We start from the raw sequence: 57,671 nt of genomic DNA on the forward strand, positions 1-57,671 counted from the left end.
TCTTTGAGCTGAATGTTTAACTCCTAACCTTCGTCTCTTGGCCAACAACCTGCTCAAAGTAAATCCTTTCCGATGGTCATTGCTGATCGCAGTGGGCGTGTTCATCAACCTGCACCGGGTGATCATGAACTATTGGCTGGGAATAGACCTGGTGATATCCGCGATCGACAGTGCCGTACATACCATATTGCTGGCGGGAGCGGTTGCCCTGGTAGCGCAGACGCTGGCATTTTATCGTCCCATGAAAGGGAAATATTCATTTGTGGCTATCTTTACCGGGGCCGTCAGCCTCGTCTGGGCCGGTGTGGTGATCTGCATATTGCGGAGCATCTATAGCGACAATCTGCTGTATGTGCAATGGCTTTCAGATACCACGCCGATCCGTTTTGCATTGGGGTGGACGGTGATCACGGGTACCGGGTTCATTGCATTCTTCACATATGAAATGCAGGAACAGCAGGAAGCGCTGGCCAGAAAGGAAGCCGCGGAAAAGCTGGCCAGGGAAGCGGAACTGTACAAGCTCCGCCAGCAGCTGCAGCCGCATTTCCTGTTCAACAGCCTGAACTCCATCAATGCGCTGGTGAGCATCCGCCCGGAAGAGGCGCGGGAGATGATCCAGAAGCTCAGCGATTTTCTGCGGGGCACACTCAAAAAGGAAGATCAGCTGTGGATACCGCTGAAAGAAGAATTGCAATATCTCCGGCTGTACCTCGATATCGAAAAGGTGCGTTTCCGCCATCGTTTAACGACGGATATTGTGGAGGAAGACGGGATGCAGCATATGCAGATACCGCCGATGTTATTGCAACCAGTTGTGGAGAACGCCATCAAGTTCGGGTTGTACGATACCACGGAAGCGATCAATATCAACATCCGGGCCAGCCAGGAGAACGGCTTGCTGAAGGTATCCGTTTCCAATCCCTTCGATCCGGCCCTGCAGCATCAGCCCTCGCTGGGCACCGGCTTCGGTCTTAATTCCATCCGCAGGCGCCTGTACCTGCTTTTTGCACGGCAGGACCTGCTGGAGACACATATTGATGGTCAGCTATTCACAACAATCATAAAAGTACCGCAACTCCATGATAAAAGCAGTTCTGATAGATGATGAGCCACTGGCGCGCGAACTGGTCCGGGAATATCTTCAGGGCCATCCCGGGATCACCATTGTGGCGGAATGCAACGACGGGTTCGAAGGATTGAAAGCCATACAACAGCATGCGCCTGACCTGATATTCCTGGATATACAGATGCCGAAGATCAATGGCTTTGAAATGCTGGAGCTGGTGGACAAGCTCCCCTGCGTGATCTTCACCACCGCTTTTGAAGAATATGCCATCCGGGCATTTGAAGTAAATGCGATCGACTATCTGTTAAAACCCTTTTCCCGTGAGCGGTTCGACAAAGCCCTTCAGAAGATGCTGGAACGGAAATCGGAAGACAGGGTTACCGCAGAGCTGCTGGAAGCGGCGGGCCGTGAAGTGCCCATGCAGCACAACCGCGTAGTGGTGAAGATCAACGGAAAGATCAGGATCATTCCTGTTCAGGAGATCGATTACCTGGAAGCGGCGGATGATTACGTAAAGATCGTCACGGCCGAAGGCACTTTCCTGAAAAATAAAACCATGGCCTTCTTTGAAAAGATGCTGGATGCATCACAATTCATCCGTGTACATCGCTCCTATATCCTCAACGTTTCCCGGATCACCCGCATCGATCCGTATGAAAAGGAAACTTACCTGGCGATCCTGCGGGACGGGAGCAAGATACTGGTGAGCAAGACGGGTTACCCCAGGCTGAAGGAAGTATTGGGCCTGTAGCTTGCAGGGAATGCGGCACGCAGCTGCTAACTGTTCTCCCGGAACAATCGTTCCAGCTTTTCTTTCTTCAGTATCTTCTGCCCCTGTTCCCCGGTAGCGATCACCCTGTCGCCGGCACGCGCTTCAAAAGTGCAGATCACTTCATTCCCTTCGATCCGTGAGACAACCGCCGTAAACACAACGGTGACGCCGGCCGGTGCGGGGGATCTGTGCTGTATGCTGATCATCGTGCCGATCCCTTCTTCATCGGCATCTTTCATATCCAGCACAAACAGGCGGCAACACCATTCGGCATCGCGCGCCAGTGCGAACGTGGCATATACAGGATGCACCTGCCCGCTGTCGAATGCTGCGCAATCTTCTTCCCGTACGCGGCGGGAAAAGGTTTTGCGGTCTCCGGGATGAAATATTTCTTTCATGAGCAATTTGATTTATCGCTAAGCGACCACCAGCACCGGTATATTCACCTTATGCCTCACCTGGTTCACGGTTTCTCCGTATAACCAGTCTTTGATACCGGAATGCCCGTGGCCGCCGAGTATCAACAGGTCCGCCTGCTCTTCCTTTACCAGCCGTGCAATTTCTTTGGCGCGATGACGGTAACCGAGCAATGCCTTCGCACGGATGTTCTTGCCGGCCAGCAGAGAAAGGTAGGTATCCAGTTGTTCCTGGTCTTTCTGCGTTTCAAAATCTGCCGCCTCTTTACCGAAGTACCGGGCGGAGGCGCTTTCCACGATATGGATCAGCAGGTATTCCGTATCGGGTTTTCCCTGTGCAAGCGCGTGGGCAATGATGCGCTCATCGAATGAAGAGAAATCAAGCGCCATGGCGATGCGTTTATAATCCGGTGCTTCCAGGTTGCCAAGCGTTACTTTATCAGGATGCATCCGTGCGGAGCCTTTCTGCCGGTAGCGGCTGATGAAGGGATAGATGACGGTGATTGTCAGCAGGGCCAGAAAGGCAGCGCCTGTAAGCACGATGATGATGTCAACCCATATGCTGCCGCCTTCGCTGAAAAAGCCTGCGGCTTCCGACCATACCATGCGGATATTGAGATATACCAGTACGACAGAGATCAGCCATGCGGCAATTTTGATGATGGGTTTGATGGCAAAGCTGCCCATGGTTTGTTTGTCGCTCACGAAGTGGATCAGCGGGATGACGGCAAAGCCCAGTTGCAGGCTCAGCAATACCTGGCTGAATACCAGCAGTTCTCCGATCTTTTCCTCGCCGGCTACCACGATCACGATCAGTGCGGGGATAATGGCTACCAGCCTGGTCAGCAGCCGCCGGAGCCAGGGATTGAGCCGGAGGCGCAGGTATCCCTCCATCACGATCTGCCCGGCCAGCGTGCCGGTAACGGTAGAGCTTTGTCCCGCTGCGATCAGCGCTACGGCAAAGAGTATTGGCGCGAGTTTCCCGCCGAGCAGCGGTTCCAGCATGCGGTGCGCTTCATGCAGGTCCGCTATCTCCGTATGCCCGGACGTGTAGAACACGGAAGCGGCAAGAATGAGGATGGCCGCATTCACGAAGAAAGCGAGGTTCAGGGCGATGGCGGTATCGAAGAAATTTATTTTCAAGGCGCGTTTGATCCCCGCCTCCGTTTTCTGGATCTTGCGGGTCTGCACCAGCGCCGAGTGCAGGTACAGGTTATGCGGCATGACCGTGGCGCCGATGATGCCGATGGCAATGTAGAGCGCGGTATCATCCGGCAGCGAAGGCACGAAGCCTTTCACCACTTCGCCCATTTCAGGTTTGGCAAGGATCAGCTGAACGAGGAAGGAGATGCCGATGACGGCCACCAGCGCAATGATGAAAGCTTCCATTTTGCGGATGCCGTAACGTTGCAGCAGCAATATCAGGAAGGTGTCCAGCACCGTAAGGGAAACACCCCAGATCAGCGGCAGGCCGGTCAGCAATTGTATGCCGATGGCCATGCCCAGCACTTCCGCCAGGTCCGTTGCCGCAATGGCGATTTCCGCCAGGATGTATAAAAGAAAATTGACCGGGGCGGGATAGGTTTCCCGGTTGGCCTGCGCCAGATCACGTCCGCGGACGATGCCGAGACGGGCGCTGAGGCTTTGCAGCAGCAGGGCCATCAGATTGCTCATCAATAACACCCATATCAGCGTATAGCCGTACTTGCTGCCGCCGGCGAGGTCCGTTGCCCAGTTGCCGGGGTCCATATACCCCACGCTGACGAGGTAAGCGGGACCGAAAAATGCCAGCGCCCTGCGCCAGCGCGATTTGTGACGGGTTGTTGTGGTATCTATGCTCTGATGCACTTCACTGAGTGAAGTAGATGATTCCTGGAATTTCATATAACTCGCTGTATCGCTTACAATGATTTCACCATAATACTTCTGGATACCTGTTCACTGATCGTAAAGGCAGGCTGATTGCGGATCTTGATCTCCACTGAATTGTCAAAATCATACCGTTCAATGACGTCGATCTGGGTGCCGAGGCGGATGCCTTTGGCATTCAGGAACTCCAGCAGGGAGGAGGACTGATCGGAAACACCGGCCACTTCCAGCCTTTTGGTCGTCGCCTTGTCCAGCGACACGAGCTGCTTCGTTTTGCTGATCTTGCCCTGCGCATCCGGAATGGGGTCGCCATGCGGGTCCGTTGTAGGGTTGCCAAGGTATTCGCTGAGACGGGCAATCAGTTTTTCGCTTCTTACATGCTCCAGTTCTTCCGCCAGCTCATGCACCTCGTCCCAGCTGAAAGACAGTTTTTCCACCAGGAAGCATTCCCAGAGGCGGTGCCTGCGCACGATCTGCAACGCCATTCTCCGGCCTTCCGGCGTGAGGCTGATGCCCTGGTATTTTTCGTAGTCAATCAGTTTTTTCTCTTTCAGTTTCTTGGCCATATCCGTTACGGAAGCCGGCTTGGTGTCCAGCTCATAGGCGATCGCATTGGTGCTGACCACCGATGCGCCGTCCTGCAGTTTGTAAATGGCTTTGATATAATTTTCCTCTGCAACCGTCAAATTCATGGTATCTAAAATATAATTTAGACAAATCTAAATAAAAACTTTTGAATTTTTAAAATATCAGGATATATAGAATTAATAATTATCTTTTGGACCAATTACCGCAAAATATGAGCAGAATCCTGATCCTTGCACTGGCAACAGGTTTGTTGGTAGCATGCAAAAGCAAGCCGAAGAATGTCTCTGATGAAGACCGGGTGCTGACCTTTGCTGATTTTCGGGCGTTTTTTCCCGAGCCGGCACTGCCTTACCGGCTGAACGCGGATTCGCTGCGGCAGCAGCCGGATTCGGCGGCTTTTCCTGCAAAGCTGATCAGTCAGTTTCTGCCGGATACCCTGGGCAAAGATGTTTTCAAGCCGGCCGACAAGCCGAAGTTCTTCCCCCGGGCTTACCTGGAGATGAATGACCTGCAATTGCTGGTGGTGGAGGGAACAACGAGAACGGCTGCGGCGGCATGGGTATGCATATATGACAAGCGGGATACTTTCCTGCAACGGCATGTCATTGCCCGTACCGGCGCCAGGGTAACCCTGGGCACCGTGCTGGATACACGCAATAATCTCAGGATCACTACGGAAACAAGGCGCGGAGCGGGACAGTTCTCCACCCGCGAGGATGTTTACAGTGTGGAAGAGGACGGCCGGCTCTCCCTGATCCTGACCAATTCCAATGAACCGGCCAATGCCGTCCTGTATAATCCTGTCGATACCTTTCCGCGCAAACACAAGTATTCGGGCAACTTTGGCTCCGGGGAAATGAACCTGCTGGCGATCCGCGACGGAGAAGTGCCGCAGGAATTCCGCTTCTATATCCACTTTTCCCGCAACAAAGGGGCGTGCATCGGGGAGCTGGACGGCACAGGCCGTTTTACCGGAGCCAATACGGGCCAGTTCCGCGACAAGTATTCTTCCTGCATCCTGGATTTCAAATTCAGCAATAACAGCGTTACGGTGAGCGAAACGAGCTGCGGGGCGTACCGGGGGATCACCTGTTCATTTGAAGGTACTTATCCCCGCAAGAGAAAATAGGCTCAGGTATGCTGCCGCACCAGGTCGAGAAAGCTCTCCCGGCTGATGAACCGCGCCCCGAGCGAGGCGAGGTGAGGGGTATGGACCTGGCAGTCGATCAACGCCAGCTCCTGCTGATGCTGTTGTACAAAAGTGATGAAAGCGGTTTTGGAAGCATTGCTCACCCTGGAGAACATGCTTTCGCCAAAGAAACAGCCGCCGATCTTCACGCCATACAATCCGCCCGCCAGTTCATCGCCCAGCCAGCATTCTACAGACAGCGCATGGCCGGCTTCATGCAGCCGGGTGTAGGCATCCATCATATCCTGCGTAAGCCAGGTGCCGTCCTGCCCCTCACGGGGAATGCGGCTGCAATGGCCGATCACTCCTTTAAAATCTTCGTTAACGGTTATACGAAAGGTATCTTTTTTCAGCAGCTGTTTCATGCTGTGGGAGACTTTCAGTTCGGCGGGGAAAAGCACAAAGCGGGGATCGGGGCTCCACCAGAGTATGGGTTTCCGGGAATACCAGGGAAAGATGCCGGAACGGTAGGCAAGCAGCAGGCGTTCCATACTGAGGTCCCCTCCGGCAGCCAGCAGCCCGTCCGGCTCGGCGAGGGTAACAGGCGGGAAAGCCAGGTGATGTTTTGAAAGTGAAAATACCGGCATGCGGAGCGTTTAGGAGGCTACCGTTTCTTCCAGGGTGGCGCTGATGCCTCTATCCAGCAGTGCTTCACACATCGGTTTAAGGTCATCGAACTCCCCTTGTTTTACTGCATATTTGCCGTTATAATGAATGAGCAGGGCACACTGTTCCGCCTGCTCTTCCGTATGGCCGCAGACTTCCATTAACGACTGTATAACCCAGTCGAACGTATTCACATTATCGTTCCATACAATGAGGCTAAAGGGGAATTGTTCTTCAGTTTCAACCAATACCTCCTCCTTTTCCTGTATGGATATTCCAGTTCCCGTATGACCCATGATCGATCGGATATTTCCGCAAAGTTACATTTTTTTTAGAATGCTCCGGGGTTTGCAAGAATGGTCGTAAATTGACAGCTATGAAAGGTTTTGTTCTATTGATGGATTTCAGTTTGCCGTTGAAAGACCCTGTGCCGATTTTTTCGCTGGTGTTATTTATCATTCTTCTGGCGCCAATCATCCTGCGAAAATTCCGGATACCGAGTATCATTGGGTTGATACTGGCGGGTGTGGCAATCGGGGACCATGGATTCAAGGTGATCGAGCAGGGAAGTATTGATCTGTTTGGAAAGGCGGGTTTATTATACATCATGTTCCTGGCCGGGCTGGAGCTGGATATGACGGAATTCCGGAAGAACCGGCACCGCAGCCTGGTGTTCGGGGCGTTCACTTTTTTCATTCCCATGATCATGGGATATGCTTTATGTACCTATGTGCTGAATTTCAGCCTGATGCCCAGTTTACTGGTGTCCAGCATGTTCGCCACGCATACGCTGGTGGCCTATCCCCTGGCCAGCAGGATGGGCGTGGGAAAGAACGAAGCCGTTACCGTAGCCGTCGGCGGCACCATCATTACCGATACTGCCGTGCTGCTTATCCTGGCCATCATCACCGGCGCCGCATCCGGTAACCTCAATTCAGCTTTCTGGCTGAAGCTGGGCCTTTCGCTGGTGATATTTGCCGTGATCGTGATGTATGGTTTTCCCATTATCGGCAGATGGTTTTTCAAGAAGATCAAAGACGATAAAACATCGCATTTTATTTTTGTGCTGGCCATGGTCTTCCTGGCCGCATTCCTGGCGGAGCTGGCAGGCGTGGAGCCGATCATCGGGGCATTCCTTTCCGGCCTGGCGCTCAACCGCCTCATACCGCATACCTCACCATTGATGAGCCGCCTGGAATTTGTCGGCAGCGCCCTTTTTATCCCTTTCTTCCTCATCAGCGTAGGCATGCTGGTAGACCTGAAAGGATTGTTCAGAGGGCAGCAGGCCCTTTTCATTGCCGGTGCGCTCGCTGTGGTGGCATTGCTCAGCAAATGGCTGGCCGCTTATTTTACACAGCTTTCCTTCGGGTACTCGAATCCGCAGCGGAATGTGCTGTTCGGCCTCAGTGCTGCCCGTGTGGCGGCCACCATCGCGGTAATACTGGTGGGCTTCAATATGGGCATCATCAATGAAGATGTGCTGAACGGCACCATCATACTGGTATTGCTGACCTGCCTCGTCAGCTCCTTTGTAACGGAGAACGCAGCGAGGAAACTGGCGATCATTGAAGCGGATAAGATACCTGAAATGCCGGATGAACCGGAACGCATCCTTATGCCGCTGGCGAACCCCGACAAAATGGAGGCTTTGATGGACTTTGCCGTAATGATCAAGGACCCGAAGTCTGAGGCGCCGATCTATCCCCTGGCCATTGTTCAGGATGATGAAGAAGCCAAGGAAAAGATACATATCTCGCAGCGGATGATGGAAAAGGCGATTATCCATGCTGCGGTCACCGAAAGCGATGTAAAAGTGGTCACCCGTGTGGACCTGAATATTGCCGATGGGATCGCCCGGGCCACCAAGGAGTTGCTGATATCCGATGTGATCCTGGCCTGGAGTGATAAGAACAGCACAACTGACCGGTTCTTCGGCACGATATTCGGCACTACAACGGACAATGTGCTGAACGGCGTCTGGGAGACGGTGTACATCTGTTCATTCAATTCCCCGTTGAATACATCCCGGAAACTGGTGCTCATCCTGCCGCAGAATGCGGAATATGAACTGGGTTTCAGCCACTACCTGAAAAAGATCATCCAGCTGGCCAAACAGGCCGGTTCCCGGCTGATCATTTATTGCGGGGGCAATACCAAACGGATGGTGCAGCAGTTTATCACCCAAACGAAATCCAGTGTGGAAGCAGAATTCAGAGAGCTGCAAAACCTGGATGACTTCCTGGTAGTGTCCCGCGATATTTCACGGGACGATCTGCTGGTGGTCGTATCTGCGCGCAAAGGCACACTTTCCTATCAGCCCTATCTCGAAAATGTGCCCGCGCGTTTGAGCCGGCATTTCAGGGACAATAACGTGATCCTCGTATATCCCGAGCAACAGACCGCGGAAAACAACGAACCGGGTATGCAGGAAGGCGATATCACGCTGATGCCGATACAGGAGCAATTGCGGAATATCAACAAGATCGGCAAGGCGGTGAAAAAGATCTTTACCGGCGGAAAAGAAAAGAAGGAGCAGGAGGAAGGGTGATCATCATCAGCATTTATACTTGGAATCTACAATTTTACGGTAAATCAACGGAGGAACCGCGGGTGGTCCCCGGAGTATCTATGGAGAGATGGTGGAGATGACGTGGAGTTGATGCCGGCATGATATGCTGTGTCTTATACTGAAAAAGCGGGTAATAATGGAGGTTGTCAGGCGGAACCTCAGGCCGGAAAAGTCTGCAGGCGGAGCATTTCAAGTTTCCAGGAAATAAAAAAGGCCTTCGCTTGCGAAGACCTTCTGTGGGAGTTGACGGGGTCGAACCGCCGACCCTCTGCTTGTAAGGCAGATGCTCTGAACCAACTGAGCTAAACTCCCAATGATTTAAGTGTTATTATAAATAACAAAAACATTTATGTGAGGCAGGTTGCTGCTGTTTTGTAGACGTTTTTGTTAACCTTTTACGGGTTTGGACAGCAAATATAGAGAATAATATTTTCAAACAAAAAATCTCGTTATCGTCCCCTGTTTTGCTTTCAGGCACTGACTTTTTCAATGCGGGAGTGCAAAGATATATTTTTTCCGGTAATTCCAAGGGGGGCATGAATTTTTTTTGTCACGATAAAGAAGACATGAACAGCGTTCACTTGGTGCCTATAGTTATCCTTTTATAACCGGTCAATGCCGGGGTACCGTTGTCGGTTACTTTCAGTATAAGATGGAGGCTGACGCCGGGCGATAACGAAGGCATCAACATGGATGCTTTTGCCCCTGCTGCGTTCAGCTGAGGCAGCGGTCCATGATAACCACCTGCCTGTGCATAGAATATCCATTCATACCCGTGCTCATCGCCATCGGGGTCGGTTGATGCCGAAGCATCGAAGTAAATGGTTTCGCCCGGTTTACCGCGAATGATCAGTGGCGCTTTTTCGGATGATCCGTTTACGGAAACGACCGGCCGATGATTGGCCTGGTGGTAATCATTCACACACCAATCCATCCTGGCTGCAAAGTCACGTTGAAAATCATCGCGCCACCTGTAAACCGTTGCCCTGGCATCCGGTTCATCTTCAAAGCGGCTGGTCGCATCATTGAAATAACCCGCGTCGTTCTTTATATAACGTCCGCCCCATCCGCCATGCTCAGGATGTTCCGGATTGTTCAATCCATTTTCCAGGAAGTAAAACCACGATGGAGTGTCGCCTTCTTTCATAGCCCCGTAAGGATTCGGGGCAGTCCATGTTTTTTGAGGGTACAGTTGCCCCAGGGGACCGTGGTTTTCCAGCACATTGGTTTTTAGCCATTGCAGTGAAGTGAGGCTTTCATCACCCCCGAGATAGATCCCCCGGTAAACACCATTCCGCTTGTCCTCAGTCAAAGGCGCCTTGGACAGTATGTAAAAAAGTGATGGGTGCGCAGCAAACAGCTGTTTGAAAATTTTATCCTGATCATCAATGTCAAATACCCTGACCTTCGAGATGAATTTGTGGTATGCTTTCTCAGACCGCGTGTTTTTCACTTTCCAGAGTGCCTGTGCCAGGTCGGTCTGGCCGCCAAACAGGCAGATATTCAATGGCCGGCTGTCTTTTTTGTCGGCCATCTGTATGATCCAGTCTGATCCTTCCGTGTCTTTACCTTCACCTACCTGGTCCCAGCCCCGGTGCGGACTTCCTTTTTTGACCACCGAAAGCAAACGGGCAGGAGATATGAAATTTTTATCGTGCCTGATCAGGTTCGGGTACACCTGTTCGTATCCATGAATGATCTCCTCAATCAGCTTGGGGCGAATGATCTCCTTTTTCAGTTCGCCCGGTGTACCTGCGGCTGAACTGATCAGGCCTTCTATATCAAATTCATTGGTGTACACCATCAGGCGAACAAGCGACTGCTGATCGTCCGGATCGCCGCCAATATCAGTAGTAATGAGGATGCGCGGCTTTTGAGCGGTCAGCAAAAGCGGCAACAGTGCAGAGAAAAGCAGGGTAAATAATTGCTTCATAGTTCAATCGTGGATATACTTTGGGAAAATAACTGACCGAATACACATGCCTTTCTTAACGTAGGTTATATTGTTTGGAATGCTGGCTGTAAGGCCCGGATTCAATAGCGTAAAATACTAATGAAAACAGAGAATTTATAAAAACCTTTCTACACTCATGTCACTGCTTGATTGAATATTAAGCTGCGTTTGCTTTTTTCTGTCAAGGGGAATGCCTAATATCTCCCTTATGGCATTAAAGGCATGTGAATACTCCCTGAGCCAAAGGGCATTCAGGAAATACGCTCAGTACATAATAGATCATCATGATGCATATTGGTAACCTCTATAATCGATTTAGTTTTCCCTGGCTCCTGAACTGCTCCCCACCGGTATTCGTATAAAAGAATGTCTATTCCGGGCGGATGCCAGGCCAGAAAGTCAAAATCACGCGTTTCATAATCTTCTGCGGTAACATTTTGCGGCATTCCAAAGCCATCAACAATATGGCCCAGGCTGCCGGCATCTATGCTTAGGAATAAATATAGACAGAAGCTTCGCTCGTCCTTTCGGAAAGCATAAATATCATTGATGGGGTTGCCAAATAGCATATAGGCTTTCCCTGGTTGCACCAATTTTCTATTAACCTTGTTCAGAATCAATGGATGACGAGTCTTCTGTTTCTCCATTTTGCTCATCGCAAAATCGGAGAAATTTTCATCGATAAAACCGGGAACGGTGCTTTCCTTTGTGATGATTTTATCTAATTCCATAGTGTGTGGTTCTTTTGCTGAGCAGAAGGGAATATTAAGTCAGTACATCTAAATGCTCACAGTCGAAATTTCCATCAAACAGGTAACTATAGACGGGATAGTGGGGAGCAGGGTCATCGTAATGAGTGGCATAAGGTATACCTCCTTTAATCTTGCTATTGAAAAGTAAATAATGCTCCACGAATTTATGGTATGGAAAGAAATTTTCAAAAATTACGCGCAATTACAGGATGGGATACAAAGAGTATCGCGGTTTATATTCGCTGAAACGTTTCATTTAGATAAGGCCATTACAGCGGCAGCCAAAGCCGCTTACCTGGCCAATTGGATAAGTAAGGGCGGTGGGCAATTCAATAGATATAGCAATAATGTTTCAGAGATAAAGGAATTTATCATTGAGGATCCAACCTTCAGCAAGTTAAATAAACTCAAAAAGTCCAATCCTGAAGCCTTTTATTATTGGTACTATATAATAACCCCTTAAAAATGACGTGCGTCGAACGCTAAGAAAAAATGCAGTATTCCAGTGTATAGCCAACCAGTAGCACGGATTCGGGCAAAAAATAAAAAACGGGAACAATACATTTGACTGTACTGTTCCCGCTTTAGTGGGAGTTGACGGGGTCGAACCGCCGACCCTCTGCTTGTAAGGCAGATGCTCTGAACCAACTGAGCTAAACTCCCGTTTCTGCTGCCGTCTGACGCTTTTCGTTTGACGGGATTGCAAAGGTAAAAACTATTTTTATTCTGCCAAATAAATTTTTCACCCCTATCTCAACGCCCAATCCACCACACTGTTTTTCCATTCTTCCCGGAAGGGGGTCACCACTTTGATGTAGTTATCGGTATAACCTTCCATCATCCCGTCCTTATTATGGGATTCAAACAGCACTTTGCGCGTCTGGCCGGTATGCTGTTCCGTAAAATACTGCAGCTTTTTGTAGCTCAGGTTCCGGAGCGCTTTGTTCCGTTCATGGCGCTCATGCACGGGCACTACCGGCCTGATCTCCAGGGCATGGGTATTGGCCCGTTCGGAATAAGTGAATACATGTAAATAGGAAATATCCATTTCATGCAGGAAATCATAGGTTTCCCGGAAGTTTTCCGCACTTTCGGAAGGGAAACCAACGATCACATCCACGCCTATCGAGCAATGCGGCATGAACTGCTTTATGCAGGCCACTTTTTCCGCATATAGTTCGCGGCGGTAGCGGCGGCGCATTTTCGCCAGGATGTCGTTGCTGCCGCTTTGCAGCGGAATATGGAAATGCGGCATGAACCTGCGGCTGTTGGCCACAAATTCAATGATATCATTGCTCAGCAGGTTGGGCTCGATGGAGGAGATGCGGTAACGCTCAATGCCTTCCACTTCATCCAGCTGCTGCACCAGTTCATAGAACGATTCTTCCCGGCGCTTGCCGCCTTCGAAGCCTTTGCCGAAATCCCCCAGGTTCACACCGGTCAGCACGATCTCTTTCACGCCTTTGGCCGCCAGTTCGCGGGCATTGTCCAATACATTGGCGATACTGTCGCTACGGCTGATGCCCCGCGCCATGGGGATGGTACAGAAAGAGCAGTTGTAATCGCAGCCATCCTGCACTTTAAGGAAAGTGCGGGTGCGGTCGTTGACGGACCAGGAGGCATGGAAGGTGTTCACATCCGCAATATCGCAGGAACAGATCTTTGCGCTGTCGCCTTTGGTCAGTTCCCGGATATGGTCTGCAACATTGAACTTCTCCGCGGCCCCCAGCACGAGGTCCACCCCGGGGATGCTGGCGATCTCCTGCGGTTTCAGCTGGGCATAACAACCGGTGATCACTACCAGGCTCTCCGGCGCCCTGCGCTGGATACGGCGCACCAGCTGCCGGCATTCCTTGTCCGCATTGTCCGTCACGGAACAGGTATTGATCACATACACATCCGCCGCATCGTCAAAATTCCTTTTAACGAACCCGTCCTTCTCCAGTAACCTGCTGATGGTAGAGGTTTCGGAGAAATTCAGCTTGCAGCCGAGCGTATGGAATGCTACTGTTTTTGCCTGTGACATAAGGAGGGCAAAGTTACGATGTTTTGTTTAATTCCTTATCTTTCCGCTTTCAAGACCCGGGGAGCGGTTTTTTACATTTGATCTTTAATCTTTACTTTTTTGCTGCGCGTGTTAATGAAATGTTTGCAGGCTCTTTACAGCCTCTATGCTTTGATCGTCTGGCTGGCGATCATGTTCCTGATCCTGCCGCCAATTATTCTCGTGTCTTTTCTCGGAAAAGTGAAGGGTGGCAACATCGTGTTCTATTTTCTGCGTTTCTGGGCGCACGTCTGGTTCCCTGCTGTGGGCATCATTGTGAGAAAGACCTGGCAGTCGCCGCAAACCAGCGATCCATGCATCTATCTCGCCAACCATTCCTCTTACCTGGACGCCGCACTGGCCGTAAAGGTAATGCCCTTGCCCTTCCGGCCGCTGGGGAAAAGCGAGTTGTCGAAAATACCGTTATTCGGACTGATCTACAGCCGTTCCGTAGTGCCGGTTGACCGCAAGACGGCAAAAAGCCGCGCGCAAAGCATGCGGGATATGCTGTATATGATCCGGCGGAACGTTTCCCTGCTGATCTTCCCGGAAGGCACTACCAACGAAACGGAACAGCCGCTGCTTCCTTTCCATAGCGGCGCTTTCCGGATAGCGATCGAAACGCAGACACAGATACGCCCGGTGTTGTACGTGGATAACCATGCCCGCCTTGCCAAGATAAAATTCATGTCGCTGAACCCGGGCCCCTGCCGCGTAGTGTTCCTGCCACCGGTTCCCGTAGCGGGACTGACCATGGAGGATGTACCGCAGCTGAAGAAACAGGTCCGGCAGATGATGGAAGATGAATTACGCAAATACCGCAACTATCCTGCCCTGCAGGCCATATGAAATTTGTTGATGTCATATTGCCCCTGGCATTGCCCAGGAATTACACGTATGCCGTGCCCCCGGAGATGGAAGATACCATCCGCGTGGGAAGCCGTGTGGCCGTTCCCCTGGGCCGGCAGAAAAGATATGCGGGTATCGTAAAGGCTATTCACGAACAGGCTCCTTCCGCATACAAGACAAAGCCGGTGATGGACCTGCTGGACAAAGAGCCTGTCGTATATCCCACACAGTTAGCTTTTTGGGAATGGGTCGCACAGTACTACATGTGCAACGAAGGTGATGTGCTGAATGCCGCCCTTCCCGCGCATCTCAAGCTCTCCAGCGAAACCGTCCTGCTTTTTAATGATGCCTTCGGCGATGATTTTACCCTGCTGGACGATCATGAATACCTCGTAGCCGAAGCCCTGCACATCCGTAAGGAGCTGCGCATTGGCGAAGTACAGCTGATCCTCGACCGCTCCGATGTGTATTCCGTGATCAAGAAACTGATCGAAAAACAGGTTTGTCTCGTTTACGAAGAGATGAAGGAAGCCTATAAAGAGAAGAAAGAGAATTACATCCTCCTGAACCCTGCTTACGAAGGCGATGAGCAACTGGCCCCGCTGTTCGACGAGCTGGCCCGTGCGCCCAAGCAGATGGAGCTGCTGCTGGCCTACCTGCACCTGCTGAAAACACAGGGCGATGTAGCGCAAAGCGAACTGCTGAAGAAATCCGGCGCCTCTCCCGCACAGCTCAAGGGACTGGTGGACAAACAGATATTACAGATCGATAAACGGACGGTAGACCGCATCCGCATGGGCAGAATGGAGGCGCAGATCGATTTTATCCTCAGCCCCGCACAGGAGAAGGCCCTGACAGAAGTAAAGGCCTGCTTTACCGAAAAACAGGTGACCCTGCTGCATGGCGTCACATCCAGCGGCAAAACGGAACTGTACGTGAAGCTGATGGAAGAAAGCCTGGCCACCGGCAAACAGGTGTTATACCTGCTGCCGGAGATCGCGTTGACCGCGCAGATCATCCGGCGCTTGCAGAAACATTTCGGCGGCCAGATCGGTATTTATCATTCCCGTTTTTCCAATAATGAACGGGTGGAGATATGGAACAAGGTGAAGAGCGGGGAGATACGGATTGTGCTGGGCGCGAGATCCAGCCTGCTGCTGCCTTTCCGTGATCTGGGCCTGATCATCCTGGATGAGGAGCATGATGCTTCGTTCAAGCAGCAGGACCCCGCCCCCCGCTACCATGCCCGCGATGCGGCGATATACTACGCCGCGCTCTTCAAAGCGAAAGTATTGCTCGGCTCCGCCACCCCTTCGCTTGAATCTTATTTCAATGCCAGGCAAGGCAAATACGGTCTTGTTACCTTGCAGGAACGCTTCGGCGGCATTGCCATGCCGGTGATCGAGATCGTGGACATGAAAAAGGAAACGGCGTTAAAAGAAGTGGTGAACAACTTCACTTCCGTGCTGCGGGAAGGCATCCGGCAATCCCTGGAAGCCGGCAAACAGGTGATCCTTTTCCAGAATCGCCGCGGCTATGCGCCTTTCCTGCTTTGCACCACCTGCGGCTGGATACCCAACTGCAAGCAATGCGATGTTTCATTGACCTGGCATAAGCATCTGGACAAGCTCCATTGCCATTACTGCGGCACCAGGTACCCATACATTTATACCTGCGCCGCCTGCGGCAGCCAGACGCTGATGCCGAAGAACTTCGGTACGGAAAAGATCGAGGAAGACCTGCAGCAGCTTTTCCCGGATGCCCGCATCGCGCGGATGGATATGGATGCTATCCGGAGCAAGGACAGCCACAATAAAATGATCCTGCTCCTGGAGCAAAAAGAGATAGACATCCTGGTAGGTACACAAATGGTCGTAAAGGGCCTGGATTTCGAGAACGTGAACCTGGTAGGCATTATCAGCGCGGACAGCCTGCTGAGCTTTCCGGACTTCCGGGTGAACGAACGGGCCTTTCAGCTGATGGAACAGGTAAGCGGCCGTTCAGGCAGGAGGGACGGGCAGGGCAAAGTGATCATCCAGGCGAGCAATACTAACCACCCGGTATTGCGGGATGTTACCGCGCATGACTACACGTCCATGTACGAAAGGGAGATCGCGGAACGGGAGAAATTCGGCTATCCGCCATTTTACCGCCTGCTGAAGGTCACCGTACGGCATAAGAAACAACCAACGGCCGAACAGGCTGCATTGATATTGGGCAACTGGATCAGGCCACAGCTGGGAGCTCAGCTGGTGGGGCCCGCTGCGCCGCCGGTGAGCCGCGTAAGGGGATTCTACCTGCAGGAAATGTTGATCAAACTGCCGCGGGATACTAAAAAGATCGCGCAGATCAAACACATGCTGAAAGAATATTTCTCCCAGCTGCAGATAGAAAAACAATTCCGCTCGGTGGTCATCACGCCGGACGTGGATTGTATATAGACCGCTGGTCCGGGAAACCTCCTGTAAACCTTTTCCCTTTAATGATCATTCCCTTCAGCCCGGATGCAACGTGACATACGATTGTTAGTTATATTTGTTCCGTTAATAAAGAAAGGTCATTTGAACACTACGCTATGAGGGTACAAGAAAACGTTTCGCTCCGGCCATACAACACATTCGGCATTGATGCAAAGGCCCGTTATTTCACTTCTTTTCATTCGCAGGAAGAATTGCTGACGGTACTGGCATCGCAGGAATGGAAGCACGCGCGCAAAATGATACTGGGCGGCGGCAGCAACATCCTGTTCACACAGGATTTTGACGGCCTGGTGATGAAGAACGGGATCAAGGGCATCAGCGTATTGCGGGAGGATGATGAGTTTGTGTATGTGCAGGCCGGCGCCGGCGAGAACTGGCACGAGTTCGTGATGTACTGTATCGGGCAGGAGCTGGCCGGACTGGAAAACCTGTCGCTGATCCCCGGGAATGTGGGGGCCAGTCCCATGCAGAATATCGGCGCCTATGGCGTGGAGATCAGGGATACTTTTTTTGAGCTGGAAGCTTTTCATCTGCATGATCATGCGCTGGTGAAATTCGATAACGCCGCCTGTGCCTTCGGCTACCGGGAAAGCGTTTTCAAACGGCAGTATAAGGACCAGTTCGTGATCCTCAATGTAACCTACCGGCTGCTTAAACAACCACGTTTCAATACCAGTTACGGCGCCATCGAGCAGGAACTGCAGCGCATGGGCGTTACCGTACCGTCCATCCGCGCCATCAGCGATGCCGTTATCAATATCCGCTCTTCCAAGCTGCCCAATCCCGCCGAGATCGGCAATGCCGGCAGCTTTTTCAAGAACCCTGAAGTGACGCGGGAAAAGTATGAAGCCCTGAAAGCAGCTTTTCCGGAGATCGTGGCGTACCCTTTACCGGAAGATCACTTCAAGCTGGCCGCAGGCTGGCTGATAGAGCAATGCGGATGGAAGGGGTACCGGGACGGTGATGCGGGGATACACGCGCGGCAGGCGCTGGTGCTGGTCAACTACGGCCAGGCAAAAGGAGCGGAGCTGGTGGAGCTGGCCTGGAAAGTGGTGGACAGCGTAAAGGAAAAGTTCGGCGTGGTGCTGGAAAGGGAAGTGAATATTGTCTGATGCGTATGTTTTCAGCGGTTGCACGGACGTAACCCTGCGGCGCAAGTCTGCATCAACCCTTCTGCTGTTTGATCGGCAACCCTGCAATTAACCCTTTTGTTTGATCGCGTTCAGGATCAGTTCCGCATGTTCGCGGGAATTCTCTATAAACCACTTGTGCGTATTCATGCCGCCGCAAACCACACCCGCCAGGAATATGCCGGGCATATTGGTTTCCATGGTTTCAGGATTGTACACCGGGCATCTCACCGCATCCGGCGATAACGCAATACCGGTTTTCTCCAGGAAGTTGAAATCAGGCTGGTATCCGGTAGCGGCGATCACAAAGTCATTGGGGATGGTCACCATGCCGTCCGGCGTTTGAATATCTACTTCATTTTCCCGTATAGCCGTTAATGTTGAATGGAAGTATGCTTTAACGCTGCCCTCGCTGATACGGTTCTCGATATCCGGTTTCACCCAGTATTTCACGCGTTTCCCGATCTCTCCTTCACGGATCACCATCGTTACTTCCGCGCCTTTTCTGTAGGTTTCCAGCGCTGCGTCCACAGATGAATTGTTCGCGCCCACTACTACTACGCGCTGTGTGGCGTAGAAATGCGGGTCTTTATAATAGTGGGTGACCTTTGCCAGATGCTCGCCGGGGATATGCAGCATATTGGGGATGTCGTAAAATCCGGTTGCAATGATGATATAACGGGCGGTATAGATCTGTTTGCTGGTGACGACTTTGTAATGGCCGTTTTCGGGTTTTACGGCTTCCACGCTTTCGAAGAGGCGGATATTCACGTCCTTAGAAGTGGCTACCCTTCTGTAGTATTCGAGGGCCTCCGGGCGGGTGGGCTTGGCATTGTTGGACACAAAGGGAATGCCGCCGATCTCCAGCCGCTCGCTGGTGGAAAAAAAGGTCATGTTCAGCGGATAGCGGTACAGCGAGTTCACCAGGCATCCCCGTTCGATGATCACGTAATCCGTTCCTTCTTTTTGCGCGGCCAGCGCACATGCCAGCCCGATGGGCCCTCCGCCGATGATCAATAGTTCTACGTGCTTGTCCATTCGCTAAATTTAAACCAATTTTTCCATCCTGTTCAGCAGCTCGAACATCCGCGCGTTGGTGGCCGCGCAATAATGTGCGCCCGCGCGCATTTCAGCGGCTGATTGTATCCATTCACCGGGCACAAGCCCCTCCCCGCAATGCTGTATCATGCTTTCCATGGCGTCGGGCGTTACTTCCAGGTGGAATTGCAGGGCAAAAACTTTTTCCCCGAAGCGGAATGCCTGATTGGGTGTAACGGCAGTAGTGGTCAGATGCACGGCGTTCTCCGGCAGCGCGAAAGTATCACCGTGCCAGTGAAAGACCGTGGTCTCGGCCAGCGCCAGTTCTTCGGCGGATTGCACCGGGAACCAGCCGATCTCCTGCTGTTCGTTCGGATAAACACGCGCGCCGAGCGCGGCGGCGATCAGCTGTGACCCCAGACAGATGCCCAGCACCGGTTTCCCGGCAGCTATGGCTTCGCGGATAAATGCTTTCTCCGCTGCCAGCCAGGGATAGGTACTTTCTTCGTAAACCCCCATGGGGCCGCCCATGATGATGAGCATATCCAGATCAGCAAGTGCGGGCAGTGCAGCATCCTCATAAAACTTCGTTGCGCCTGCGGTATGCCCTTTTACATCGATCCAGTCTGCAATACAGCCCAGCCCTTCGAATGCGGCATGCTGGAAGTAGTGAATATGCATGGTCTTTTATTTTTCGTCATCCTCCGGAAAAAGTATATCCATTTCCGTTGCAATATTGTCCGGCAGGCTTTTGCCGGTCTTCGCATCCAGTTCTTTTATCAGTTCGAATTTTCCGATGATGGTATCGTTTTTACGTTTGCCGTCCTTCAGCCGCTTCATGGCTTCGTCATGCGACGCGCTGGCCTGCCGCAGGTTGTTGCCGATCTTTTGCATCTCTTCCAGGAAGAGGATGAACTTGTCGTACAACAGGCCGCATTGCCGGAATATCTCTTCCACGTTCCGTACCCTGTTCTCATTCTGCCACAGCAGCCTGACGATCTTGAAAGTGGCTACCAGGGTTGAAGGTGTGATCAGGACGATCTTTTTCTTCAGGGCGCGGTTGAAGATATCGGGACTTTCATTCAGCGCCAGTGTCAGTGCGGATTCAAAATGCATGAACATGAATACGAAATCCGGTGTGTTCAGGCTGCCGAGCGAGTGGTAATTTTTGGCGGACAGTTCATCGATATGGTCGTTGATATTGCGTACCAGCTGTTTGATGAGCGCTTTCTTTTCGCCCGGATCGCTGGCATTGAAATAGGCAACGTATGCATTCAGCGATACCTTGCTGTCTATGACCAGGTGTTTGCCATCGGGCAGCTTCAGGATAACGTCCGGCCGCCGGTTACGTTCCGCCTCATTGTCCCGGTGCACTTCTTCGCTGGTATAATCGATGTACCGCTGGAGGCCTTCGGCTTCGAGGATGAGTTTCAGGCGGTCTTCTCCCCATCCGCCCTGCACTTTTACATCGGATCTCAGGGCGCCGGCGAGGCGTTGCGCGTCTTCACTCAATTGGGTATTCAGGCGGTGAAGGGATTCAATTTCCTTTTTCAGGGAGGTGATGTCCTGTATATCTTCCTTCCGGGTATCTTCTATCGTTTTCCTGAACTGGCCGATATCTGTTTTCAGGGGACTGAGGATATGGTCCAGCGAGGTTTTGTTGGTATCCGCGAGGTCGCGGCTTCTTTCTCTCAGGATGTCTGTGGCGAGGTTGCGGAACTGCTCCCGGTTGGTGTCGTGTATCCTGGCCAGTTCCTGCCCGAAATCCGCCAGTCGCTGGTCCAGCAGCTCCTTTTCCTTTCCGAGGGAAGCCAACTGGCTGTTGAGGCGGATAACATCGTTTATCCGGCTTTCCAGCTCCTTCTCCTTTTCCTGGAGGTTGTACAGGAGATTATCGTACATGTCCCGCTGCACGTATGCTTCTTGTACCTCTTGCCGGGTGATGGCCTGGTGAATGGAGATATAGTATTTGCGGAGGAAGAGATAACTGCCCAGGCTGCCCGCGATCAGCCCGATGATCAGTCCTGCCAGGAGGTAAACGCTCATGGCCAAAGGTACGTAAAAATGCAAAACGGCCCCGGGGTTACCGGGACCGTCGCTGGTGTATAAAAGACGAACATTCTACATAAAATGGTGCCGTACGAAAGCTTCCATGGCTGCATACTTTTGCAGGCCGAGCTTGTCGTACAGTTCTGCGGTATTGGCGTTGCGCTCTTCGGCACGCTGCCAGAACTCGCGGGAATCCGTGCCCTGGAAGGGAACCACGTCTTTCTGGCTCTGGTGGATGAAGATGCCGAGGCGTTTCTGCAATACCTGGTCGGGACTCATGGGCACAGCCATTTCAATTTCGTGGATGTCCCACTCCTGCCATGCTCCTTTGTAGAGCCATACCCAGCAATCCTTGGCCCAGTCTTCCCCTTTCACCCTGTCCAGTGCGGCAAAGATGGTGTCCAGGCAAACCTTGTGGGTGCCATGGGGGTCAGCGAGGTCGCCTGCGCAGAAGATCTGTTGCGGTTTCAGTTCACGCAGCAGGTCTACCGTCAGCTGGATATCCTCTTCGCCCATGGGTTTCTTCTCCACCAGGCCGGTTTCGTAGAAAGGCAGGTTCTGGAAATGTATATTCTCGTCCTTGATGCCTACGTAGCGGCAGGTGGCTTTGGCTTCGCAACGGCGGATCAGGCCTTTGATGGCGCGGATCTCCGGAGTGTCCTTCTGGCTGGGCTTCTTGATGCGGATGAACGCCCTGGCGTCTTCCAGTATCTTGGAGCTTTTACTGCGGTCGATATCGAACATCTCTTCAAAACCTACGGCGAAGTCGATAAAGCGGAGCAGGAACTCGTCCGTTACCGCAATGTTGCCGGAGGTCTGGTAGGCGACATGCACATCATGCCCCTGCTCGTGCAGGCGGATGAAGGTGCCGCCCATGGAGATGATATCATCGTCGGGGTGCGGAGAGAAGATAAGGGCGCGTTTGCTGGCCGGTTCGGAACGCTCGGGGTGGTTCGGCAGCTGTGCGCCGGGTTTGCCGCCGGGCCAGCCGGTGATGGTATCGCGGATGGCATTGAATTCCTCGATGTTCAGCTCATAAGCGGAGCCGTATTGTACAATGAGGTCATTCAGGCCATTGTTATTATAATCCTTATCCGTCAGCATGAGGATAGGCTTGTTCAGCTTGAGGGCGAGGCCGGTGACTGCCTTGCGGATCAGTTTGGGCGTCCATTCACAGTCGCCGGTAAGCCAGGGTTCCTTGTTGCGGGTCAGTTCCGTAGCGGCCTGCTCGTCTACCACAAATTTGCAGTTGCGGTGCTGTTGCAGGAGCGAGGCGGGTACCTGGTCCGTACTGTTACCTTCCACGGAGCGGCGTACGATCCTGGCTTTGTGGGAGCCCCAGGCCATCAGGACTACCTTCCTGGCCTTCATGATGGTGCTGATGCCCATGGTTACGGCGAGGCGCGGCACCTGGCTCATGTTGGAAAATTCAAAAGCATTGGCCAGGCGGGTGGAATTGTCCAGCGTTACCAGGCGGGTGTGGGAGTTGATGCTTGAACCCGGCTCGTTAAAGCCGATGTGACCGTTGTTGCCGATACCCAGGATCTGGATGTCGATGCCGCCGGCTTCCTCGATCCGGCGCTCATAAGCCTCAGCATGGGCCTTGATCTGCTCTTTGGGCACGGTGCCGTCCGGGATGTGGTAGTTCCCTTCGGGAATGTCAATGTGATTGAATAACTGTTCTTTCATGAAGCGGCTGTAGCTCTGCAGGGCGTCCGGTTCCAGGGGGTAGTACTCGTCGAGGTTGAAGGTAACCACGTTTTTGAAGCTAAGTCCCTCTTCCTTGTGCAGGCGTACCAGTTCTGCATAAAGGTATTTGGGTGTTGATCCGGTGGCGAGACCCAATACTGCGGTCTCTTTTGCTGCTTGTTTGTCGCGAATAAGAGTAGCAATTTCCCTCGCTACGGCCTGCGATCCTTCCTTCGCCGTAGGGTGGATTTCCACGGAAATCTGTTCGAAACTGTCGATCAGTTCAATTTCCTGGTGATTAATGGTCATTGTTCAAGTTTTTTAGCGTTTTTAAAAACGAGCCCGAAAATTAAATAAAATACAGGGATTGTCCTCGAAAATTTATATTTCACGAGCAAAAATGCCCATTAACAGTAGAAATGTTATTATGACCCTTCTTCGATCCGGAACCTGCCCTTGTGCGTACGGTCCCGGGAAAAACAAAAGGCTCCCCGCGGAGCCTTTGTCTGGTTAAACGATATGTTCAATTCACGATCAATTCGTCTACAAACAACCAGGCCGGGCTTCCCTCACCGGGCTTGCCTTTGGGTATTTTCCCCGCATTCAGCGCCACAAACTTCACATACCGGGCTTTGGTGTTTTCCAGCACCGCCGTTTTTTGTATCAGGCCACTGGTATTGCTTTCATCAAGCCCGGTGAGCTTGAAGACATTTTTAAACGTTTTGCCGTCATCAGAAACCAGGAAGCTGATCTCGCGGGGAGCATAGATCCATTTGTCTTTCGCCTGCAGCAGGCCGATGGAAATGGAGCTGATCGCCGTGGAATCGCCCAGGTCCACCACCGCTTCAAAATTGCTGCCGTTGTAGCCGGACCATTGGTTGTCATTGAATTCCAGCGCTCCCCTGATGCCGTTCACCAATGCGAACGGGCTGCCGGGATCGTAATTTTGATGCGGCGGAGCGGCCAGCGTTACCGGTTTGCCTACGGCTTTATGGAATTGGAACGCCTGCCGGAATTCGTTGCCGTACATCCGGTCTCCCTGGAAAACGGCTGCCCGTATCACGCCGGAACGTTCTACTTTCACCGGCGCTGTATAAGGCGTGGATTGGGCTGTTGGCGCGGCACTGTCTGTCGTGTAATATATTTTTCCGCCGTCCAGTTTGCTGTCCAGCGTTACCTGAACGCCGCCCTGCCCGTCGCTTTCCACCTGGCCGCGCACCTCAAAAACATGTTTTGCATAGTTGACGTTCTTCAGCTCCAGGCGGGGGAGATGGGATTTGAGCCTTTCGAGGAAATTGTCATAGTTCTTTTTCTCTGCCTGTGTCCACAGCACTTCCGCCAGCGCAATGGCGCGGGGATACACCATGTATTCCACATGCTCGGCATTCTTCATATATTCCGTCCATACATTTCCCTGGGCGCCGTATATGAATTTGCTTTCTTCCGGGTTCAGCTCTTCAGGTACCGGCTCGTAGGAATATACTTTGCTGACAGGCGTGTAACCACCTATCGCAACAGGCTCATTTTTGCCCTGTGACTGGTAATGATCGAGGTACACATGGCTGCCGGGCGTCATAATCACATCGTGATGCTGTTTGGCCGCGGCAATACCGCCTTCCGTGCCGCGCCAGCTCATCACCGTGGCATTGGGGGCCAGGCCGCCTTCCAGTATCTCGTCCCAGCCGATGATCTGCCGGCCCTTGCCGTTCAGGTATTTCTCTATCCGCTGAATGAAATAACTCTGCAGCGCATGTTCGTCTTTCAAACCGTTTTCCCTGATCCGCTGCTGGCATTTCGGGCATTTTTCCCATCGTGTTTTGGGACTTTCGTCTCCGCCGATGTGGATGTATTTGCCCGGGAACAGCATCATCACTTCATCCAGCACATCCTGCAAAAAAGTAAAGACGGAATCATTGCCTGCGCAGTACACGTCATCATACACGCCCCATTTGGTGCCTACTTCATAAGGCCCGCCGGTGCAGCCAAGATGCGGATATGCCGCCAGCGCCGCCAGCGAATGACCGGGCAGCTCTATCTCCGGGATCACGGTAACGTGCCTTTCCGCCGCATATGCCACCACATCTTTGATCTGCTCCTGGGTGTAGAAACCACCGTAGGGTTTGCCATCGAATTGCTGGTCGTCATAATGCCCTGCCATGGTTTCCTTCCTGCGGGACGCGATCTCCTGCAGCTTCGGATATTTTTTTATCTCGATGCGCCAGCCCTGGTCTTCCGTAAGGTGCCAGTGAAAAGTATTCATTTTATGCATCGCCAGCAGGTCGATATATTTTTTGATAAACTCCACCGGGAAGAAATGCCTGCCAACGTCCAGGTGCAGCCCGCGGTAGGGGAAGCGGGGATGATCGGAGATATTCACGCCGGCTATCCAGTAGGCATTGGCCTTTTGCACGGGCAGCAGCTGCAGCAGCGTTTGCATGCCGTAGAACGTGCCGGCATTGCCGTCACCGAGAATGGAAATGCGGTCATGCTCTACTTTCAACGCGTAGCCTTCCGCCATTCCACGTTGTTCGTCGGGATTGGCAATGCTCCGGAGAACGATCACGTTATGCGTACCGCTGTCCGCTATTTTCAGCTCGTAGCCGCTCAGCCGGGAGAACCAGGCATTGAATAACGCGGCCGTTTGCTTGTTTGCTTCGGACGCCGCTACCAGTACAGTCTGCTTGTCCACCAGAAAGGAATCTGCTGTTTCCTGCAGTCTTACAGGCAGGGGAATGATGCTCACCTTTGCTTTGGGGGCCGTGGAGGCCGGGCCGCTTTCCGAGCAGGCCGCAAAGCCCAGCACAGCGCAACCCGCCATTATTCCGAATAATCTTTTTATGGTCATGTACTTGTTATTAGCTACCGGAAAATACTACTCTATAATGATTTCATCCGCAAAAATATGACCGGCTTCGCCTTTGCCGGGATGCCAGTCGGGGATCGTGCCATGGTTCAATGCCACTACTTTTACGTAACGGGTGGTGACGTTCACCGGTAATGTCAGTGTCTGGATGAAGCTGCCGTATTCCCTGTCCGGGAACGTATTCTTCACCACGCCGAGAGAGCGGAAATGCTGCCCGTCATCAGAAACAAGGAACTCTACCTGCGTGGGATACCATATCCAGCTTTCGAGGTCCTGCAGCACACCGAGACCGAGCTTTTTCAACGGGCGCGGGGCTTTCAGGTCTACCACCGCTTCCAGGTTGCCGGGGTAATGGCTCTGCCAGGCGCCCAGTCTGAAATCCTCTTTCCCCCGGATGCCGTCTATCAGCGCATCGGGACCGCCCGCATCGTACGATGGATGGATCTTTGACAATACCTGTATGGTCTTGTCCACCGGAATGCGGTAAAAGGGTGTGGATACGACCTGGCTGTAACGGCCGTCCTTGTACGCTACGACTTTGAGCATAGCCGTTTCCGTTATTTCCACCGGTTTTGTGTAGCGGGATGAACGGTTGTCAGGCTCCGAACCGTCCAGCGTATAATAGATGGCCGCGCCGGGCAATGTTTCTTTCAGCGTTGCAAGAATGGGGGTTTTGAACCGGTCTGCCTCCGCTATGACGTAAGGCACAGGCACGATCTGTGTACCGCGGATGCTGCTTTGCGGCCGGTCTGCCGGCTTCGAGGCCCGGTTTTTATTGGGCTGTCCACCCATCGTAAATGTCATCGCCCCGCCTTTCATTATCGTGGCATGATCGATCCATGACTTTGCGAGCGGTTGGCCGTTCACCTGCACGGATTGCACATAGTAGTTCGCTGCCGTCCGGTTTTTGGCATTGATGGTAAATTGGCGGCCGTTTTCCAGGTGAATGATCACCTGGTCGAACAGCGGGGTGCCGAGGGCATAGTAGCCGCTGCCGGGCGTTACGGGATAGATGCCCATGGCGCTCATCACGAACCAGGCGCTCATCTGCCCGCAATCCTCATTCCCGCTGAGGCCGTCCGGGGCATTGTGGTATAGTGTGGTCATCACCTGGTGGATCAGTTCCTGCGTCCTCCAGGGTTGACCGATGTAATTGAAGAGGTAGGCGATGTGATGGCTTGGTTCGTTGCCGTGCGCATACTGCCCGATCAGTCCGGTGATGTCCGACTGGTGTTTCCCGGAAAGCTTTTCCTCTGTGGTGAACAGTGCGTTCAGCTTCTTCGAGAATTGCTCCGGGCCGCCGTGGAGCGCGATCAGGCCGCTCACGTCCTGCGGCACGGCAAAGCTGCACTGCCAGGAATTGGCTTCCGTAAAGAAGCCGTTCACTTCGGAGGGATCGAAAGGACTCATCCATCTTCCGCCGATCTTGCCGCGCATGAAACCGGTGGAATCATCGAAAATGTTCTTGTAGGATTGCGCCCGTAGCATATAACGGGCATGGGTAGCCTTGTCCCCCAGCCAAAGCGCCATTTGCGCAATGCACCAGTCGTCATACGCATATTCCAGCGTGCGGGAAACGGATTCGGGTTGTGTTTCGAGGCTGAGATATCCCTGGCGGATATAATCGGGAATGCCGAAGCGGTCGCTTTCCGCATAGCTGCGCATAGCTTCCAGCGCGTACCGGGCGTCGTATCCGCGGATGCCCTTTTGCCAGGCGTCCGCGATCACCGGTACGGAATGGTATCCGATCATGCAGAAGGTTTCATTGGCGCTCAGTTCCCATACGGGCAGCATGCCGCCGTATTTGTATTGTACGAGGAATGTGTTGATCCAGTCGTTCGTTTTTTGCTGGTTGATGATGGTCATCAGCGGATGCAGGGCGCGGTGCGTGTCCCAAAGGGAGAACACGCTGTGATTGTCGAAACCTTCCGCCCGGTGTATCTGCTGATCGGTGCCGCGGTACTGCCCGTCCACATCCATATAGAGATTGGGATTGAGGCAGGCATGATACAATGCGCTGTAGAAGATCGTCTGCTGGTCCGGTGTGCCGCCTTTGACCTCGATCTTGCCGAGTTCTTTGTTCCAGGCGGCTTTTGCATCGGCAAGCGTTTGTTCAAACCGGAAGCCGGGCATTTCCGCATCAAGGTTCTTCATCGCGCCTTCTTCGCCTACACCGGAAATGGCCACTTTTACCATAACGGGACCTTTGATGTCAAAGGTGAAATATGCTTTGATGTTCCGGCCTTCCGCCTGATGCAGCGCACCTTTCGTGGTGTCTCCCAGTGCAACGGCATGGGACTTGAAAGGCTGCGAGAACTTCATCGCGAAATACAGCACCTGGTCCTTTGCCCAGGAGTTGGACCGGCGCATGCCGATGACTGTGCTGTCGTTCAGCACTTTCAGGCTGGAGTTGATCACAATGTCCCGGTGATACAGGTCCAGCAGGATATGCCCTTCCCTTGCGGAAGCGGGGAATTCGTATTGATGCAGCCCCGCTCTTTTGGTCGTGGTGAGCGAAGCGGTGATATCGTATTTGTCGAGCTTCACGCTGTAGAACCCTGGTGAGGCCTTTTCATTTTTGTGCGAAAAGGGGGAGGCATACTCCTCATTGTGCCAGGATGGTTTGCCGGTGACGGGCATAAGCAGGATGTCGCAGTAATCTTCAATGCCGGTGCCGCTCAGGTGTGTGTGGGAGAAACCATAGAGGATGGAATCCGTGTAGTGATATCCGGAGCAGCCGTCCCATCCTTTCAGTCTTGTATCCGGACCAAGCTGCACCATGCCGAAGGGCATGCTTGGGCCGGGGTAGGTGTGGCCGTGGCCGCCTGTTCCGATAAAGGGATTTACTTTCTGCGTGTAGTCTGTTTGCTGCGCCTGTGCAGCAGTGGCTAGCCCGAGGGCCGCCGCAACCAACCATTTTTTCATGTCACTGTTTTGTTTAGTCTCCCGGCAGATATGTCGCCGGAAGGCTAAAATAAGTAAAATGTCAGGGCTAAAACGTTTTAGTGCGCTAAAAATTTGATAAATCGATTGCAGCAAAAAGCCTCCCGTGAGGGGAGGCAAAAGCGTATCAGGTATAGTGAAAATGCTATCTGGGTGGAGCGTTATTCAGCAAGCTTCGGAAAAACGTTTACTCCGTGCGAAAAAATGCTACCTGTATATTGGGTTATTCAGCAAGCTGCAGAAAACGTTTATTCCGCGCGATAAAATGCTAACTGTCTGTCGGGTTAATCAGCAAGCTTCAGAAAAACGTTTACTCCGTGCGAAAAAATGCTAACTGTATGCCGGGTTACTTCAGCAGCAGTTCACAGATCACCGGCCGGTGGTCAGATGCTACTGTTTCCTGCAGCACCAGGGAGTTGACCATGCTCCACCGTGATTTCGGGTACAACATGATATAATCCAGTTTGTGCGTAGGCGTGTCTGAGGGCCAGGTAGCGCCCAGTTGTTCGCTGGCGTCCGCAAATAAGCTTTTCAATGTGTTGATCTCTTTGGAAGCAGGCTCCGCATTCAGGTCTCCCGCAAGGATCAGCGGCATGCTGTCCCGCGAGAAGTGTTTCAGGAGCTGGCTGGTTTGCGCTATACGGTCAGCCGGATCTTCCTGGTGATCAAGGTGCGTGCTGGCAAACCGGAGCAGACTGTCCCCCGGAAGTTTGACCCTTACCACAGCGGCGCAGCGCGGTTCCCCTTTCTCGCTTTTGGCCGGCAGGGGAATGGTGTACATTTGCTCAATCGGATAACGGGAAAGGATGCCATTGCCATATGAACCGCCGTCATGGCTCATAGCTTTTCCGAAATAGACGTACATGCCGGTTTGCGCCGCCAGCTCCTTTAGCAGGTTGGACTTTTTGACGCGGTTGGTACAGCTGTCCACCTCCTGCAGGGCAACAAGATCAGGATTGGTGGCGAGGATCACGGTGGCAATGCCGGAAATGTCCTGCTCCCCCCTGGTATTCTCCCCGTGGTGGATATTGTAGCTGAGCACTTTGATGACCTGACCCTGTATCTGCGCCAATGCGAAGCCAGGGAGCAGGACCATCATCATAAAGATTATGGGTCGCTGCATACGAATGTGTTAAGATGTCCGGATGATATATATGAATATACTCTTTAGTTCCATCTAATCGATACAACTTTCATGCCTTTCCCATGCCGCATCATCAGCATCCTGCATTTGTCGTTCTGCAATGTAAAAGAAGGAAGTTATTCCTCAAGCCGCCACCAATTTAAAATTTATTTAATGTATATACAAATGCGAAGCGAGGATTTAACATTGGGATGGGAGGGTTAGGATTCTGCTTTAAGGAGTTATGAGATTAAATTTTAATACAGATTTTTTCCACATTGACAGGGAGCGGCGCTCATGTGCTGGTGGTCATTCCTTTTTGTGCGGATGCGCTTTATCACGCGTACCGGCACCGGCAGTGTTTATGCATTTAATACCGCCTCTGCTTCCTGCCGGATGCGCTTCACCTGCTCCGCCTGCGTAACGGCGATGCCGTACTCCGGCACGCCGGGAATCCCGCCCATGCTTACATGGGGATTGCGGTAAACCATGCGGCTGTCGATATACGCTTTCGCCGTGGTGTGGAATTCGGTAGCTCCGGATGTTCTCACCAGTTCCGCGATGTTGTGCTCCCTGACACCGGAGCCGGCCATGATGCTGATGCGGCCGGCGGCTTTGTTCACCAGTTGCGCGATGAGCGCAGCGCCTTCCGGCGCGGTATTCCGCTGGCCTGAAGTAAGGATGCGTTCGCAACCGGTGCTGATAATATCTTCCAGCGCTTCGAAAGGATCATCCGTCATATCGAATGCACGGTGAAAAGTAACGCCCATCGGCCAGGCCAGTTCTACTAGTTCGCGGGTGCGTTCTTTGTCTACCTTCCCTGCCGGGGTCAGCAGGCCAATCACTACACCGTCACATCCTGCCTGTTTGCATAGCTGGATGTCTTTTTTCATGATGCTGAATTCTGTCTCGTCATACAAAAAGTCACCGCCGCGGGGGCGAATGATCGGGTATAACGCGATGCTCACTTTTTCCCTGGCGGTCAATATCGTTGCGTAGCCGGGTGTGGTACCGCCTTCCAGCAGGTTGTCGCATAATTCTATCCTGTCCGCCCCGCCTTCCTGTGCAGCGGTGCAGGAGGCTACGGAGGCCGCGCATATTTCCAGTGTGATCTTTTTCATGATCTGTAAAAGTACGCCAACGGGGGCAGGTATAAAAATAACAGGAGGATGCTCCCGGAACGGAACATCCTCCTGTTGTCAAACGTTCTACTTATTTCGAAAAATGGAATTTCCCTTTGATGATCTCTTCTTTTTCCGCATTCTTCAGCGCATAGCTGAAGCCGGGCTGCAGGCAGAAAGCGCCATGCTCGCCTTTTTTGTTCAGGGCAAGGAAGCCGATCTGTATCTCCCTGGCTTTTTCCGGTTTTTTCTTCACGATGCGCAGCACGGCTTCCCGGCAGGCAGCCTCGGGAGAGAATCCCTGCCGCATCAGTTCCACTACGAGGAAGCTGCCCACCACGCGGATCACTTCTTCTCCCACGCCGGTAGCGGTGGCGGCGCCTACTTCGTTATCCACGTAAAGCCCCGCGCCGATGATGGGGGAGTCTCCCACGCGGCCATGCAGTTTATAGGCCATACCGCTGGTGGTGCATGCGCCGGACAGGTTGCCTTCGGCATCCATTGCGATCATCCCGATCGTATCGTGGTTGTACACATTGCCGGGAAGCTGCAGCGGATGGAATGCTGATGTGCCTTTACCTTCGTAAGATTGATTTTCTATATTGATGACGGGTTTGTATTCCGCTTTTTTCAGCCATTCTTTCCAGGCTTTTTCGGATTCGGGCGTGAGCAGGTTTTCTTTTTTGAAACCGTTCTCCAGTGCGAATTGCAGGGCGCCGTCGCCTACGAGCATCACATGCGGCGTTTTTTCCATCACCTTGCGCGCAACGGAGATGGGATGAATGATGTGCTCCAGTGCGGCAACAGAACCGCAGTTGCCAAATTCATCCATGATACAGGCGTCCAGCGTAACGCGGCCATCCCGGTCCGGCGCGCCGCCAATGCCTACCGTGGTATTTTTGATATCCGATTCCGGTACATGTACGCCGGCTTCCACGGCATCCAGTGCCCGGCCGCCCTTTTGCAGTATTTCCCATGCGGCTTTGTTGGCAGCAACACCGAAGTCCCAGGTGGAGACCACAACGGGTTTACCTTTTACGATATGTTTCCTGCGTTTGCGGGATTGGGCGAGAGCCGAAGGGCCTTCCAGGGAAAGCACGGCAGCGCTGAGGGCGGCGGTCTTGAAAAAATGTCTTCTACTGCTCATTGTTCACACGTTTGAAGATTAAATATACGAGGATGTGTCAATACTAAGAACGGCCTGGCGCCATGAGAAAAGGGTGTATCACAAACCGGATACACCCCGTGGCTATTATATTCGTTAAATGCTGCCGTGGCAGCGGTGCTTTTTTGTTAGTCTTTCATTTCCCATGCCATAGCGCTGGCGCCCAGGATGGCGGCATCGCTTTCGCGCAGTTCGGAGAACACGAGCTTCACCTTGTTCTGGAAGATGGGCAGCAGGTTCTTTTCCATATGATGGCGCACAGGGCGCATGATCAGGTCTCCTGCCTGTGTGAGGCCGCCGAAGAGCACAATGGCTTCCGGGCTGGAGAACATCACGAAATTGGCGAGGGCTTCTCCCAACACTTTTCCGGTGAACTCATAGATCTCTATCGCCAGCTTGTCGCCTTTAATGGCTGCTTCATAGATCACTTTAGACGTGAGCTCTTCCGTTTTGTAGTTGCGGAGGAGGCTTGGTTCATCCGGGCGGCTTTCCAGCAGCTCCAGGGCGGTATTCGTTACGCCCGTAGCGGAGGCATAAGCTTCCAGGGAGCCGTGCATGCCGGTGCCGGTATGCAGCCGTCCACCGGGGATCACAATGATATGCCCCAGTTCGCCTGCGAAGCCATCATGACCGTAGATCATCTGGCCGTTCGCCACGATACCGCTGCCTACGCCGGTGCCGAGGGTGATGGTGATAAAGTCCTTCATGCCGCGGGCGGAGCCATAGGTCATTTCCCCCAGCGCCGCCGCATTGGCGTCGTTGGTGAGCACGGCCGGCACCCCGAACAGGTCCTGCAGCATCCTGGCCAGCGGAATGACCCCTCTCCAGCGCAGATTCGGCGCATATTCAATATTGCCGGTGTAGTAATTACCGTTGGGCGCACCCACACCTATACCTCTGATATGTTCAATGCCGCCTACCTGGTCTATCAGCTTGGATAAACGCTCGTGCAGTTCGGCCAGGAACATCGTAACTTCTTCGTGAGCTTTGGTTGACATCCTGTCCTGACACAAAATCGTACCGCGGCGGTCTACAACGCCAAATTTTGTATTAGTTCCTCCAATATCAATGCCCACCGCTAATTGCTGACTCATAGTCTATTCCTTGGGATTTTAAAATTGATTTAACGCGAAACGCAAAAAATGCTAAGTATGCAAAACAGATCACCGGCACAACATAAGACATGTGAATGCCTATCGCCGGCATGTCCGCCAGGCCTCCCTGTACCGGGGGGATCAGTGCGCCGCCCAGGATCATCATGATCAGGAAGGATGAACCCTGGCCGGTATATTTACCCAGGCCTGCGATGGACAATGCGAAAATGCAGGGCCACATCACGGAACAGAAAAGGCCGCCGCTGATGAACGCAAAAGTAGCGACTTCACCCTCGGTAAACAAGCCGATGACCATTGCCGCAACACCCATGATACCAAAGGTCATCAGCGTTTTGGCCGGTTTCTCCTGTCCGTAGAAGAAGCCGAGTATCTGCACCACGATGCAGATGGCGAAAGGATAGAGTTTGGTGATATCATTTCCTTTCAGGGCATTTACGCCCAGGATCACGCCGTAAGCGATAAAAGGCACCACCACGGACAAAACCTGGCGGGCTGCTTTGGAGATGTTGAATACGGTGATGGCGCCCGTCCACCGGCCGATCATCAGGCCGCCCCAGAAGATGGCGACATAGGGATCGAGCTCGGATTCTTTCAGGCCTTCCAGTGTGAGGAAGCCCGGTGTCTTGAGCAATTCGCCCATATTGCTGGCTACGCTCACTTCCACGCCCACATATACAAAGATGGCGATCATGCCCATGATCAGCTGCGGATATTTCATCGCGCCCCATCCGTCGCCCTGTTTGCGGGCGGAAGACTGGGAATAGAAAAGGATAAAGAGTATCCCGATGATGCCGGCGATAAAAAACGGCATCGGCTTGTCCAGTATGATACCGATGAGGATCAGGATGAACATCAGCGAAATGCCCACCAGTGAGCGGGTAGCGCGGGAGGAGGATTCGAAATGCTCGTCTTCCGTGCCCTTGGGCATTTTAGTGACCGCAAAGATCCCTGCCGCAATGAGGAACAGTACGATCAGCAGGATATACAGGGTGTTGATCTTGCTGATGTCCGTATCTGCCGCGGCGCCGGATTCCGCAGCGCTGCCGAAAAGCAGCATGCTCACGATCAGCGGCCCGATGGTGGTGCCGAAGGAGTTGACGCCTCCCGCAAGGTTCAGGCGGTGCGAGCCGGTGGCAGGGTCGCCCAGCAAAATGGCAAAAGGATTGGCCGCCGTTTGCTGCAGCGAAAAACCAAGCGCCACAATAAAGAATGCGCCCAGGATCAGGTAGAATGCGGAAGTCTTGTCCGCCATGCCCTCTCCCAGGTTCACCGCGCCGATCAGCGCAATTGCGCCGACAACGGAGATCAGCAAGCCGTAGATGATCCCTTTCTTGAACCCTATCTTGTTCAGGATGTCCACTCCCCGTATAGCAGAAAGCAGGTATAAGACAAGTGCCCCGATAAAGTAAGCGCCATAGAACGCAAAGTCGATCAATTGCGATTGTATCTGGTTCAACTCGAAATGCGCTTTGCAAAATGGGATGAAAATACTGTTAGACGCTGCAACAAATCCCCAGAAGAAAAATACCAGTATCAGTACAAAAAACGTGGGATGTGTGCCTTGCTTGTTCTGCTGCGACATAAACGTGAATTTGTTGAAAATTGGCTCTAAATGTATAAATATTTTTTTGACAAAAGATTAAAAAGTCGAATAAATATCGTATTTTCTTAAATTGCTCAAACGTTTTAGCTAATATATTTATGAAATTAGCAAATTGTTCTTTATGTTCGTGGCAATCTTTATTCTTTATTTAATCAACCTACCATCTGATGAATGATAAGTCCGCTACAGTTGCCGCTCCGCGCGGTAACTACAATCAGGCAATGGCCATCATTGCCACGCTATTCTTTATTTTTGGTTTCGTTACCTGGCTCAATTCCGTACTGATCCCGTTCCTCAAGCAAGCCTGCGAGCTCAGCGACTCCGCTGCGTACCTGGTGGCTACCGCTTTCTACATTTCCTATTTTGTGATGGCTTATCCTTCTTCCTATATACTCCGGAAGATAGGCTTTCCAAAGGGAATGTCGCTCGGTTTGCTAACGATCGCGGTAGGTTCGCTGATATTTATCCCGGCTGCGCAGATGCGTTCTTACCCGATTTTCCTGGCAGGCCTTTTCGTTCAGGGTACCGGCCTGGCGCTGCTGCAAACTGCTTCCAATCCCTATGTGACGATCATCGGGCCCATTGAAAGCGCGGCCAAACGTATCAGTATCATGGGCATCTGCAACAAGATCGCAGGCATGATCGGCATCCTGGTGCTGGTAGAGCTCCTGTTCAGCGATACGCTGCAGATCTCCGAAAAGATCGATTCCCTCGCCGGCGCAGCCAGAGAAGCGGAACTCGACCTGCTGGCCAGCCGCCTCATCATGCCCTATGCCGTCATGGCTGGTGTGTTGATATTGCTGGCCGTCTTCGTGCGCAAGGCCCATCTCCCCGAGATCAACCAGGAAGAGGATGATCTGCCCAAGCTCGATATTGAAAATGACAAGCCGGCCGCCCCGCTGGAGCCCGGTGTGGATGTATATGGCCGTACTTCCGTTTTCCAGATCCCGTACCTTCTGCTCGGCGCCTTCTGCATCTTTATTTATGTGGGGGTGGAAGTGCTGGCCATCGATACCCTGGCGTTGTACGGCGAATATAACGGCCTCGCGAAAGACGTGGCCGGAAAGCTGAGCATCTTTTGCCTGGTGGCCTTTACGATCGGTTATATCATCGGTGTAGCAGCCGTGCCTAAATATATCTCGCAGAAAAAAGCGCTGATCGCCTGCGCTGTTCTCGGGGTGGTATTCACCATCGGCGCGTTGCTGACAACGGGCATGACCTCCATCGTCTTCATCATCCTCATGAGCTTTGCGCATTCCCTGATGTGGCCTGGCATCTGGCCGCTGGCGATCAACAAGCTCGGCCCCTTCACCAAGCAGGGCTCCGCATTGATGGTCATGGGTATTGCCGGTGGCGCCATCCTGCCGCCGGTGTACGGCCTGATCGTGGAAGCGATGGACAATAACCGCCAGCTGCCTTATGCGATCATGATCCCCTGCTACCTTTATATCCTTTATTTCGCTTACGCCGGTCACAAGAAGGGCTTACCTGCCTGATCCGGTCATACCGCTATACAAACGGGCATTTCTCTTTCCGGAGAATGCCCGTTTGTTTTATACTGATACTATTTTAACGAAACCATTTGCCGCAACACAACTCAAGGAGAACTCAAGGAGAGCGCATGGAGAAGAGGGGTAATATCCTGTCAGCAGAAATTTTTTCCGGGATTTTTGCCTTGCCGGTATGTTTTTATACTTTTAGGTGTAAAAAATACGCTTTAATGATTGCGCAAGTAAAGGATAAATTCCACCAGTTATTCGAAAAAGACCCGGTTATTGTCACCTCTCCCGGCAGGATCAATCTCATTGGCGAGCATACGGATTATAATGAAGGCTTCGTTTTGCCCGCCGCCATCGATAAAAAGATCATCTATGCCATTGCATTGAATGGTACGGACACCTGTAATGTTTATGCCTTGTTCAACAACGAGCAGCGGTCCTTTTCCCTGAAGGATATAAAACCCGGCGAAGGCTGGATCAACTACCTGATGGGCGTGGTGTACCAGCTGCAGCAGCGGGGATTCGAAATGAAGGGTTTTGATTGTGTGGTCAGCGGCGATATTCCCATCGGCGCGGGCATGAGCAGCTCCGCTGCCGTGGAAGGCGGCCTGGTGGTGGCGCTGGACCATTTGCTGGGCCTGGGCCTGGGGCGCATGGAAATGGCCAGGATAGGCCAGCTGGCGGAACATACTTTCCCCGGTGTAAAATGCGGGATCATGGACCAGTTCGCCAATCTGCACGGCCGGAAAGACCAGGTGATGCTGCTGGATTGCCGCAGCCTGGAATTTCAGTATTTCCCCTTCGAATTTTCCGCAGCATACAAGATCGTGCTGTGCAATTCCATGGTGCATCATTCCCTGGCCTCTTCCGAGTATAATGTGCGCCGCGCCCAGTGCGAGGAAGGCGTGGAGGTACTCAGGGCGTACTATCCCGGTATCCGCAGCCTGCGCGATCTGAACGCGGAGCAGGTGGAACAGTATAAAGACAAGTTATCTCCGAAGGTATATGACCGCTGCCTGTTCGTGACACAGGAAAATGAACGGGTGGGGAAGGCCTGCGCTCATCTGCAAAAGAATGAACTGGATGAAGTGGGCAGGTTGATGTATGCCTCGCATGAGGGACTGAGCAGGTTGTATGAAGTGAGCTGCCCGGAGCTGGATTTTCTGGCCGGTCTCGCAAGGGAAAGGCCCGAAGTGGCCGGCGCGCGTATGATGGGCGGCGGTTTCGGAGGATGTACGATCAACTTGGTAGAAGCAGACAAGGTAGATGAATTTATTTCGTTTATTCAATCCCGTTATAATGAGAAGTTCGGTAAAGTGCCGGAGGTGTATGTTACATCCATTGAAGATGGAGCTAAAATAAACTGAGCGATCGTATAAAAAATTGTTAAAAAGAGCGATGGCCGGCTGGTTATCGCTCTTTTGGCGTCATAGTATTTTAGCATTCTTTGTCACGATCTTACCAAAATGAAGGAAATGGCCGGTTGGGTGTTATTTTTAAGTCAACACGTCTGCAATCAAAGCACTATGAGAAAAGCACTTTTCATTTTTTTATTGTTCGGATCGCTGCAGTCACAGGCACAGCAGGATATCAAGCCTTACGGCGCCCTGCCTTCTGCCGCGCAGCTGAAATGGCAGCGACTGGAATATTACATGTTCATACACTTCGGGCCGAATACTTTTACCGACAAAGAGTGGGGGCATGGTGACGAGGACCCGAAGGTTTTCAATCCTACGGAACTGGACGCCCGGCAATGGGCAAGAACGGCCAAGGCCGCCGGCATGAAGGGCATCATTATCACCGCCAAGCATCACGACGGCTTCTGTCTCTGGCCAAGCGCCTACAGCAAACATACGGTGAGGGAAAGCGCCTGGAAGGATGGTAAAGGCGATGTGCTGAAGGAGCTTTCCGCCGCCTGCCGGGAATACGGGCTGCTCTTCGGGGTATATCTCTCCCCCTGGGACAGGAACCACCCGGCCTACGGCACCCCGGAATACAACCAGGTATTTGCCAACCAGCTCAAAGAAGTGCATTCCAGCTACGGCGATGTGTTCGAGCAATGGTTTGACGGCGCCAACGGAGAAGGGCCGAACGGCAAGAAGCAGGTGTACGACTGGCCGCTGTTTGAAAGCACCGTGCTGAAGATACACCCGGAGGTGATCTTTTTCAGCGACAATGGTCCGGGTTGCCGCTGGATCGGTAATGAAGACGGTTTTGCCGGCGCCACCAACTGGAGCACCCTCAACAGGAACGATTTCCGCCCGGGTATGGGCGGGATACAGGAAATACTGAACAAAGGCCAGGAAGACGGCACCCATTGGGTACCCGGGGAAGCGGACGTATCCATCCGCCCGGGATGGTTTTACAGTCCGTCTACGGATGACAAGGTGAAAACGCTGCCTTGGCTGCTCGATATCTATTACAAATCCGTAGGCCGCAATGCTAACCTGCTGTTAAATGTGCCGGTAGACCGCAGGGGCCTCATCCACAAAAATGATTCCCTCCGGCTGATGGAATTGCGGAAAGTGCTGGATGAATCTTTTTCAACGAACCTTGCGGTACGGGCCAGGACCACCGCCACCAATACCCGGCGCAACAGCACGCTGAGCAGCGCCGTGCATCTGACCGACAACAACCCGAATACTTACTGGGCAACGAATGACGGCGAACTGAAAGCAACGATCACCCTGAGCTTTGTGAAACCGGTGACCTTCAACCGCCTGCAGTTGCAGGAGTACATTGCACTGGGGCAGCGGGTGAAATCGTTCAGGGTCAGCGTGCTGGAAGGCAGGCAGTACCGGGAGATCGCGAATGAGACCACGATCGGTTACAAGCGCATCCTGCGCCTGCCGGCGACCACCACCACCGCCGTGCGCATAGAATTGCTGGATGCGAAGGCTTGTCCCGTCATCAGCGAGATCAAGCTTTTCAAAGCACCGGAATTACTGGCTGATCCGGAGATCAGGAGAAACGGCGAGGGGATGGTCACCATCACCGCCGCTTCGGAGGACCCGGTATTCCATTATACGACGGATGGCAGTGAGCCAACGCTCAGGTCCCCGAAATACACGGGTACGCCGTTCTCTTTCCCCGGTACGGGTGTGATCAGGGCAAAAGCCTTTGTGGAGAATGGCCGTAAGGCCAGCGCCACGGTAACAGCGGAGATGGACCTGGCCCCGCTGAACTGGAAACTGCTGTTTGTCAGCAGCCAGGAGAACAGGGGAGAGGGCGCAAAAGCATTTGACAGCCATCCCGGTACCGCCTGGATCAGCAAATCCGGCGATTATCCGCATGAGATACAGGTAGATATGGGCGCGGTGACGACGGTGAACGGCTTTACCTATACGCCCCGCCCCAATGGCGGCATCATCTACAGCTATGCATTTTATGTCAGCAATGACGGGAAGAACTGGGGGCAACCGGTAGTGCTGGGGAATTTCGCCAATATTCAGAACAGCCCGGTAAAACAAAGGATCAGGCTGCCGAAAGCCGCGAAGGCACAGTATTTCAGGCTGGTGGCGGTAGCGCCGGCCAGTACGGAGGAGAAGAGGGCGGTAGCGGCGGAGATCGGGGTATTTTAGCCGGAGATATTTTACCAGGCCGCAAGCCACAGGAGCTTTCGCGGAATTTTCCGCTTCGGCGTATTGACAGCGACCTCCTTTCCATCCGCCAACAGCTGTTCAAGGCCGGCATGCTGTCGCCGATGAACCCCGGTCCGGCCGAATGACCATGCCTGGTGCCCAGCGCGCCGGTGCGGGCAAAGACTATCCGGGAACAGGCTCCCGGAAAAGGGAGGAAACACTGGCCAGTCCGCGTTTCCTCCCTTTTTTCATGGCTCAAAAAAAAATGACCCGATTGATAAATAAGTTATAACTTTGCGTTTGATTTTATCAGTAAACGACCGTTTTTTATAACAATTTAATGACGAACTGAAGTTGGAATACATCTCAACCCATACCAACATCTCTGCTTATCACCCCCTCTTCGAAGGTGGTGTTACCGCTATTGGGTTTCCTGTTCTTAGATATCTCTCCCGACGACCTCGTATTTGATAGCGTCGTCTAAAGCACCCGCTATCTGACACCATGACCCCCTCATGGGTGTTTTTCCGGAAACGGACCTCTCATCATCAATTTATTGATCACGATTTTCAATTTTTAACAAGTTGGAAAATAAGGATATCATCGTTAGGGCAGCAACTGCCAACGATAAGCATTATGCCAAAACCATCACTGACGAGATGGAGGCTTCGGCCAAAGCGCGGGGAACCGGCATAGCAAAACGTTCCCCCGAATATGTTTCCCTCAAAATGGACGAAGGAAAGGCTGTCATCGCGCTTACAAAAGCCGGTGAATGGGTAGGCTTCTGCTATATAGAAGCCTGGGGCCATGGAAAATTTGTCGCCAATTCCGGGCTCATCGTTAGTCCCGCTTTCAGAGGCCATGGCGTAGCCAAGGCGATCAAGGAAAAAATATTCGAACTGTCCAGGCAAAAATACCCGGACTCCAAAATATTCGGCCTCACCACCGGTCTGGCTGTGATGAAGATCAATTCAGACCTCGGCTATGAGCCGGTTACCTACTCCCAGCTTACGGATGATGAGGAATTCTGGAAAGGTTGCCGCAGCTGTGTGAACTTTGATGTGCTCACCGCAAAGAACCGGACCAACTGCCTCTGCACCGCCATGCTGTACGATCCCGTGGAAAAGGCCAAGGAAGCCGAAGAAAAAGCGGCTGCCGAAAAGAACAAGCTGGTGGTAACGCCCGGCGGGAATATGGAAACACGGAAAAAAAGGAAGTTCAAAGGCAATTTCTCCCTGTTCGAAAGATGGGTACGGTACAAGAAATACGTGCTGCTGAAGTCCATGCGGAGAGATAACAGCAGTGGGGCTGCCGGAAATAATAAAAAAAGGTTCTTTTTCTGGGGACTTTAAACATATTTTTATCACCGAACTACCATTTAAATAATAAGGAAAAAAGCCCGGCAGCCGGAAGCATTATTCCTGACAGCCGGGAAAAAATTATCAGCAGATGAAAAAAGTTGTACTGGGATTCAGCGGGGGATTAGACACATCGTATTGCGTAAAATATCTTTCGGAAGAGAAAGGTTATGAAGTGCATTCCGTGATCGTCAATACGGGCGGATTTACCGCTGAAGAACTGAAAGAGATCGAGCAACGCGCCTACAGCCTTGGTGTGAAAAGTCACAAGACCGTAGATGCGGTGCGCTCTTATTACGACAAAGTGATCCGGTACCTGGTATTCGGCAATATCCTGAAGAACAACACTTATCCCCTGAGCGTAAGCGCCGAGCGGATGAGCCAGGCGCTGGCCATTGCGGAATATGTGAAGGAAGTGGGCGCCGATGCCGTAGCGCACGGCAGCACGGGTGCGGGCAACGACCAGGTGCGGTTTGATATGATCTTCCATATCATGATCCCCGGGGTGGAGATCATCACCCCCATCCGGGACCTGAAGCTCAGCCGCGAACAGGAGATCTCCTATCTGCAATCCAAAGGCGTACAGGTGAACTTCGAAAAAGCGATGTACTCGATCAACAAAGGCATCTGGGGCACTTCCGTAGGCGGAAAGGAAACGCTGACCTCCAATGGCTTTCTGCCGGAAGAGGCTTTCCCCACACAACTGACAAAACAACAACCCGAACAGGTGGAGCTGACTTTCGAGAAAGGCGAACTGAAGGGTGTGAACGATAAAACATTCGGCCACCCCGCCGAAGCCATCACTTACCTGCAAAGCATCGCAGGGCCGTTCGCGATCGGCCGCGATGTGCATGTGGGCGACACCATCATCGGTATCAAAGGCCGCGTAGGATTTGAAGCGGCTGCGCCGATGGTGATCATCAAGGCGCACCACGCCCTGGAAAAACATGTGCTCACCAAGTGGCAGCTCAGCTGGAAAGACCAGCTGGCGCAGTTCTACGGCAACTGGCTGCATGAAGGGCAGATACTGGACCCCGTTATGCGGGACATTGAAGCCTTCCTGGAAAACAGTCAGCAGCACGTAACCGGCAAGGTGTTTGTGACATTGCAGCCTTACCGTTTCCAGGTAACAGGCATCGAATCCGCCTACGACCTGATGAGCAGCAAATTCGGCAAATACGGCGAAATGAATCAGGGCTGGAGCGGAGAGGATGTGCGGGGCTTTTCCAAGATCTTCGGCAATCAGACGATGATCTGGCACCAGGTGAGTGAAGACGTTGACGGCAAAAAATAAACATAAACGGATGAAAGGGAATTCGGACAAAAAATTCAGGGCAGGCATTATTGGCGGGGCAGGGTACACCGGCGGCGAAACCATTCGCCTGCTGTTGAATCACCCGGATGTGGAGCTGGCATTTGTGCATAGCCGGAGCAATGTGGGAAATCCCTTGTATGCCGTGCATGCAGACCTGCTTGGAGAAACGGAGATGGTATTTACCGGGGAGATACCCGCGGACGTTAACGTGATATTCCTCTGCCTCGGGCACGGGGAATCCCGGAAATTCCTGGAAACCACGCCCATTCCGGAGCATATCAGCATCATTGATCTCAGCCAGGACTTTCGTTTAGGCGAAAGCGTTAACGGCCGGGCGTTCGTGTACGGCCTGCCGGAACTGCAACGGGAAGACATCCGGAAAGCCGCTAACATCGCCAATCCGGGCTGTTTTGCCACCGCCATCCAGCTTGGGCTGCTGCCGCTGGCAAAGGCCGGTTTGCTGAACGAAGTACATACTACCGGCATTACAGGTTCCACCGGAGCCGGGCAAAGCCTGCAATCCACCTCCCATTTTACCTGGAGGGCCAATAATATTTCCACTTACAAAGTGCTCACGCACCAGCATCTGAAGGAGATCCGACGAACCTTGCAGGCATTGCAGCCTGCCTATTCAGGAGCGCTCAACTTTGTACCGGTACGCGGCGACTATCCGCGCGGTATCTGGATCACTTCTTACCTGGATTGCGCATTGTCACTGGAAGAGGCTTACCAGCTGTTTGACAGCTATTACGAAAGCCACCCTTTCACACATGTGAGCCGGAAGCAAATAGATCTGAAACAAGTGGTGAACACCAACAAATGCCTCATCCAGCTGGAAAAAACGGAAGGCAAACTGGTGATCCATACTATCGAGGATAATCTGCTGAAAGGTGCATCGGGACAAGCCGTACAGAATATGAACCTCATGCTGGGGCTGGAAGAAACAGCCGGGTTGAAGCTCAAATCCATCGTGTTCTAATTCATCTTTTACTTTTTTTATTCCGATCTATATGCAATTATTTGACGTTTACCCGGTTAATGATATTACCATTACCAGGGCCGAAGGCTCCCACGTCTGGGACGATAAGGAACAGCAATACCTCGATCTGTACGGCGGCCATGCCGTGATCTCCATCGGGCATACCCATCCGCACTACGTAAAGCGGCTGACAGATCAGCTGCATAAAGTCGGTTTTTATTCCAATTCCATACATATTCCGTTGCAGCAGGAGCTGGCAGCTTTGCTGGGCAAGGTCTCCGGCAAGGAAGACTACCAGCTTTTCCTTTGCAATTCAGGAGCGGAAGCCAATGAGAATGCGCTCAAGCTCGCCTCTTTTCATAACGGCAGGAAAAAGATCATCGCCTTCCGGAAATCCTTCCACGGCCGTACTTCCCTGGCGGTAGCGGCAACGGACAACCCGAAGATCGTAGCGCCGGTGAACGAAACGGACAATGTGATCTTCCTGCCCTGGGAAGACGAGATAGCGCTGGAAGTTGCTTTCCAGACCAACGATATCTGCGCGGTGATCATTGAAGGGATACAGGGCGTTGGCGGCATCAATGTAGCTTCGCCATCCTTCCTGCAGAAGATCAGGAGCCTCTGCGATGCGCACAATACCGTGTACATCGCGGATGCCGTGCAATGCGGGTATGGCAGGAGCGGTAAATTCTTTTCGCACGATCATGCCGGTGTGCAGGCCGATATTTACACCATGGCGAAAGGCATGGGCAATGGTTTCCCCATTGGTGGCATCATCATCGCACCGAAGTTCCAGCCGTCCTACGGCATGCTGGGCACCACTTTCGGCGGCAATCACCTGGCGTGCGCCGCGGCATTGGCCGTACTGGAAGTGATCTCCGGGGAAAACCTGATCGCCAACGCGGAAGCCACCGGCAATTACCTGATATCGGAATTGAAAAAGCTGCCGAAGATCAGGGAAGTAAGAGGGAAGGGACTGATGATCGGGATCGATCTGCCGGAAGAGCTGTCTGCTGTGAAAAAGAATCTCTTGTTCAAACACAGGATATTCACAGGAGAGGCCAGGCCGAACGTGATCCGGTTGCTGCCTTCCCTGGCGCTGACAAAAGCACATGCAGATCAATTTTTAACTGCATTGAAAAAAGAACTGGATAATTAAGATGAAGCCGGCATGATTATCATCGAAGGCTCCATCCGACCCGTAAAATTAAATATGAACGGATGAAACAATTTATTTCCGTGGCCGATGTGCCAGGTGTCCCGCAGATCGCGGACATTGCACTGAACTACAAAAAGGATCCATACAAAGACAAAGCCCTTGGCAGCAATAAGACCATCGGTCTGATCTTTCTGAACCCCAGCCTCCGTACGCGCCTGAGCACACAGGTGGCCGCGAAGAACCTGGGCATGGAAGCGGTAGTGTTCAACATCGACAAGGAAGGCTGGGCGCTGGAAATGAATGACGGGGCCATCATGAGCGGCAATACCACCGAGCATGTGAAAGAAGCCGCCGCGGTGATGGGCCAGTATTTCGACATCCTGTCCATCCGCACCTTTCCCGGTCTGAAAGACAAGGAAGAGGACTACACGGAAAAATATATCAACCAGTTCATCAAATACGCCGGTGTGCCGGTGGTTAGCCTGGAAAGCGCCACCCTGCACCCCCTGCAGAGCCTCACGGACGTGATCACCATCAAGGAGCGCTGGGCGAAGCCACGCAAACCCAAAGTGGTGATGACCTGGGCGCCGCATGTAAGAGCGCTGCCGCAGGCCGTTCCCAACTCTTTCGCGCAATGGATGAACGCCTGGGATGAAGTGGACTTTGTGATCACCCATCCGGAAGGATATGAGCTGGACCCCAGGTTCAGCGGCAATGCGCCCGTGATCTATGATCAGCGCGAAGCACTGGAAGGAGCCGATTTCGTGTATGTGAAGAACTGGTCTTCCTACAGCGATTACGGCAATATCATCTGCACAGACCAAAGCTGGATGGTGACCAATGAAACGCTGAAAGGCACGAATAATGCCCAGGTGATGCACTGCCTGCCGGTGAGAAGGAATGTGGTGATCGCGGATGAAGTGCTGGACGGGCCCAATTCCATCGTCATCCCGCAGGCGGGCAACCGCGTATGGGCGGCGCAGGCGGTGCTGAGCGAGATATTAAAACATCATTAAATGGTCTATGTAATAAAAGTAGGCGGCAATGTCATTGACCATCCTGCTTTGCTGGAGCAGTTCCTGGCGGACCTCGCCGCGATCCCCGCAAAGAAGGTGCTGGTCCATGGCGGCGGCAAGATAGCCACCCGCATTGGTGACAAGCTGGGCATCACTTCGCAGTATGTGAACGGCCGCAGGATCACCGATGCGGAAACGATCGACCTGGTGACCATGGTGTACGGAGGACTGGTGAACAAGCAGGTGGTGGCCAAACTGCAGGCGAAGGGCTGCAACGCATTGGGACTGACCGGCGCGGACGCCAATATCATCCCCGCAGTCAAACGTCCCGTTAAAGACATCGACTATGGTTTTGTAGGCGATATTCCCGCGGAAACGGTACAGGTGCAGCCGGTAAAGCTGTTGCTGGATGCGGGTATCACCCCGGTATTCTCCCCGCTTACGCACGACGGGCATGGACAGATACTGAATACGAATGCGGATACCATCGCATCCTCACTGGCTATTGCTTTATCTTCTCATTATAAGGTCCGTTTAGTATATTGCTTTGAAAAAAAGGGCGTATTGCGGGATGCATCGGATGATGATGCCGTGATCAGCCTGATCAATCGCGAAATCTACCAGGACCTGCTTGCACAAGGCGTATTGTCAGACGGCATTCTGCCGAAGCTGGACAATGCTTTTGCCGCTATTGAAAGCGGTGTGAAAGAAGTGCTGATCGGCCATGCCGGCGATCTGCGCAAAAATACGACCGATGCCGTAGCAGGCACGCTAATATGCTAACTATGTGGAACCAAGAACGCTATGATGATGCCGTACAGCTTTTAAGACAACTGATTGCCACACCTTCTTTCAGCAGGGAAGAGCAGGACACCGCCCGGATACTCGGCCAGTTCCTGACGGTAAAAGGGGTTCCCTGGCAGCAGCACGGCAACAACATCTGGGCCGTCAACAAACATTTCGATCCTGCGAAACCCTGTATCCTCCTCAATTCCCATCACGATACTGTTAAACCGAACCCGCAATACACCCGGGACCCTTTTTCCCCGGACATCGCAGACGGCAAACTGTATGGCCTCGGCAGCAATGATGCCGGGGGATGCCTCGTCAGCCTGCTGGCCGCTTTCCTCCATTTTTATGAACAGGAAGGCATGGCATACAATATTGCGGTGGCCATTACCGCGGAAGAAGAGATCAGTGGCGTGAACGGCATCGAAAGCATCCTGCATCTGCTGCCGGAGCCAGCGCTGGCCATCGTAGGCGAACCTACGAAAACAGATCTCGCCATTGCCGAAAAGGGATTGATGGTGCTGGATTGTGTGGCGCATGGCAAAGCCGGGCATGCCGCCCGTGACGAAGGAGAGAATGCGGTGTACAAAGCGATGGATGACATACAATGGTTCCGGACCTTTCAGTTTCCGAAGGTTTCCGAAGCGCTGGGCCCCGTGAAAATGAGCGTGACCGTTATCCAGACGTCCAATAAAGCGCACAATGTGGTGCCTGCGGAATGTTCTTTTGTGGTGGATGTGCGCGCAACGGACCAATATACACTGGAAGAGATGCTGGATATCATCCGCGCCAACGTGCGGTGCGATGTAACGCCGCGTTCCATGCGCATGCGCCCTTCCTTCATTCCGAAAGACCATCCGCTGGTGCTGGAAGGCCTGAAACTGGGGAAGCAGCTGTACGGTTCGCCTACCACATCTGATCAGGCACTGATCCCGGCGACCTCGGTAAAGGTCGGGCCCGGTGATTCCGCCCGCTCACATACGGCGGATGAATTCATTTATCTTGACGAGATCCGCCAGGGCATCGATACTTATATTAACTTGTTATCCGGATTGATATGAATTTTGAACCGGTACTGGAAAATAAACGCGTACTGCTGCGGCCCATGCAGGCATCTGATATGGATGCGCTGGAAGCTGTAGCCCTGGAGCCTTCACTGTGGGAAGTTGGCGCCGGCTGCATCCGGGACCGGAAAGAACTGGAGGAATATGTGCAGACGGCGTTGAAGGAGCGGGAGCAGGGCATTTCCATTCCGTTCACGGTGATTGATAAAACGAACAACAGGGTAGCAGGCAGCACACGTTTTGCCGCCATAACGCCCGCGCATAAACGAGCAGAGATCGGTTACACCTGGATACATCCGGATTTCCAGCGTACCGGCCTTAACCGCGCGATGAAATATGCCATGCTGCTGCATGCATTTGAAGTAATGGGCCTGAACAGGGTGGAGCTGAAAACGGATGAAAGGAATGAAAGATCGCGTAACGCCATGCTGGGCATCGGTTGCCGGCAGGAAGGGATATTGCGGCATCATATGATCACCTGGAACGGATGGCTGCGCAACTCGGTGTACTTTTCCATACTGATAGCAGAGTGGCCGGAAATAAAGGAAAGGATCTTTGCGAAATACGATCTTTAAAAAATACTGTGATGAAATTGAGCATGATACATTTTATCACAGGGTCATGTTAATGCGAAGTACCAGCTGACCCGTAAAAAAATAAACTATTGACGGATGAAACTATGGCAAAAAGATAAAGCGGCGCTGGCCGCGGTAGAGCAATTCACCGTGGGGCGGGACCGGGAAATGGATGCTTACCTGGCAAAGTTCGATGTGCAGGGCTCGCTCGCGCATATCACCATGCTGGCATCCATCGGCCTGCTCAGCGAAGCGGAGCTTGACGTGCTGCAAAAGGAGCTGAAGCATATCTACAGCGAGATCGCCGCCGGTGATTTTGTGCTGGAAGAGGGGGTGGAAGATATACATTCACAGGTAGAGCTGCTGCTGACCCGCAGGCTGGGAGAATCCGGCAAAAAAATACACAGCGGCCGCTCCCGGAACGACCAGGTGCTGGTGGACCTCAGGCTGTTCCTGCGCAGTGAGCTGGAATCCACCGTGCAGGAAACCAAAATATTATTTGATCTGCTGCAGTCGCAAAGCGAAGCGTATAAACATCACCTGCTGCCGGGCTATACGCATCTGCAGATCGCTATGCCTTCTTCCTTCGGGTTATGGTTCGGCGCATATGCGGAAAGTCTTGTTGATGACCTGCTGATGCTGCATGGGGCTTACAAAGTGGTAAACAAGAACCCGCTCGGCTCCGCTGCCGGCTACGGCTCTTCCTTCCCGCTGAACCGTACGATGACCACCGAACTGCTGGGATTTGAATCACTCAATTATAACGTGGTGTACGCCCAGATGGGCCGCGGCAAAACGGAAAAACTCGTAGCCTTTGCCCTCGCCGGCATCGCCGCTACGCTGTCCAAAATGGCTATGGATGCCTGCCTGTTCATGAACCAGAACTTCGGTTTCATCAGCTTCCCCGATGAGTTGACCACCGGCTCGAGCATCATGCCGCATAAAAAGAACCCGGATGTATGGGAACTCATCCGCTCGCATGCGAACAAATTGCAGGCACTGCCCAACGAAATAGCCATGATGACGGTGAACCTGCCATCCGGCTACCACCGCGATCTGCAGCTGCTGAAAGAGAACCTGTTCCCCGCGTTCACTACCCTGCGCAATTGTTTGCAGATGAGCAGGCTTATGCTGGAGAACATCCGCATCAAAGACGATATCCTGAAAGATGATAAATACCAATACCTTTTCAGCGTGGAAGTGGTGAACCGCCTGGTGCTGGAAGGCACGCCTTTCCGGGAGGCTTATAAACAGGTAGGGATAGACATCGAGAAAGGGAATTTTTCACCGGATACAGACCTGCGGCATACGCACGAAGGCAGTATCGGCAATTTGATGAACGATGCTGTGAAAGCGCAGATGGATGAGGTTTTAAAAGGCTTTCCGTTTGAGAAGGTGCATATGGCGATAGACAGGCTCGTGAAATAAAACATTCGTAAAAAAGCGGGGCCGTCTGGATTTCTAGACGGCCCCGCTTTTGCGTATTGCCTGTTTAAGTTTTCATCTGCATGATCGGTTTTGCTTTTGGCACGCTCACTTGTTATACCGGGTAAACCGGCCTTGCTACAGACCGATCTTTACTCCCGCCATAAAATTGAAGCCAGCCATCGGAAAATAGTAGTTATCCGCTTTCACAACACCACCATCAATATACCCGTACGTATAACCGTTCGGCTCATATTTCTCGGAGAAAATATTATTCAGCATCAGCTGAAGTCCCAGTGACCGGAAGAACTGCTGCGGCACGGTATAGTTGATGCGTACATCGTTCACAATAAAGGCATCCAGGCTGCGCTTTTCACTGGAAGTATTGTCCAGGAACTGGCGGCCCACGTATTTGCCCACCCAGTCGAGCGTAAGGCCGCTCACCGGCCGGTAGCTCACCGTGTACCCGGCCACCAGATCGGGAGAGAAAGAGATATCCGTATCCTCATATGTTACCGGTTTCTGCCCGCCATTATCCCAGTCGTCCAGGTACTCCGTAAAACCGGAGATGCGGTTGCGGCTGAAAGCGATGTTTCCCGCCAGGGTGAGCTGTGTGAGCAGGTTGTAATGCCCATTCAGCTCAAGCCCAAGGCGGTAGCTTTTCGGGATATTGGTCCTCGCGTAAGCGCCGACGTCATTGATCCTGCCCGTCAGCACCAGTTGATTACGATAATTCATGTAGTACACATTGGCCTGCAGTCCGGCTTTGCTGTTTTGCAGCACATAACCGGCTTCCAGGTTGCGCAGTGTTTCGTGTTTGGGCACTTCCTCCAGTCCCGCTTCGAAGTCATCCCGGTTAGGCTCTTTATTGCCGATGGCATAGGAAGCATACACATGCTGCTGTTCATTCAGCCTGAAAGACAAGCCGCCTTTGGGGTTGAAGAAATTGTAGTATTGGTGTTGGAAGATGTCAGGATTGTTACGGAAGCCGTTCAGTTCATAGTTGACGTGACGGTATTGCACATCAGCGAATATTTTCAGTTTATCCGTTACCGATAGTTCCCCTTTCCAGTAGATGTTCGCGTCTGTTTTGAAGGCATCCAGATCGTACCATTTCCGGTCTTTATCAAAACCTCCGTGCTGCGCCCAGATCACTTTACCGTAGTGCTTGCCGTCATACCGGTTCAGTGCGCCGCCCAGGCTCCAGTTGAATTTGCCGGCTGTGCGGTTGAAGGAGAACACGCCGCCATAGAAATGATTGTCCAGCCACAGCTGGCGGATAAGGTCCGTTGTGGCAACGGGCGCGCCGTTGTATATGGGATCTTCCACACCGAAATCCGCGTAGCTTTCCCCGTCACGGTAATTCTCGTAGTATCCGCGGCCGCGGGTGTAATGCAGGCCGATGTTGAAGTTGAGTTGACTGTTGATGGACTGGTTCAGGAAGAGCTGGTAGTGATCCTGCTGATAGTTGTCCGTTTCGTTGTCATACGGTTCGCCGGGTTTGTTGGCGCCGCTGGGGTTGTAGGTCCGGTTGCTGCGCAAAGTGGCCGAGTCTATCCCGTTCCAGGCCTGGTAGGTTTTTTCCTTTCCGGAAAAAACGTTCAGGCGGATGGCTGTTTTAGCGGAGATGTAGGCGGCGGAGGTGTAGAAGGAGCGGAGATCGGAAGAAGCCCTGTCGATATACCCGTTCGAGGATATTTTGGACAGGCGCGCGTCCAGGGTGAAATGCCCGTTGATCAGGCCGCTGCCGGCTTTGACCGTATGTTTCCAGGTATCGAAGGAGCCGTAGCTGTTATCGATCCCGCCGTATGCGGTTTCGTTGTACTCATTGGTGCTGAGGTTGAGCGACGCGCCGAAGGCCCCGGCTCCGTTGGTGGACGTGCCTACACCGCGTTGCAGCTGTATGCTGTTGACGGAGGAAGCAAAATCCGGCATGTTCACAAAGAAAGTGCCCTGTGATTCGGCATCGTTAACGGGAATACCGTTGACGGTCACATTGATGCGGGTGATGTCCGATCCGCGCACCCGCAGGCCGGTGTATCCAACGCCCGCGCCCGCATCTGAACTGGTCACCACGGAAGGAAGCTGGTTCAGCAGCATGGGAAGGTCCTGCCCGAGGTTTTGGCTCGCAATGGCCTCTTTGTTCAGTTCGGACCTGGTGAATGGCGCATCCCTTCCGGCGCGGAGACTGGCGATCTCTACCGGTTTTACGAAAAGCCCGGTTTCTTCCAGTGCGAAATCATATTGTGTTTTTTCCGAAGCTGTTTGGCGGAGGGTCTTGTATCCGAGGAAGCTGGCCTGTATGATGTAAGCGCCGTTGGCCGGAGCGGCAAGGCGGTATTGTCCTTTTGCATCGGTATAAGTGCTGCCGCCTTTGGAGAGGGTGATGGTAGCGCCCTGCAGGGGCCGTCCGGATGACTTGTCCGTTACCGTACCGGTGATGACCGTTTGGGCGTGAACGAGCGTGGAGAGCCCGAGCAACGCCAGAAGCATCATTCTTTTCATCTGTTAATATTTTATCTCTTTTTTGTAGCCGGATGGAGCCCTGCATACACATATGCTATGCAAGGCTTCATCGTATTTCCTTTTTTATTCACATATTTCGAATAACGAAATAGCAGCAACTGCACATCAATGCAGCACTGTCAACTATCGCCATAAAGAGGTAAGGAAAATGATCGCTTACCTTTCCTAACCGGCATTACCCGGTCCAGGTTCAACGGGTCTGATCTCAGCCTGATAGTAAGGCACCCCGAGGTGAAAAAGGGATTGAATCCTGTTTCCAGTGTAAAGGTAGACCGATGGAAGGAATAATGGCGGATTTTTTTTTCGTTTCAGTTTTTTTGCTAACTTTATTGCTGTTGCCCGATGACATACTTCTCCATGTTTTTAATATCAGCAGAGATCATTTTGAGGAATTTATTTGTTAACCAAAACAATCATTATCAGATGATCAAACTTCAAATCATTGGCTACCTGGGCAGGAATGCCGTGGAGAAGCAGGTGAACGGCAGGGCCGTTCTGAATTTCAATGTTGCGCATAATGAGCGCTACAAGGATGCGCAGGGTGTACAGCAGGAGCGTACGATCTGGGCGGAATGTGCGATGTGGGCGCCTAACGGCGTCGGGCCTTACCTGTTGCAGGGTACGTATGTGTTCGTAGAGGGCACACCGCATCTTGAGTTGTACAACACTGCCGCCGGTACGCCGGCCACATCCCTGAAACTGCGCGTGACGGGATTGAAATTGCTGTCCGGCGGGGGGAGGTCCGCCACAGAGGAAAAAGCGACCATTCCCGATGTGCCGCAACCGGAAGAAGAACTGCGGTTTGAGTAGATGAAGCGGGCATGTTTGGTGTAACCGGTTGAACATCGAAGGTCATCCGGCTGCGTAGATGAGGCCGGCATGTTTGGCGTATCCGGTTGAACATCGAAGGTCATCGGGCTGCGTAGATGAGGCCGGCATGTTTGGTGTAACCGGTTGAACATCGAAGGTCATCCGGCTGTGTAGATGAAGCCGGCATGGTTGGCGTATTCGGTTGAACATCGAAGGTCATCCTGCCCATGCAAAATGCAAAGATGAATGGTAATGGCTGTTTTAACATCTGGCGGGAGAAAAAGGAACCGGATCTCTGAAAGCTGCCGCAGGCCTTGCTTTTCAAGCAGATAGAAAAATTTTTTTTCTTAAAATGCGCAAAAAGATTTGGTTGCGTTGAATTTTCGCTTACCTTTGCACCCACATTGCGAGGTAGAGCAGAGGTAGCTCGTCGGGCTCATAACCCGAAGGTCAGGGGTTCGAATCCTCTCCTCGCTACCAGAGAGAAGCAGAGATACCAATCATCACTTCTTCAAAAAACTAAAAAAGCCGAAGCTAATTCGGCTTTTTTTATTTGTACTAAATTGCACCTGTGCTGAAAACAAAAAAGATCGTATGCACCGCGCCGGTTTCGTAAATATCTTCGGTAAGCCAAATGCCGGAAAAAGTACCCTGCTCAACGCTTTGTTGGGCGAGAAGCTGGCAATTGTGTCCCCGAAGGTGCAAACAACGCGGCATCGCATTACCGGCATCCTCACGGAACCGGGATACCAGGTCGTGTTTTCGGACACCCCCGGCATCATCGATCCGAAATACAAGCTGCACGAAAAAATGATGGGCGCCGTGCGTTCCGCGCTGGAAGATGCGGACGTAGCGCTCCTGCTCATGGATGCACGCGACAATCTGGAAGAATGCCTGGAACTGTTCAGCTCCCTGAAACTCAAAGCCACCTGCCTGCTGGTGGTGAATAAAATGGACAACCTGATGCAGGAGGAGCTGGACAAGCTGCTGGAACGCTGCAACGCCTGGGGCAAAGCCAAGGCCGTAGTAGCGATATCGGCCCTGCAGAAAAAAGGACTGGACGTTTTGATGCAGCAGATCGTCAGCCTGCTGCCCGAAAGCGAGCCGTTCTATCCTGAAGACACTCTAACGGACAGGTCTACACGCTTTTTTGTGGCGGAAATGATCCGTGAAAAGATATTCCATCTCTTTGAAGAAGAAATACCGTACCATACAGCTGTAGTGGTCACCCAGTTCCAGGAAAAGCAGACACTGACCAAGATATCCGCGGATATCGTGGTGACCCGCGAGACGCAGAAAGGCATCATTCTCGGGGAGAAGGGCAAGTCCATTCGCGAGATAGGCTCACAGGCCCGTGCAGACATCGAAAAGTTCCTGGACCGTAAGGTATTCCTGGAGCTGCATGTGAAAGTACGCGGCAAATGGCGGGATAACGATCTCTACCTCCGGGAATACGGACTGATTTAACGACAATTTTAAAAAACAATAACATGCCTGGTTTTACAGTAGCCATCGTAGGGCGCCCCAACGTGGGAAAATCTACCTTGTTCAACCGACTGCTGGAGCAGCGGAAGGCCATTGTGGATGACGTGAGCGGCGTTACGCGCGACCGGCAGTACGGTATTGCCGACTGGAATGGCAAAACCTTTAATGTGATCGATACCGGCGGATTTGTAGCCAGAAGCGAAGATGTGTTCGAACGGGAGATCCGCAAACAGGTGAAGATCGCCATGGAAGAGGCCAATGTATTGCTCTTTATGTGCGATGTGACCACGGGTATCACGGACCTGGACGCAGACGTGGCGGACCTGCTGCGCCGTTCCAGCAAACCGGTGTACCTCGTTGTGAATAAAGTGGATAATCACGAGCGCCAGATGGAAGCCGCGGAATTCTACGGCCTGGGCTTCGAACATGTACATTTTCTCTCCTCCATGTCAGGCAGCGGTACCGGCGAGTTGCTGGACGAGATCGCAGCATTGATCCCGGAGGAAGACCAGGCCGGCGGAGACGAGGATAATATCCCCAAGATCGCCATCATCGGCCAGCCTAATGTCGGCAAATCGTCTTTGCTGAACGCGCTGATCGGAGAGGAGCGGAATATCGTGTCCGAGGTGGCCGGTACAACAAGGGATACCATTCATACCCGCTACAGGCTCTTTCAGAAAGATTTTGTACTGATCGATACCGCGGGTATCCGCCGCAAAGCCAAAGTGCATGAGGACCTGGAGTTCTATTCCGTGATCCGCGCCATCAAGGCGCTGGATGAAGCAGACGTTTGCCTGCTGCTGCTGGATGCTGAAAAAGGCATTACGGCGCAGGACCTCAGCATATTCGCACTCGCCGCCCGCAAAGGGAAAGGCATTGTGATCTTTGTGAACAAGTGGGACCTGGTGGACAAGGAAACCAATACCGCCCGCGACTATGAAAAGGAGCTGCGGAACAGGATCGCGCCGTTCACTGATGTGCCCATCGTTTTCGGCGCCGTCATCGAAAAGCAAAGGATCTTCAAAGCCGTGGAAACGGCATTGGAAGTGTACGAGAACCGCCAGCGCAAGGTGCAGACCTCCAAGCTGAACGAAGTGATGCTGAAAGCGGTGGAAACTTTCCGTCCCCCCGTGGTGAGGGGCACCGCTATCAAGATCAAGTATGTAACGCAATTACCTACCCACATACCGTCTTTTGCATTTTTCGCCAACCTGCCGGATGACATCAAAACACCCTACAGGAATTACCTTGAAAACAAACTGCGGGAAAACTTCAATTTCCAGGGAGTTCCCATCCGGATATTCTTCAGAAAGAAGTAGATCAATGCTTTTTATATAAAAATTTATTTTGTATTTGAGGATTTTTAGATAACTTTGCGGCGATTTAAAACAATCAGATCATCATGAAAAAATTATTCGTATTAGCACTCGCTACCGGCATGTTCGTAGCTTGCAACAGCGCAACTTCTACTTCCGGCGATTCTACTGCTACCAACGAGTCAGCAGTTCCGACTGAAACTGCACCTGTAGAAACTCCCGCAGATTCTACTACCGTTGCTCCGGTTGATTCCGCTGCTACTGTTGACAGCGCTGCTCACCAGCACTAATATTAGCAGGTAAAGAAAGTATCCGTCCTCTTCCGTCACCGGAAGGGGATTTTTTTTATGATAATGCCCCACATTCATGTCATTTTCAGATACGATATATTCATTATTTTTAACATGAAATAAATAACCCTTTTTTGCCTGTGAACTTAAACCTTACACCTATGTCACAAGCCATGTGGTTTGCTACCCGCGTGTGGTTTACCGCCGTTGGGGTAGCGCCGTTACTCACTGTTTTGCTGAATTATTGCTATGAAATGACCGGTATCAGGGATGGTCCCGCCAATATCGTTTCCGCAGGATGGGTGCTGATCTTTCCCCTGTTCTTTGTCGGATTCCTGTTTTCCCTGCCCAGCTGGTTCCTGCTTTGCCTGGCTACACATTTTTTGCTGATGCGCGGCATGGAAGGCAGGTTGCTGCGGCGCTGGCTCTTGCCCGTGGCTGCTCTGCTCACATTGCTGCCTTTCGGGATCATTATGGCTTTCAGTGACTGGGGCCTGATGGATACTTTTGTGCTGATCGCCATGCTGAGCTACTGGCTGGTGATCAGTTGCGGCATCCTGTATTTTGATCCGGAAGAGCGGGCGAAAGCCTGAGAAAAAGACGGGGCTTCGTCAGGCTCCGCATAAAAAGAGGGTGTATCCGTGATGGTCAGATACACCCTCTTTTTTATGATCGCTGTGGTCAATTGGTCTTGTTCAGCTCCTCTACCGCCCGGGATATCACCGGGTCCATACTGTTGATCACCATGTAAAAGCCTTCACTTCTCCATAATTGCCTGGCCAGGAGGGCTTTCAACCTTGTCCTGATCTCCAGTTCGTCTTTCGCATTCATGCCGGACATGGCTATCCCCATACGGGAGGCGTGCGCGCGGAATGCCTGCAACAGGGCATCGTCTGTATGGAATTGCCGGTTAAAGGATTCCGCATCCTTGTACGAAGAAAAATCACCGGCATGAGCGGTATAATATTCATATACAAAATCCCCGAATACATTTCGTGTGTACAGGTCCGTTAGTAAAGCGGAGTAACGGGTGGTATCAAAAGGAATGAATATATCCGGCATGATGCCGCCGCCGCCGTAAACGGTCCTGCCTTTGTCCGTTTTGTAAGGCACGGTATCTATCGGGTGGATGCTGTCGCGGTTCAGGAACTCGCCATGGGAATAGCGGTTGGCGATATCTTCTTCATAGGCTTCACGGCCATTCTGATAACTTTTCTGGATGCTTCTGCCGGATGGCAGGTAATACCGGGCAATGGTGAGCCTCAGTGTGGCGCCATTGCTCAGGTCGAACGGTTCCTGTACCAATCCTTTTCCAAAGCTCCGCCGCCCGACGATGGTACCGCGGTCATGGTCCTGAATAGCGCCGGCCAGTACTTCGCTGGCGGATGCGGAACCTTCATCCAGCAGGATGGATAAACCGCCTTTCTCGAAAAGGCCCGGCCGGGTGGACTTGTAATCCTGCCGCGGGTAACTTTTCCCCTGGGTATAAAC

General features: G+C 52.5%; 47 protein-coding genes, 3 tRNA genes and 1 riboswitch (2 of these 51 only partly in view). Of the genes, 27 read left to right on the forward strand and 23 right to left on the reverse strand.

What is annotated here, in order from left to right; translation table 11 throughout:
* The 3 genes in view from FW415_RS09045 to FW415_RS09055 are tightly spaced (at most 17 nt apart) and all read left to right on the forward strand, a layout consistent with a single transcriptional unit that may run on beyond the window.
* Nucleotides 1-20: the end of a DUF4288 domain-containing protein gene (locus FW415_RS09045; protein ID WP_246858986.1), read on the forward strand. The gene continues 322 nt to the left of window position 1, outside the view; only the last 20 of its 342 coding nucleotides appear in the window; its start codon lies beyond the left edge, outside the window; its stop codon occupies nt 18-20.
* A gap of 17 nt (nt 21-37) precedes the next feature.
* Complete coding sequence (locus FW415_RS09050) at nt 38-1,105, forward strand: sensor histidine kinase (RefSeq protein ID WP_246858987.1); 1,068 nt, start codon at nt 38-40, stop codon at nt 1,103-1,105.
* Nucleotides 1,080-1,817, forward strand: coding sequence for a LytTR family DNA-binding domain-containing protein (locus FW415_RS09055; protein WP_148383991.1), 738 nt, complete (start codon nt 1,080-1,082; stop codon nt 1,815-1,817). Before FW415_RS09050 ends, FW415_RS09055 begins: the two co-directional genes overlap by 26 nt.
* 26 nt (nt 1,818-1,843) lie before the next feature.
* Here FW415_RS09055 and FW415_RS09060 read toward each other — a convergent pair whose 3' ends face one another.
* Genes FW415_RS09060 through FW415_RS09070 form a run of 3 tightly spaced genes read right to left on the reverse strand, consistent with a single transcriptional unit; the run spans nt 1,844 to nt 4,815 of the window.
* Entirely contained in the window at nt 1,844-2,236 is a 393-nt protein-coding gene (locus FW415_RS09060) for a thioesterase family protein (protein WP_148383992.1), read from the reverse strand.
* 18 nt (nt 2,237-2,254) lie between these two features.
* Nucleotides 2,255-4,138, reverse strand: coding sequence for an Nramp family divalent metal transporter (locus FW415_RS09065; protein WP_148383994.1), 1,884 nt, complete (start codon nt 4,136-4,138; stop codon nt 2,255-2,257).
* A 17-nt stretch (nt 4,139-4,155) separates the two neighbouring features.
* Nucleotides 4,156-4,815 (reverse strand): metal-dependent transcriptional regulator, encoded by a 660-nt coding sequence (locus FW415_RS09070; RefSeq protein WP_148383996.1) that lies wholly within the window; start codon nt 4,813-4,815, stop codon nt 4,156-4,158.
* A gap of 107 nt (nt 4,816-4,922) precedes the next feature.
* Between FW415_RS09070 and FW415_RS09075 the strand changes: the two genes are divergently transcribed.
* On the forward strand, nt 4,923-5,840 hold the full coding sequence (locus FW415_RS09075; RefSeq protein ID WP_148383998.1) for a hypothetical protein: 918 nt from the start codon (nt 4,923-4,925) through the stop codon (nt 5,838-5,840).
* Between the two features lie 2 nt (nt 5,841-5,842).
* Here FW415_RS09075 and aat read toward each other — a convergent pair whose 3' ends face one another.
* Nucleotides 5,843-6,487 carry a leucyl/phenylalanyl-tRNA--protein transferase gene (aat, locus tag FW415_RS09080; RefSeq protein WP_148384000.1) on the reverse strand — a complete coding sequence of 215 codons (645 nt, stop codon included), beginning with the start codon at nt 6,485-6,487 and terminating at the stop codon, nt 5,843-5,845.
* Between the two features lie 9 nt (nt 6,488-6,496).
* A complete protein-coding gene (locus FW415_RS09085; RefSeq protein WP_148384002.1) occupies nt 6,497-6,802 on the reverse strand; it encodes an ATP-dependent Clp protease adaptor ClpS in 306 nt (101 codons plus the stop codon).
* Between the two features lie 80 nt (nt 6,803-6,882).
* On the opposite strand from FW415_RS09085, the gene FW415_RS09090 reads away from it, so the two are divergent.
* Nucleotides 6,883-9,054 carry a cation:proton antiporter gene (locus FW415_RS09090; protein WP_148384004.1) on the forward strand — a complete coding sequence of 724 codons (2,172 nt, stop codon included), beginning with the start codon at nt 6,883-6,885 and terminating at the stop codon, nt 9,052-9,054.
* 258 nt (nt 9,055-9,312) lie between these two features.
* Here the strand turns inward: FW415_RS09090 and FW415_RS09095 are convergent.
* The 3 genes from FW415_RS09095 to FW415_RS09105 all read right to left on the reverse strand — a co-directional run bounded on the left by FW415_RS09095 (nt 9,313) and on the right by FW415_RS09105 (nt 11,760).
* A tRNA-Val gene (locus FW415_RS09095) sits at nt 9,313-9,387 on the reverse strand.
* 265 nt (nt 9,388-9,652) lie between these two features.
* Nucleotides 9,653-11,008, reverse strand: a complete 1,356-nt coding sequence (locus tag FW415_RS09100; protein ID WP_148384006.1) for a nucleoside hydrolase-like domain-containing protein — start codon at nt 11,006-11,008, stop codon at nt 9,653-9,655.
* Nucleotides 11,009-11,280: 272 nt separating this feature from the next.
* Nucleotides 11,281-11,760 (reverse strand): hypothetical protein, encoded by a 480-nt coding sequence (locus FW415_RS09105; RefSeq protein ID WP_148384008.1) that lies wholly within the window; start codon nt 11,758-11,760, stop codon nt 11,281-11,283.
* Between the two features lie 187 nt (nt 11,761-11,947).
* On the opposite strand from FW415_RS09105, the gene FW415_RS09110 reads away from it, so the two are divergent.
* Nucleotides 11,948-12,244, forward strand: coding sequence for a hypothetical protein (locus FW415_RS09110; RefSeq protein WP_148384009.1), 297 nt, complete (start codon nt 11,948-11,950; stop codon nt 12,242-12,244).
* 125 nt (nt 12,245-12,369) lie between these two features.
* On the opposite strand, the gene FW415_RS09115 is transcribed toward FW415_RS09110, so the two are convergent.
* Together FW415_RS09115 and mtaB are read right to left on the reverse strand one after the other, a co-directional pair.
* Nucleotides 12,370-12,444 (reverse strand) — tRNA-Val (locus tag FW415_RS09115).
* A gap of 85 nt (nt 12,445-12,529) precedes the next feature.
* Complete coding sequence (mtaB, locus tag FW415_RS09120; RefSeq protein WP_148384011.1) at nt 12,530-13,807, reverse strand: tRNA (N(6)-L-threonylcarbamoyladenosine(37)-C(2))-methylthiotransferase MtaB; 1,278 nt, start codon at nt 13,805-13,807, stop codon at nt 12,530-12,532.
* A 114-nt stretch (nt 13,808-13,921) separates the two neighbouring features.
* Between mtaB and FW415_RS09125 the strand changes: the two genes are divergently transcribed.
* The 3 genes from FW415_RS09125 (at nt 13,922) to murB (ending at nt 18,266) form a co-directional block, all read left to right on the forward strand.
* Nucleotides 13,922-14,674 (forward strand): 1-acyl-sn-glycerol-3-phosphate acyltransferase, encoded by a 753-nt coding sequence (locus FW415_RS09125; protein WP_246858988.1) that lies wholly within the window; start codon nt 13,922-13,924, stop codon nt 14,672-14,674.
* Nucleotides 14,671-17,115: a primosomal protein N' gene (gene priA / locus FW415_RS09130; RefSeq protein ID WP_148384013.1), complete on the forward strand. Its 2,445-nt coding sequence runs from the start codon at nt 14,671-14,673 to the stop codon at nt 17,113-17,115. The genes FW415_RS09125 and priA overlap by 4 nt, the downstream gene beginning before the upstream one ends.
* A 134-nt stretch (nt 17,116-17,249) precedes the next feature.
* Nucleotides 17,250-18,266: a UDP-N-acetylmuramate dehydrogenase gene (gene murB, locus FW415_RS09135; protein WP_148384015.1), complete on the forward strand. Its 1,017-nt coding sequence runs from the start codon at nt 17,250-17,252 to the stop codon at nt 18,264-18,266.
* Between the two features lie 87 nt (nt 18,267-18,353).
* On the opposite strand, the gene FW415_RS09140 is transcribed toward murB, so the two are convergent.
* The 11 genes from FW415_RS09140 to FW415_RS09190 form a co-directional block, all read right to left on the reverse strand.
* Nucleotides 18,354-19,322 (reverse strand): YpdA family putative bacillithiol disulfide reductase, encoded by a 969-nt coding sequence (locus FW415_RS09140; protein WP_148384016.1) that lies wholly within the window; start codon nt 19,320-19,322, stop codon nt 18,354-18,356.
* Between the two features lie 9 nt (nt 19,323-19,331).
* Nucleotides 19,332-20,003, reverse strand: coding sequence for a type 1 glutamine amidotransferase (locus FW415_RS09145; RefSeq protein ID WP_148384018.1), 672 nt, complete (start codon nt 20,001-20,003; stop codon nt 19,332-19,334).
* Between the two features lie 6 nt (nt 20,004-20,009).
* The gene (locus tag FW415_RS09150; protein WP_148384020.1) at nt 20,010-21,368 is read right to left on the reverse strand and encodes a DNA recombination protein RmuC; all 1,359 of its coding nucleotides are present in this window, start codon (nt 21,366-21,368) and stop codon (nt 20,010-20,012) included.
* Between the two features lie 75 nt (nt 21,369-21,443).
* Nucleotides 21,444-23,369, reverse strand: coding sequence for a glucosamine-6-phosphate deaminase (nagB, locus tag FW415_RS09155; RefSeq protein WP_148384022.1), 1,926 nt, complete (start codon nt 23,367-23,369; stop codon nt 21,444-21,446).
* 214 nt (nt 23,370-23,583) lie between these two features.
* Nucleotides 23,584-25,905 carry a family 20 glycosylhydrolase gene (locus tag FW415_RS09160; protein WP_210420852.1) on the reverse strand — a complete coding sequence of 774 codons (2,322 nt, stop codon included), beginning with the start codon at nt 25,903-25,905 and terminating at the stop codon, nt 23,584-23,586.
* Between the two features lie 27 nt (nt 25,906-25,932).
* On the reverse strand, nt 25,933-28,848 hold the full coding sequence (locus tag FW415_RS09165; protein ID WP_148384024.1) for a GH92 family glycosyl hydrolase: 2,916 nt from the start codon (nt 28,846-28,848) through the stop codon (nt 25,933-25,935).
* A gap of 364 nt (nt 28,849-29,212) precedes the next feature.
* Nucleotides 29,213-29,989: an endonuclease/exonuclease/phosphatase family protein gene (locus tag FW415_RS09170; protein ID WP_148384026.1), complete on the reverse strand. Its 777-nt coding sequence runs from the start codon at nt 29,987-29,989 to the stop codon at nt 29,213-29,215.
* A 362-nt stretch (nt 29,990-30,351) separates the two neighbouring features.
* Nucleotides 30,352-31,110 carry a copper homeostasis protein CutC gene (locus FW415_RS09175; protein ID WP_148384028.1) on the reverse strand — a complete coding sequence of 253 codons (759 nt, stop codon included), beginning with the start codon at nt 31,108-31,110 and terminating at the stop codon, nt 30,352-30,354.
* 91 nt (nt 31,111-31,201) lie between these two features.
* Nucleotides 31,202-32,257 (reverse strand): N(4)-(beta-N-acetylglucosaminyl)-L-asparaginase, encoded by a 1,056-nt coding sequence (locus FW415_RS09180; RefSeq protein WP_148384030.1) that lies wholly within the window; start codon nt 32,255-32,257, stop codon nt 31,202-31,204.
* A gap of 146 nt (nt 32,258-32,403) precedes the next feature.
* Nucleotides 32,404-33,369 carry an ROK family protein gene (locus FW415_RS09185; RefSeq protein WP_148384033.1) on the reverse strand — a complete coding sequence of 322 codons (966 nt, stop codon included), beginning with the start codon at nt 33,367-33,369 and terminating at the stop codon, nt 32,404-32,406.
* Nucleotides 33,341-34,972 (reverse strand): sugar MFS transporter, encoded by a 1,632-nt coding sequence (locus FW415_RS09190; protein ID WP_148384035.1) that lies wholly within the window; start codon nt 34,970-34,972, stop codon nt 33,341-33,343. Before FW415_RS09190 ends, FW415_RS09185 begins: the two co-directional genes overlap by 29 nt.
* Nucleotides 34,973-35,160: 188 nt before the next feature.
* Here FW415_RS09190 and FW415_RS09195 point away from each other — a divergent pair, with 188 nt between their 5' ends.
* The 12 genes from FW415_RS09195 to argH all read left to right on the forward strand — a co-directional run bounded on the left by FW415_RS09195 (nt 35,161) and on the right by argH (nt 49,756).
* Nucleotides 35,161-36,489: a sugar MFS transporter gene (locus FW415_RS09195; RefSeq protein ID WP_148384037.1), complete on the forward strand. Its 1,329-nt coding sequence runs from the start codon at nt 35,161-35,163 to the stop codon at nt 36,487-36,489.
* Between the two features lie 224 nt (nt 36,490-36,713).
* The gene (gene galK / locus FW415_RS09200; RefSeq protein WP_148384039.1) at nt 36,714-37,859 is read left to right on the forward strand and encodes a galactokinase; all 1,146 of its coding nucleotides are present in this window, start codon (nt 36,714-36,716) and stop codon (nt 37,857-37,859) included.
* Between the two features lie 159 nt (nt 37,860-38,018).
* Nucleotides 38,019-40,073, forward strand: coding sequence for an alpha-L-fucosidase (locus FW415_RS09205; protein ID WP_148384041.1), 2,055 nt, complete (start codon nt 38,019-38,021; stop codon nt 40,071-40,073).
* A 584-nt stretch (nt 40,074-40,657) separates the two neighbouring features.
* Entirely contained in the window at nt 40,658-41,425 is a 768-nt protein-coding gene (locus FW415_RS09210) for a GNAT family N-acetyltransferase (protein ID WP_148384043.1), read from the forward strand.
* Between the two features lie 97 nt (nt 41,426-41,522).
* Nucleotides 41,523-42,725: an argininosuccinate synthase gene (gene argG / locus FW415_RS09215; RefSeq protein ID WP_148384044.1), complete on the forward strand. Its 1,203-nt coding sequence runs from the start codon at nt 41,523-41,525 to the stop codon at nt 42,723-42,725.
* A gap of 10 nt (nt 42,726-42,735) precedes the next feature.
* On the forward strand, nt 42,736-43,725 hold the full coding sequence (gene argC, locus FW415_RS09220) for an N-acetyl-gamma-glutamyl-phosphate reductase (protein ID WP_148384046.1): 990 nt from the start codon (nt 42,736-42,738) through the stop codon (nt 43,723-43,725).
* A 31-nt stretch (nt 43,726-43,756) separates the two neighbouring features.
* Nucleotides 43,757-44,884, forward strand: a complete 1,128-nt coding sequence (locus tag FW415_RS09225; RefSeq protein WP_148384048.1) for an aspartate aminotransferase family protein — start codon at nt 43,757-43,759, stop codon at nt 44,882-44,884.
* Nucleotides 44,885-44,946: 62 nt separating this feature from the next.
* Nucleotides 44,947-45,900 carry an N-acetylornithine carbamoyltransferase gene (locus FW415_RS09230; RefSeq protein ID WP_148384050.1) on the forward strand — a complete coding sequence of 318 codons (954 nt, stop codon included), beginning with the start codon at nt 44,947-44,949 and terminating at the stop codon, nt 45,898-45,900.
* Nucleotides 45,901-46,683: an acetylglutamate kinase gene (argB, locus tag FW415_RS09235; protein WP_148384052.1), complete on the forward strand. Its 783-nt coding sequence runs from the start codon at nt 45,901-45,903 to the stop codon at nt 46,681-46,683.
* 2 nt (nt 46,684-46,685) lie between these two features.
* Complete coding sequence (locus FW415_RS09240) at nt 46,686-47,750, forward strand: M20 family metallo-hydrolase (RefSeq protein ID WP_148384054.1); 1,065 nt, start codon at nt 46,686-46,688, stop codon at nt 47,748-47,750.
* Nucleotides 47,747-48,328 carry a GNAT family N-acetyltransferase gene (locus FW415_RS09245; protein ID WP_148384056.1) on the forward strand — a complete coding sequence of 194 codons (582 nt, stop codon included), beginning with the start codon at nt 47,747-47,749 and terminating at the stop codon, nt 48,326-48,328. The genes FW415_RS09240 and FW415_RS09245 overlap by 4 nt, the downstream gene beginning before the upstream one ends.
* A 96-nt stretch (nt 48,329-48,424) precedes the next feature.
* Complete coding sequence (argH, locus tag FW415_RS09250) at nt 48,425-49,756, forward strand: argininosuccinate lyase (protein ID WP_148384058.1); 1,332 nt, start codon at nt 48,425-48,427, stop codon at nt 49,754-49,756.
* 135 nt (nt 49,757-49,891) lie between these two features.
* On the opposite strand, the gene FW415_RS09255 is transcribed toward argH, so the two are convergent.
* Nucleotides 49,892-52,258, reverse strand: a complete 2,367-nt coding sequence (locus tag FW415_RS09255) for a TonB-dependent receptor (protein ID WP_148384060.1) — start codon at nt 52,256-52,258, stop codon at nt 49,892-49,894.
* 166 nt (nt 52,259-52,424) lie between these two features.
* Nucleotides 52,425-52,518, reverse strand: a riboswitch (TPP riboswitch).
* Nucleotides 52,519-52,702: 184 nt separating this feature from the next.
* Between FW415_RS09255 and FW415_RS09260 the strand changes: the two genes are divergently transcribed.
* From FW415_RS09260 to FW415_RS09285, 6 genes are all read left to right on the forward strand, one after another.
* On the forward strand, nt 52,703-53,089 hold the full coding sequence (locus FW415_RS09260) for a single-stranded DNA-binding protein (protein ID WP_168208742.1): 387 nt from the start codon (nt 52,703-52,705) through the stop codon (nt 53,087-53,089).
* A 405-nt stretch (nt 53,090-53,494) separates the two neighbouring features.
* A tRNA-Met gene (locus FW415_RS09265) sits at nt 53,495-53,569 on the forward strand.
* Nucleotides 53,570-53,683: 114 nt separating this feature from the next.
* Nucleotides 53,684-54,556, forward strand: coding sequence for a GTPase Era (gene era, locus FW415_RS09270; protein WP_148384064.1), 873 nt, complete (start codon nt 53,684-53,686; stop codon nt 54,554-54,556).
* A 23-nt stretch (nt 54,557-54,579) separates the two neighbouring features.
* The gene (gene der, locus FW415_RS09275; protein WP_148384066.1) at nt 54,580-55,893 is read left to right on the forward strand and encodes a ribosome biogenesis GTPase Der; all 1,314 of its coding nucleotides are present in this window, start codon (nt 54,580-54,582) and stop codon (nt 55,891-55,893) included.
* Between the two features lie 83 nt (nt 55,894-55,976).
* Nucleotides 55,977-56,180 (forward strand): hypothetical protein, encoded by a 204-nt coding sequence (locus FW415_RS09280; protein ID WP_148384068.1) that lies wholly within the window; start codon nt 55,977-55,979, stop codon nt 56,178-56,180.
* Between the two features lie 161 nt (nt 56,181-56,341).
* On the forward strand, nt 56,342-56,773 hold the full coding sequence (locus FW415_RS09285; RefSeq protein WP_148384070.1) for a hypothetical protein: 432 nt from the start codon (nt 56,342-56,344) through the stop codon (nt 56,771-56,773).
* Between the two features lie 88 nt (nt 56,774-56,861).
* On the opposite strand, the gene FW415_RS09290 is transcribed toward FW415_RS09285, so the two are convergent.
* Nucleotides 56,862-57,671 carry the 3' portion of a S41 family peptidase gene (locus FW415_RS09290; protein WP_148384072.1) on the reverse strand. It continues 795 nt past the right edge of the window, so the window shows 810 of its 1,605 coding nt (coding positions 796-1,605); its start codon lies off the right edge, out of view; its stop codon occupies nt 56,862-56,864.

Source organism: Chitinophaga sp. XS-30, assembly GCF_008086345.1.
Lineage (GTDB): Bacteria > Bacteroidota > Bacteroidia > Chitinophagales > Chitinophagaceae > Chitinophaga.

Excerpts from the sequence above, each read along its gene's own strand:
- FW415_RS09055 (WP_148383991.1), top strand. The coding sequence starts at position 1,080 with ATGATAAAAGCAGTTCTGATAGATGATGAGCCACTGGCGCGCGAACTG.
- FW415_RS09240 (WP_148384054.1), top strand. The coding sequence starts at position 46,686 with ATGTGGAACCAAGAACGCTATGATGATGCCGTACAGCTTTTAAGACAA.
- argC (WP_148384046.1), top strand. The coding sequence starts at position 42,736 with ATGAAAGGGAATTCGGACAAAAAATTCAGGGCAGGCATTATTGGCGGG.
- FW415_RS09255 (WP_148384060.1), bottom strand. The coding sequence starts at position 52,258 with ATGAAAAGAATGATGCTTCTGGCGTTGCTCGGGCTCTCCACGCTCGTT.
- FW415_RS09145 (WP_148384018.1), bottom strand. The coding sequence starts at position 20,003 with ATGCATATTCACTACTTCCAGCATGCCGCATTCGAAGGGCTGGGCTGT.
- FW415_RS09060 (WP_148383992.1), bottom strand. The coding sequence starts at position 2,236 with ATGAAAGAAATATTTCATCCCGGAGACCGCAAAACCTTTTCCCGCCGC.
- FW415_RS09070 (WP_148383996.1), bottom strand. The coding sequence starts at position 4,815 with ATGAATTTGACGGTTGCAGAGGAAAATTATATCAAAGCCATTTACAAA.
- FW415_RS09085 (WP_148384002.1), bottom strand. The coding sequence starts at position 6,802 with ATGGGTCATACGGGAACTGGAATATCCATACAGGAAAAGGAGGAGGTA.
- FW415_RS09285 (WP_148384070.1), top strand. The coding sequence starts at position 56,342 with ATGTCACAAGCCATGTGGTTTGCTACCCGCGTGTGGTTTACCGCCGTT.
- argB (WP_148384052.1), top strand. The coding sequence starts at position 45,901 with ATGGTCTATGTAATAAAAGTAGGCGGCAATGTCATTGACCATCCTGCT.
- FW415_RS09185 (WP_148384033.1), bottom strand. The coding sequence starts at position 33,369 with ATGAGTCAGCAATTAGCGGTGGGCATTGATATTGGAGGAACTAATACA.
- FW415_RS09165 (WP_148384024.1), bottom strand. The coding sequence starts at position 28,848 with ATGAAAAAATGGTTGGTTGCGGCGGCCCTCGGGCTAGCCACTGCTGCA.
- FW415_RS09160 (WP_210420852.1), bottom strand. The coding sequence starts at position 25,905 with ATGACCATAAAAAGATTATTCGGAATAATGGCGGGTTGCGCTGTGCTG.
- FW415_RS09175 (WP_148384028.1), bottom strand. The coding sequence starts at position 31,110 with ATGAAAAAGATCACACTGGAAATATGCGCGGCCTCCGTAGCCTCCTGC.
- FW415_RS09110 (WP_148384009.1), top strand. The coding sequence starts at position 11,948 with ATGGTATGGAAAGAAATTTTCAAAAATTACGCGCAATTACAGGATGGG.
- murB (WP_148384015.1), top strand. The coding sequence starts at position 17,250 with ATGAGGGTACAAGAAAACGTTTCGCTCCGGCCATACAACACATTCGGC.
- FW415_RS09170 (WP_148384026.1), bottom strand. The coding sequence starts at position 29,989 with ATGCAGCGACCCATAATCTTTATGATGATGGTCCTGCTCCCTGGCTTC.
- FW415_RS09065 (WP_148383994.1), bottom strand. The coding sequence starts at position 4,138 with ATGAAATTCCAGGAATCATCTACTTCACTCAGTGAAGTGCATCAGAGC.
- FW415_RS09190 (WP_148384035.1), bottom strand. The coding sequence starts at position 34,972 with ATGTCGCAGCAGAACAAGCAAGGCACACATCCCACGTTTTTTGTACTG.
- mtaB (WP_148384011.1), bottom strand. The coding sequence starts at position 13,807 with ATGTCACAGGCAAAAACAGTAGCATTCCATACGCTCGGCTGCAAGCTG.
- FW415_RS09100 (WP_148384006.1), bottom strand. The coding sequence starts at position 11,008 with ATGAAGCAATTATTTACCCTGCTTTTCTCTGCACTGTTGCCGCTTTTG.
- FW415_RS09225 (WP_148384048.1), top strand. The coding sequence starts at position 43,757 with ATGCAATTATTTGACGTTTACCCGGTTAATGATATTACCATTACCAGG.
- FW415_RS09150 (WP_148384020.1), bottom strand. The coding sequence starts at position 21,368 with ATGAGCGTTTACCTCCTGGCAGGACTGATCATCGGGCTGATCGCGGGC.
- der (WP_148384066.1), top strand. The coding sequence starts at position 54,580 with ATGCCTGGTTTTACAGTAGCCATCGTAGGGCGCCCCAACGTGGGAAAA.
- FW415_RS09075 (WP_148383998.1), top strand. The coding sequence starts at position 4,923 with ATGAGCAGAATCCTGATCCTTGCACTGGCAACAGGTTTGTTGGTAGCA.
- FW415_RS09245 (WP_148384056.1), top strand. The coding sequence starts at position 47,747 with ATGAATTTTGAACCGGTACTGGAAAATAAACGCGTACTGCTGCGGCCC.
- priA (WP_148384013.1), top strand. The coding sequence starts at position 14,671 with ATGAAATTTGTTGATGTCATATTGCCCCTGGCATTGCCCAGGAATTAC.
- FW415_RS09180 (WP_148384030.1), bottom strand. The coding sequence starts at position 32,257 with ATGAGCAGTAGAAGACATTTTTTCAAGACCGCCGCCCTCAGCGCTGCC.
- FW415_RS09230 (WP_148384050.1), top strand. The coding sequence starts at position 44,947 with ATGAAACAATTTATTTCCGTGGCCGATGTGCCAGGTGTCCCGCAGATC.
- FW415_RS09140 (WP_148384016.1), bottom strand. The coding sequence starts at position 19,322 with ATGGACAAGCACGTAGAACTATTGATCATCGGCGGAGGGCCCATCGGG.
- aat (WP_148384000.1), bottom strand. The coding sequence starts at position 6,487 with ATGCCGGTATTTTCACTTTCAAAACATCACCTGGCTTTCCCGCCTGTT.
- FW415_RS09105 (WP_148384008.1), bottom strand. The coding sequence starts at position 11,760 with ATGGAATTAGATAAAATCATCACAAAGGAAAGCACCGTTCCCGGTTTT.
- galK (WP_148384039.1), top strand. The coding sequence starts at position 36,714 with ATGATTGCGCAAGTAAAGGATAAATTCCACCAGTTATTCGAAAAAGAC.
- FW415_RS09205 (WP_148384041.1), top strand. The coding sequence starts at position 38,019 with ATGAGAAAAGCACTTTTCATTTTTTTATTGTTCGGATCGCTGCAGTCA.
- nagB (WP_148384022.1), bottom strand. The coding sequence starts at position 23,369 with ATGACCATTAATCACCAGGAAATTGAACTGATCGACAGTTTCGAACAG.
- argH (WP_148384058.1), top strand. The coding sequence starts at position 48,425 with ATGAAACTATGGCAAAAAGATAAAGCGGCGCTGGCCGCGGTAGAGCAA.
- FW415_RS09280 (WP_148384068.1), top strand. The coding sequence starts at position 55,977 with ATGAAAAAATTATTCGTATTAGCACTCGCTACCGGCATGTTCGTAGCT.
- FW415_RS09195 (WP_148384037.1), top strand. The coding sequence starts at position 35,161 with ATGAATGATAAGTCCGCTACAGTTGCCGCTCCGCGCGGTAACTACAAT.
- FW415_RS09090 (WP_148384004.1), top strand. The coding sequence starts at position 6,883 with ATGAAAGGTTTTGTTCTATTGATGGATTTCAGTTTGCCGTTGAAAGAC.
- FW415_RS09260 (WP_168208742.1), top strand. The coding sequence starts at position 52,703 with ATGATCAAACTTCAAATCATTGGCTACCTGGGCAGGAATGCCGTGGAG.
- argG (WP_148384044.1), top strand. The coding sequence starts at position 41,523 with ATGAAAAAAGTTGTACTGGGATTCAGCGGGGGATTAGACACATCGTAT.
- era (WP_148384064.1), top strand. The coding sequence starts at position 53,684 with ATGCACCGCGCCGGTTTCGTAAATATCTTCGGTAAGCCAAATGCCGGA.
- FW415_RS09125 (WP_246858988.1), top strand. The coding sequence starts at position 13,922 with ATGAAATGTTTGCAGGCTCTTTACAGCCTCTATGCTTTGATCGTCTGG.